This window comes from Mesorhizobium sp. M1312, assembly GCF_040318115.1.
Lineage (GTDB): Bacteria > Pseudomonadota > Alphaproteobacteria > Rhizobiales > Rhizobiaceae > Mesorhizobium.
On sequence record NZ_JAMYLQ010000009.1, the window covers coordinates 109,297 to 165,474 of the forward strand.

The 56,178-nt window shown below is 63.3% G+C and carries 57 protein-coding genes (2 of these 57 cut by a window edge); 29 read left to right on the forward strand and 28 right to left on the reverse strand.

Going from position 1 to position 56,178, the window contains the following annotated elements; all coding sequences use genetic code 11:
• Window positions 1-36, reverse strand: partial view of a FadR/GntR family transcriptional regulator gene (locus NKH36_RS13305; RefSeq protein WP_352962564.1) — the 5' portion only. It extends 705 nt beyond the left edge of the window; 36 of the gene's 741 nt are visible here — the first part of the coding sequence; it begins with the start codon at window positions 34-36; the stop codon falls past the left edge of the window.
• A 225-nt stretch (window positions 37-261) separates the two neighbouring features.
• Window positions 262-957, reverse strand: coding sequence for a TetR/AcrR family transcriptional regulator (locus NKH36_RS13310; RefSeq protein ID WP_352962567.1), 696 nt, complete (start codon window positions 955-957; stop codon window positions 262-264).
• 196 nt (window positions 958-1,153) lie between these two features.
• Here NKH36_RS13310 and NKH36_RS13315 point away from each other — a divergent pair, with 196 nt between their 5' ends.
• Both NKH36_RS13315 and NKH36_RS13320 read left to right on the forward strand, forming a co-directional pair.
• A complete protein-coding gene (locus tag NKH36_RS13315; protein WP_352962569.1) occupies window positions 1,154-1,642 on the forward strand; it encodes a RidA family protein in 489 nt (162 codons plus the stop codon).
• A gap of 159 nt (window positions 1,643-1,801) precedes the next feature.
• Window positions 1,802-2,554 carry a haloacid dehalogenase type II gene (locus NKH36_RS13320; protein ID WP_352962572.1) on the forward strand — a complete coding sequence of 251 codons (753 nt, stop codon included), beginning with the start codon at window positions 1,802-1,804 and terminating at the stop codon, window positions 2,552-2,554.
• A gap of 131 nt (window positions 2,555-2,685) precedes the next feature.
• Here the strand turns inward: NKH36_RS13320 and NKH36_RS13325 are convergent, their stop codons facing one another.
• The 3 genes from NKH36_RS13325 to NKH36_RS13335 all read right to left on the reverse strand — a co-directional run bounded on the left by NKH36_RS13325 (window position 2,686) and on the right by NKH36_RS13335 (window position 4,952).
• Window positions 2,686-3,135, reverse strand: coding sequence for a DNA polymerase III subunit chi (locus NKH36_RS13325; RefSeq protein WP_352962574.1), 450 nt, complete (start codon window positions 3,133-3,135; stop codon window positions 2,686-2,688).
• A 19-nt stretch (window positions 3,136-3,154) separates the two neighbouring features.
• Window positions 3,155-4,666: a leucyl aminopeptidase gene (locus NKH36_RS13330; protein ID WP_352962650.1), complete on the reverse strand. Its 1,512-nt coding sequence runs from the start codon at window positions 4,664-4,666 to the stop codon at window positions 3,155-3,157.
• A 103-nt stretch (window positions 4,667-4,769) separates the two neighbouring features.
• Entirely contained in the window at window positions 4,770-4,952 is a 183-nt protein-coding gene (locus tag NKH36_RS13335; protein ID WP_502912032.1) for a hypothetical protein, read from the reverse strand.
• Here NKH36_RS13335 and NKH36_RS13340 point away from each other — a divergent pair.
• The 7 genes from NKH36_RS13340 (at window position 4,942) to rsmA (ending at window position 13,267) form a co-directional block, all read left to right on the forward strand.
• Window positions 4,942-5,322, forward strand: coding sequence for a hypothetical protein (locus tag NKH36_RS13340; RefSeq protein WP_352962638.1), 381 nt, complete (start codon window positions 4,942-4,944; stop codon window positions 5,320-5,322). The genes NKH36_RS13335 and NKH36_RS13340 overlap by 11 nt on opposite strands.
• A gap of 166 nt (window positions 5,323-5,488) precedes the next feature.
• Window positions 5,489-6,691, forward strand: a complete 1,203-nt coding sequence (lptF, locus tag NKH36_RS13345; protein ID WP_352962577.1) for an LPS export ABC transporter permease LptF — start codon at window positions 5,489-5,491, stop codon at window positions 6,689-6,691.
• Window positions 6,692-6,707: 16 nt separating this feature from the next.
• Window positions 6,708-7,790, forward strand: a complete 1,083-nt coding sequence (lptG, locus tag NKH36_RS13350; protein WP_352962580.1) for an LPS export ABC transporter permease LptG — start codon at window positions 6,708-6,710, stop codon at window positions 7,788-7,790.
• Window positions 7,791-7,918: 128 nt separating this feature from the next.
• Window positions 7,919-10,207 carry an LPS-assembly protein LptD gene (locus NKH36_RS13355; protein WP_502912033.1) on the forward strand — a complete coding sequence of 763 codons (2,289 nt, stop codon included), beginning with the start codon at window positions 7,919-7,921 and terminating at the stop codon, window positions 10,205-10,207.
• A gap of 234 nt (window positions 10,208-10,441) precedes the next feature.
• Entirely contained in the window at window positions 10,442-11,374 is a 933-nt protein-coding gene (locus NKH36_RS13360; RefSeq protein WP_352962586.1) for a peptidylprolyl isomerase, read from the forward strand.
• On the forward strand, window positions 11,371-12,405 hold the full coding sequence (pdxA, locus tag NKH36_RS13365; protein ID WP_352962652.1) for a 4-hydroxythreonine-4-phosphate dehydrogenase PdxA: 1,035 nt from the start codon (window positions 11,371-11,373) through the stop codon (window positions 12,403-12,405). The genes NKH36_RS13360 and pdxA overlap by 4 nt, the downstream gene beginning before the upstream one ends.
• Before the next feature lie 22 nt (window positions 12,406-12,427).
• Window positions 12,428-13,267 (forward strand): 16S rRNA (adenine(1518)-N(6)/adenine(1519)-N(6))-dimethyltransferase RsmA, encoded by an 840-nt coding sequence (gene rsmA / locus NKH36_RS13370; protein ID WP_352962588.1) that lies wholly within the window; start codon window positions 12,428-12,430, stop codon window positions 13,265-13,267.
• A gap of 163 nt (window positions 13,268-13,430) precedes the next feature.
• On the opposite strand, the gene gmk is transcribed toward rsmA, so the two are convergent.
• The 7 genes from gmk to fabD all read right to left on the reverse strand — a co-directional run bounded on the left by gmk (window position 13,431) and on the right by fabD (window position 19,983).
• Window positions 13,431-14,105: a guanylate kinase gene (gene gmk, locus NKH36_RS13375; protein WP_167378860.1), complete on the reverse strand. Its 675-nt coding sequence runs from the start codon at window positions 14,103-14,105 to the stop codon at window positions 13,431-13,433.
• A gap of 6 nt (window positions 14,106-14,111) precedes the next feature.
• Window positions 14,112-15,002 (reverse strand): YicC/YloC family endoribonuclease, encoded by an 891-nt coding sequence (locus NKH36_RS13380; protein WP_352962592.1) that lies wholly within the window; start codon window positions 15,000-15,002, stop codon window positions 14,112-14,114.
• Window positions 15,003-15,179: 177 nt separating this feature from the next.
• Entirely contained in the window at window positions 15,180-16,418 is a 1,239-nt protein-coding gene (gene mltG / locus NKH36_RS13385; protein WP_352962595.1) for an endolytic transglycosylase MltG, read from the reverse strand.
• Between the two features lie 102 nt (window positions 16,419-16,520).
• Window positions 16,521-17,783: a beta-ketoacyl-ACP synthase II gene (fabF, locus tag NKH36_RS13390; RefSeq protein ID WP_352962598.1), complete on the reverse strand. Its 1,263-nt coding sequence runs from the start codon at window positions 17,781-17,783 to the stop codon at window positions 16,521-16,523.
• A 34-nt stretch (window positions 17,784-17,817) separates the two neighbouring features.
• A complete protein-coding gene (locus tag NKH36_RS13395; RefSeq protein ID WP_006203723.1) occupies window positions 17,818-18,054 on the reverse strand; it encodes an acyl carrier protein in 237 nt (78 codons plus the stop codon).
• A 189-nt stretch (window positions 18,055-18,243) separates the two neighbouring features.
• The gene (gene fabG / locus NKH36_RS13400; protein ID WP_352955456.1) at window positions 18,244-18,981 is read right to left on the reverse strand and encodes a 3-oxoacyl-[acyl-carrier-protein] reductase; all 738 of its coding nucleotides are present in this window, start codon (window positions 18,979-18,981) and stop codon (window positions 18,244-18,246) included.
• Window positions 18,982-19,041: 60 nt separating this feature from the next.
• Window positions 19,042-19,983 (reverse strand): ACP S-malonyltransferase, encoded by a 942-nt coding sequence (gene fabD, locus NKH36_RS13405; protein ID WP_352962600.1) that lies wholly within the window; start codon window positions 19,981-19,983, stop codon window positions 19,042-19,044.
• Window positions 19,984-20,250: 267 nt separating this feature from the next.
• Here fabD and NKH36_RS13410 point away from each other — a divergent pair, with 267 nt between their 5' ends.
• The 14 genes from NKH36_RS13410 (at window position 20,251) to NKH36_RS13475 (ending at window position 34,378) form a co-directional block, all read left to right on the forward strand.
• Window positions 20,251-22,176 (forward strand): LTA synthase family protein, encoded by a 1,926-nt coding sequence (locus tag NKH36_RS13410; RefSeq protein ID WP_352962602.1) that lies wholly within the window; start codon window positions 20,251-20,253, stop codon window positions 22,174-22,176.
• Window positions 22,177-22,479: 303 nt separating this feature from the next.
• On the forward strand, window positions 22,480-22,974 hold the full coding sequence (gene rpsF / locus NKH36_RS13415) for a 30S ribosomal protein S6 (protein ID WP_029354402.1): 495 nt from the start codon (window positions 22,480-22,482) through the stop codon (window positions 22,972-22,974).
• A complete protein-coding gene (rpsR, locus tag NKH36_RS13420) occupies window positions 22,974-23,222 on the forward strand; it encodes a 30S ribosomal protein S18 (protein ID WP_006203718.1) in 249 nt (82 codons plus the stop codon). The genes rpsF and rpsR overlap by 1 nt, the downstream gene beginning before the upstream one ends.
• A gap of 211 nt (window positions 23,223-23,433) precedes the next feature.
• A complete protein-coding gene (rplI, locus tag NKH36_RS13425; RefSeq protein WP_352962605.1) occupies window positions 23,434-24,018 on the forward strand; it encodes a 50S ribosomal protein L9 in 585 nt (194 codons plus the stop codon).
• Window positions 24,019-24,194: 176 nt separating this feature from the next.
• Window positions 24,195-25,484, forward strand: coding sequence for a cyclopropane fatty acid synthase (locus NKH36_RS13430; RefSeq protein ID WP_352962607.1), 1,290 nt, complete (start codon window positions 24,195-24,197; stop codon window positions 25,482-25,484).
• Window positions 25,485-25,569: 85 nt separating this feature from the next.
• Window positions 25,570-25,893: a YnfA family protein gene (locus NKH36_RS13435; protein WP_091590534.1), complete on the forward strand. Its 324-nt coding sequence runs from the start codon at window positions 25,570-25,572 to the stop codon at window positions 25,891-25,893.
• A 3-nt stretch (window positions 25,894-25,896) separates the two neighbouring features.
• Window positions 25,897-26,859, forward strand: a complete 963-nt coding sequence (locus NKH36_RS13440) for a small ribosomal subunit Rsm22 family protein (RefSeq protein WP_352962610.1) — start codon at window positions 25,897-25,899, stop codon at window positions 26,857-26,859.
• 248 nt (window positions 26,860-27,107) lie between these two features.
• Entirely contained in the window at window positions 27,108-28,598 is a 1,491-nt protein-coding gene (locus tag NKH36_RS13445) for a replicative DNA helicase (protein ID WP_352955464.1), read from the forward strand.
• Window positions 28,599-28,828: 230 nt separating this feature from the next.
• Window positions 28,829-30,232: a DNA repair protein RadA gene (gene radA / locus NKH36_RS13450; RefSeq protein ID WP_352961782.1), complete on the forward strand. Its 1,404-nt coding sequence runs from the start codon at window positions 28,829-28,831 to the stop codon at window positions 30,230-30,232.
• Window positions 30,233-30,259: 27 nt separating this feature from the next.
• Window positions 30,260-30,928, forward strand: coding sequence for a CvpA family protein (locus NKH36_RS13455; RefSeq protein WP_352961646.1), 669 nt, complete (start codon window positions 30,260-30,262; stop codon window positions 30,926-30,928).
• Window positions 30,929-31,006: 78 nt separating this feature from the next.
• The gene (gene purF / locus NKH36_RS13460; protein WP_352962612.1) at window positions 31,007-32,476 is read left to right on the forward strand and encodes an amidophosphoribosyltransferase; all 1,470 of its coding nucleotides are present in this window, start codon (window positions 31,007-31,009) and stop codon (window positions 32,474-32,476) included.
• Window positions 32,477-32,588: 112 nt separating this feature from the next.
• Window positions 32,589-33,335 carry an SDR family NAD(P)-dependent oxidoreductase gene (locus NKH36_RS13465; protein WP_352961652.1) on the forward strand — a complete coding sequence of 249 codons (747 nt, stop codon included), beginning with the start codon at window positions 32,589-32,591 and terminating at the stop codon, window positions 33,333-33,335.
• 79 nt (window positions 33,336-33,414) lie between these two features.
• Window positions 33,415-34,044: a hypothetical protein gene (locus tag NKH36_RS13470; protein ID WP_352961655.1), complete on the forward strand. Its 630-nt coding sequence runs from the start codon at window positions 33,415-33,417 to the stop codon at window positions 34,042-34,044.
• Window positions 34,045-34,171: 127 nt separating this feature from the next.
• Window positions 34,172-34,378, forward strand: a complete 207-nt coding sequence (locus tag NKH36_RS13475; protein ID WP_065009862.1) for a hypothetical protein — start codon at window positions 34,172-34,174, stop codon at window positions 34,376-34,378.
• Between the two features lie 11 nt (window positions 34,379-34,389).
• Here the strand turns inward: NKH36_RS13475 and NKH36_RS13480 are convergent, their stop codons facing one another.
• A complete protein-coding gene (locus NKH36_RS13480) occupies window positions 34,390-34,896 on the reverse strand; it encodes an OsmC family protein (protein WP_352961658.1) in 507 nt (168 codons plus the stop codon).
• A gap of 575 nt (window positions 34,897-35,471) precedes the next feature.
• Between NKH36_RS13480 and NKH36_RS13485 the strand changes: the two genes are divergently transcribed.
• Window positions 35,472-36,356 (forward strand): DMT family transporter, encoded by an 885-nt coding sequence (locus NKH36_RS13485; protein ID WP_502912034.1) that lies wholly within the window; start codon window positions 35,472-35,474, stop codon window positions 36,354-36,356.
• Between the two features lie 152 nt (window positions 36,357-36,508).
• On the opposite strand, the gene NKH36_RS13490 is transcribed toward NKH36_RS13485, so the two are convergent.
• Window positions 36,509-37,372, reverse strand: coding sequence for a LysR substrate-binding domain-containing protein (locus NKH36_RS13490; protein ID WP_352961664.1), 864 nt, complete (start codon window positions 37,370-37,372; stop codon window positions 36,509-36,511).
• A gap of 121 nt (window positions 37,373-37,493) precedes the next feature.
• Here NKH36_RS13490 and NKH36_RS13495 point away from each other — a divergent pair, with 121 nt between their 5' ends.
• Both NKH36_RS13495 and NKH36_RS13500 read left to right on the forward strand, forming a co-directional pair.
• Entirely contained in the window at window positions 37,494-37,901 is a 408-nt protein-coding gene (locus NKH36_RS13495) for a tautomerase family protein (RefSeq protein WP_352961667.1), read from the forward strand.
• 181 nt (window positions 37,902-38,082) lie between these two features.
• Window positions 38,083-40,305, forward strand: a complete 2,223-nt coding sequence (locus NKH36_RS13500) for an AMP-binding protein (RefSeq protein WP_352962617.1) — start codon at window positions 38,083-38,085, stop codon at window positions 40,303-40,305.
• A gap of 69 nt (window positions 40,306-40,374) precedes the next feature.
• On the opposite strand, the gene NKH36_RS13505 is transcribed toward NKH36_RS13500, so the two are convergent.
• The 3 genes from NKH36_RS13505 to NKH36_RS13515 form a co-directional block, all read right to left on the reverse strand.
• On the reverse strand, window positions 40,375-40,638 hold the full coding sequence (locus NKH36_RS13505; protein WP_352961672.1) for a hypothetical protein: 264 nt from the start codon (window positions 40,636-40,638) through the stop codon (window positions 40,375-40,377).
• Window positions 40,639-40,897: 259 nt separating this feature from the next.
• On the reverse strand, window positions 40,898-41,713 hold the full coding sequence (gene pssA / locus NKH36_RS13510) for a CDP-diacylglycerol--serine O-phosphatidyltransferase (protein WP_352961674.1): 816 nt from the start codon (window positions 41,711-41,713) through the stop codon (window positions 40,898-40,900).
• 3 nt (window positions 41,714-41,716) lie between these two features.
• The gene (locus tag NKH36_RS13515) at window positions 41,717-42,415 is read right to left on the reverse strand and encodes a phosphatidylserine decarboxylase (RefSeq protein ID WP_352961677.1); all 699 of its coding nucleotides are present in this window, start codon (window positions 42,413-42,415) and stop codon (window positions 41,717-41,719) included.
• A gap of 255 nt (window positions 42,416-42,670) precedes the next feature.
• Here NKH36_RS13515 and NKH36_RS13520 point away from each other — a divergent pair, with 255 nt between their 5' ends.
• Window positions 42,671-43,543, forward strand: coding sequence for an SMP-30/gluconolactonase/LRE family protein (locus NKH36_RS13520; RefSeq protein WP_352961680.1), 873 nt, complete (start codon window positions 42,671-42,673; stop codon window positions 43,541-43,543).
• 3 nt (window positions 43,544-43,546) lie between these two features.
• On the opposite strand, the gene NKH36_RS13525 is transcribed toward NKH36_RS13520, so the two are convergent.
• The 3 genes from NKH36_RS13525 to NKH36_RS13535 all read right to left on the reverse strand — a co-directional run bounded on the left by NKH36_RS13525 (window position 43,547) and on the right by NKH36_RS13535 (window position 47,275).
• A complete protein-coding gene (locus NKH36_RS13525) occupies window positions 43,547-45,433 on the reverse strand; it encodes an ABCB family ABC transporter ATP-binding protein/permease (RefSeq protein ID WP_352961682.1) in 1,887 nt (628 codons plus the stop codon).
• A gap of 78 nt (window positions 45,434-45,511) precedes the next feature.
• The gene (locus NKH36_RS13530; RefSeq protein ID WP_352956289.1) at window positions 45,512-45,838 is read right to left on the reverse strand and encodes an ArsR/SmtB family transcription factor; all 327 of its coding nucleotides are present in this window, start codon (window positions 45,836-45,838) and stop codon (window positions 45,512-45,514) included.
• A 63-nt stretch (window positions 45,839-45,901) separates the two neighbouring features.
• The gene (locus tag NKH36_RS13535) at window positions 45,902-47,275 is read right to left on the reverse strand and encodes a LysM peptidoglycan-binding domain-containing protein (RefSeq protein ID WP_352961686.1); all 1,374 of its coding nucleotides are present in this window, start codon (window positions 47,273-47,275) and stop codon (window positions 45,902-45,904) included.
• A gap of 147 nt (window positions 47,276-47,422) precedes the next feature.
• Between NKH36_RS13535 and NKH36_RS13540 the strand changes: the two genes are divergently transcribed.
• Window positions 47,423-48,034: an LOG family protein gene (locus NKH36_RS13540; RefSeq protein ID WP_292517042.1), complete on the forward strand. Its 612-nt coding sequence runs from the start codon at window positions 47,423-47,425 to the stop codon at window positions 48,032-48,034.
• 44 nt (window positions 48,035-48,078) lie between these two features.
• Here NKH36_RS13540 and NKH36_RS13545 read toward each other — a convergent pair whose 3' ends face one another.
• Window positions 48,079-49,431, reverse strand: coding sequence for a PQQ-dependent sugar dehydrogenase (locus NKH36_RS13545; protein ID WP_352961689.1), 1,353 nt, complete (start codon window positions 49,429-49,431; stop codon window positions 48,079-48,081).
• 208 nt (window positions 49,432-49,639) lie between these two features.
• Here NKH36_RS13545 and NKH36_RS13550 point away from each other — a divergent pair, with 208 nt between their 5' ends.
• On the forward strand, window positions 49,640-50,641 hold the full coding sequence (locus NKH36_RS13550) for a transporter (protein ID WP_352961691.1): 1,002 nt from the start codon (window positions 49,640-49,642) through the stop codon (window positions 50,639-50,641).
• 9 nt (window positions 50,642-50,650) lie between these two features.
• Here the strand turns inward: NKH36_RS13550 and NKH36_RS13555 are convergent, their stop codons facing one another.
• The 7 genes from NKH36_RS13555 to NKH36_RS13585 form a co-directional block, all read right to left on the reverse strand.
• Entirely contained in the window at window positions 50,651-51,337 is a 687-nt protein-coding gene (locus NKH36_RS13555; RefSeq protein WP_352961694.1) for a glutathione S-transferase family protein, read from the reverse strand.
• A gap of 16 nt (window positions 51,338-51,353) precedes the next feature.
• Window positions 51,354-52,283: an EamA family transporter RarD gene (gene rarD / locus NKH36_RS13560; protein ID WP_352961697.1), complete on the reverse strand. Its 930-nt coding sequence runs from the start codon at window positions 52,281-52,283 to the stop codon at window positions 51,354-51,356.
• Between the two features lie 144 nt (window positions 52,284-52,427).
• Window positions 52,428-54,044: a citramalate synthase gene (cimA, locus tag NKH36_RS13565; RefSeq protein ID WP_352961700.1), complete on the reverse strand. Its 1,617-nt coding sequence runs from the start codon at window positions 54,042-54,044 to the stop codon at window positions 52,428-52,430.
• Window positions 54,045-54,046: 2 nt separating this feature from the next.
• Entirely contained in the window at window positions 54,047-55,003 is a 957-nt protein-coding gene (gene pip, locus NKH36_RS13570) for a prolyl aminopeptidase (protein ID WP_352961703.1), read from the reverse strand.
• The gene (locus NKH36_RS13575; RefSeq protein WP_023800738.1) at window positions 55,000-55,476 is read right to left on the reverse strand and encodes a GFA family protein; all 477 of its coding nucleotides are present in this window, start codon (window positions 55,474-55,476) and stop codon (window positions 55,000-55,002) included. Before NKH36_RS13575 ends, pip begins: the two co-directional genes overlap by 4 nt.
• Entirely contained in the window at window positions 55,473-55,964 is a 492-nt protein-coding gene (locus NKH36_RS13580) for a GFA family protein (protein ID WP_352961705.1), read from the reverse strand. Before NKH36_RS13580 ends, NKH36_RS13575 begins: the two co-directional genes overlap by 4 nt.
• 4 nt (window positions 55,965-55,968) lie before the next feature.
• Window positions 55,969-56,178: the 3' portion of a VOC family protein gene (locus NKH36_RS13585; protein WP_352961708.1), read on the reverse strand. 177 nt of this gene lie beyond the right edge of the window; only the last 210 of its 387 coding nucleotides appear in the window; its start codon lies off the right edge, out of view; its stop codon occupies window positions 55,969-55,971.

The following is a 56,178-nucleotide window of genomic DNA, read 5'->3' on the forward strand; positions in this document are numbered from 1 at the left end:
GCCAGGTGCCCCGGGCAGTTCGCCGCGCACTCGCATGGGTACCTACATCCAAATTGGTCTGACATCTTAGCAGTTTTGCGCGCGACCGACCTTTCGTCAAGTGGCCTGGGCAGTGCTCAGTTTGCCCATTTCGGCTCACGACCGTTCCGGAACCTTAAACCTTGCCGCAAAGGCTTCTTCTGCGACGTTGCAAATCAGGTGCAAAACTGTCGTTTTAATCGGGGATTTTGCGACAGTCGCTTTGAGCCCCCAAGCTACCTTTCAGCCTCTTCTTGGAGAGAGGCCATCGAGGAGGAAGCCGAGGCCTTTCCGGAAGGTGCCACCCCAATCGTTATCCAACAGCAGACGAGAGCGTTCGATTGTCGGATAGCGTTCGCTGACACGTGTAAGGTGCTGCTGCGCGGCGGACCGGTCGTCGTCCGAGAGGTCGAAGCTCGCCCGGGTGATGGTGGCGCCCATCACATAGTTCCAGAGCGACCAAATCGCGACGTTCAGATCTGCGTCTGCAACACCGGCTCTGGACAAGGTCTTGCTCAGCAGTTCTAGGCGACTGAGCATGTTCGGGCCGAGCGCCCGGCGCGGCAACAGCGATGCCGACCAAGGATGGCGCAGCATGCTGGCGCGCCAGTCTTCGAGCATATGAACGACCTCTCCGCGCCAGTTCCGAGACTCAACCATTTGCGGCGGTCCGCGATATTCGAGCACCGAGTCGAGCGCCAGATCAAAGAGATCCTCTTTGTTGTCGACGTGCCAATATAGGCTCATCACGCCCGAGCCGAGGCGATCGGCCAGCCGGCGCATCGTCAACCCGTCGACTCCCTGGACGTCCAGCAGTTCTACCGCGGTCGTCACGATGCGTTCCCGAGAGAGCGGCGGTTCACTGCGCGGCTCCTGCACGGGCTGGAGCCGCTCATTTATCCCTCGTTTGCTCCGGGCGCCGCTGCGTTTGGCAGCCATCCGTCTCCCTCGCTGTTCAGAACGTCGATTTTGACCGGCAACGCAACGAATGTCGATCTTGAACGATTGACTCGTACGACGTACCATACGATGACTCGTACGTCGCACGAGTCGTCGTATGGGCGATGCGGTTAAAGTTCAATCATGCCGGCCGCGAGGGCACGTTGCTAGCGGTCCGCAAAGCCAAAAGAAAATCATGTCGCGCGCAATCAAGCATCTGCTTATCGGAGGGCTAATTATCATGACCATAGGAGTTCCCACTGCGACGACCGCGAATGAGAATGATCTCAAGCTGACCATCGTCAATCCACAAAACCTCTACGACCCGTCGCCGAACGGCTACAGCACGGCGGTGATCACGCCCCGCGGAGCCCGGGTGGCCTACATCTCCGGACAGGGCGGCCAAGACAGCACGGGAGCCTTGTCGCCCGACTTCGCTGTCCAGGTCGAGCAAGCCTACGCAAATTTGCGCACCGCCCTCGATGCGCTCGGTGCCAAGCGGGAGCAGGTCGCCAAGCTCACGGTCTTCGTGGTCGATCACGATATGTCCAAGCTTGAGGTGTTGACCAAGAACGTCAAGAAAATGTTCGGGGAGGCGCTGCCGGCGCAGACCCTGATTCCCGTTCCCAAGCTTGCAATCGAGCCCATGCTCTTCGAGGTGGAGGCTGTCGTCGTTCTGGAGTAGTGGTGCCGGTCGCCTTTCGCAAATATCCTAAGCTTCGCGAATAGTTTCACCCTGTCCATCCAGGTTTGACTGTCGCAAATGTCTCTCGCAAAAATGGGTGTCTCGCGACCGATTTTTGCGATAGCCGCAAGGGGCGCTCGCCACCCGAATGCGACGGTCATGCATGTGCGGATCGAGGAGCCGAATGTGATGCCATTGGATGGCGTACGTACCTTGCTATTCGACGTTTTCGGCACTGTCGTCGATTGGCGCAGCGGCGTGGCGCGCGAAGCTGAACCGTTCCTGAAGCGGCATGGAGCAGGATCCGCCATCCCTACCGCTTTCGCGGATGCGTGGCGCCGCCGTTACTCCCCAGCGATGGAGGAGGTGCGCAGCGACCGGCGACCCTTTACACGGCTCGACGTGCTGCATCGGGAGAATCTGGAAGCTGTTTTGCCAGAATTCGGGATCGACCCGGCTTCGGTGCCAGCGTCCGAGCTGAACGAACTGAACCTGGCATGGCACCGATTGGAGCCATGGCCGGACGTGGTGGCCGGCCTCACACGGCTCAAGGCCCGTTATGTCATCGCGCCGCTCTCGAACGGTAACATCGTCCTTTTGCTCAACATGGCGAAGCGTAGTCGCATCCCCTGGGATGCGATCCTCGGCGCCGAGGTCGTGCAAGCGTACAAGCCGATGCCGGAAGCCTATCTTCGCACTGTTGACGTGCTGGCAATGAAGCCAGATGAGATCTGTCTTGTGGCCGCCCACAATGGCGACCTTGCAGCGGCTCGGGCATGCGGACTACGAACAGCCTTTGTCCGCCGTCCGACCGAGCACGGGTTAGCGCAGACCACGGACTTGCACCCTGATCAGGCCTGGGATTTGGTGTCCAGCGACTTCATTGACTTGGCTGAACGGCTTCAGTTGTAACGCGTCTCAACCATCAGCAAACCACCCCTTCAGGGTTCTTCCACATTTCGGTCCGATGCTTTCTTCGGCGTCGTGACCCAATTGCGCAGCGATCTGATCCCAGGTTGAGGATAGCCAAGGCGGCAAGCTTACTACGCCTTGCGCTCCCAGCGCCGGTCTGAAGTCTGCTGCCAGTAGGTGACAGCGTGGCCGGCTTCCTTCATCGTCTTCCAGTGCGTGCGCGCCGCCTCGACCTGGGCCGCATCGTGGCCGTCGAACAGGAACACGGCGCGCTCATAACCCCCAAGCTCCGGCGGCGCCGCGCCGTCAACCAGAAAGCGTATCTGCGCCCCGTTCGGATTGTCCTGGCCGGTTGTCAAAAGGATCGGCTGCTCGGCCAGATGGGATTCGCGGTCCGTCGCATGCGCCAGGAACGAATCGTCCCTGAACGTCCATAGATGCTGGTCCAGCACGTCGCGCCGCTCCTCGGTGCCGGTCTGCACCACGGCACGCCAACCGCGATCGACACTGCGTTCGAGCAGGCCGGGCAGCGCATCCTCCAGCGTCGATTCGGTCAGATGATAGAACAGGACGTCGGCCATGATCGCGCCTTGAAACGCCTCACCCCTCGTAGCTGTCGCGCACCAGCCGGTCGAGCAGCCTGACGCCGAAGCCGGAGGCCCATGACTGGTTGATCTCGCTGGACGGCGCGCCTATCGCGGTGCCGGCGATGTCGAGATGCGCCCAAGGCGTATCCTTGACGAAGCGCTGCAGGAACTGCGCCGCGATGATGGCGCCGCCATAGCGGCCGCCGATGTTCTTCATGTCGGCATTTTTCGAATCGATCAGCTTGTCATATTCGGTGCCGAGCGGCATCCGCCACACGCGTTCCTGCGTCGCCTGCCCGGCGCTCGCCAGCCTGTTCGCCAATTCCTCATTGTTGGAGAACAGGCCGGCATAGTGCTGGCCCAGCGCGACCATGATGGCGCCGGTCAGCGTCGCCAGATTGACCATGAATTTCGGCTGGAAGCGATCGTTGCAGTACCACAGCGCATCAGCCAGAACCAGGCGGCCTTCGGCGTCGGTGTTGAGCACCTCGATGGTCTGGCCCGACATCGACGTGACGATGTCGCCGGGGCGCTGTGCATGGCCGTCGACAGCATTTTCCACCAGCCCGATGATGCCGACGACATTGGCCTTGGCCTTGCGGGCGGCCAGCGCGTGCATCAGCCCGGTCACCGCGGCGGCGCCGCCCATGTCGCCCTTCATGTCCTCCATGCCGGAGGCGGTCTTTATCGAATTGCCGCCGGTGTCGAAAGTGACGCCCTTGCCGACGAAGGCAACCGGGCTGTCCTTGGCCTTGCCACCGTTCCATCGCATGACAGCCAGGCGGGCGCCACGCGGCGAGCCTTGCGCAACGCCGAGCAGCGCGCCCATGCCGAGCTTCTTCATGTCCTTCTCGACCAGTATCTCGACCGTGACGCCGAGCGCTTCCAGTTCGTTGACGCGGGCGGCGAACTCCACTGGTCCGAGTATATTGGCCGGTTCGTTGACCAGATCGCGCGCCAGGAGTACCCCGTCGATCACCGCCACCTCGTCGGCGAAGGCCTTTTTCGCCAACGCCGGATCGGTGGTGTGGATGGTCACCTTGACCGGCTTTTTGGGCTCGGCCTTCTTGCCGTCGCGCTGGCCGTCGCCATTGTCTTTTTTCGTCTTGTACTTGTCGAAGGCGTAGCTGCGCAGAAGGATGCCCGCGGCAAGCTGTGCCGCTTGCCTGCCGCCGACGTCAGCACCCGGAAGATGAAGCACGACGGCCACCTCTGTCGCCTTGCGCAAGGACGCAGCGATGGTGCCGCCAAGCTTGAGCCAGGCATAGTCGTCGAGCCCCGAGACCTTGCCGGCGCCGACCGCCACCAGCCGGTCGAGCGATGTGCCCTCCGGCGCCAGCACTTCGACCAGGCCGCCAAACTTGCCGGAAAAGTCGGCCACCGGAAACGCCCGCTCCAGGGTCTTTGCCGGATCGCAAGCCTTTGCCGCGTCGCCGAGACCGCTATCGTTGGCCGCCAGCACGAAGACACTGCCCTTTTTGGGCGCCGCGAATTTGGCGAAGGCGATCGAAGGTCTCGAAGTCATCATGTCCTGCTTTCGGGAACGGCGTTGGGTTTTTGGGAGAGTGCCTTGATGAAACTAGATATTTGGCTGTTTCCGACCGGAAGCACCACCCTATTTTTTTTAATCATCGCCCCTGCCTGACGATCTGCTGGGAGACTGCCTTGGCCTGAATTCGGGCATTGGCGAAGCAACCGCGAATGCTTGGCCGCATGCCGGTAAACCACAGGCCGGGCAATTTCGGGTCGGTCTCGCCGCCGTTGAATAGCGGAACGCCCTTGCCGTCGAGGACGCCGAGCTTGCCGACCATGCGCTCGAGCCCGGTGCGGTTGCCGGTCGCCGCGAGACGATATCGGGAGCGATACCAGGACAAGCGTCGGTACGCCGGTCTTTATCAGCGCATGGGCGGCGGCCAGCCCCGCCGCGCCGGCGCCGATCACAATCGCACCGTGAAAAATCGATTCGTGGCCGGTTTGACTGCGCAATTCTGTTACTTCTGCGTCCATGCCTGTACCTGTCGCAGCCACGGCGGCCATAACCGTGATCGGCGCGACATTTGGTCGTTTTCCGGCATTTGGCAAGACTTTGCCGGAATCCGATCCCATATGGCGGATGGAATCGATGGCGATTCGTCGCGGCACGGCCCCGCCTTCCTGCCGCAACCTGTTGTTAACCATTGATGTTCGCCCTTTCTTATCCATTGCCGCCGACACTCCGGCCCACCGGAAATATCGATGTGGGACGGGAACCAGATCGAACCGCCAACGGACCGGTTGTACAGTCGTCGCCGGGCGACTACCTTGTCTGGAGGCATGATGCCGTTCGGCAAAATCGAGAAAAGCCTTCATGAAGGTCGTTGAACGCTACATCATGCGTCGTGCGTTGGCGGTCTTCCTGGCAGCGCTCATATGGACGCTGGCGATCGTATGGACGACGCAGGTGCTCGCCCGCATCGACCTCGTCACCGACAGCGGGCAGTCGGCGCTGACCTTCTTCGAGGTCGCTGCGCTGATCATTCCGTCGATCGTCCCGATCGTCGTGCCTTTCGCCCTGGTGGTCGCGGTCGCTCAGACACTGAGCGCGATGAATTCCGATTCTGAGCTTGCCGTCTTGAATGCCGCGGGCGCTTCGCGCTGGACCATCGTCAGGCCGATCATGCTTCTGGCGCTGGCGGCCAGCGTCTTTTCGTTCGCCGTCGACAACGGCGTCGATCCCTATGCACGACAGAAAAACCGCGAACTGGTGGCGTCGTCGCGTGCCGATCTGTTGTCGCTGATCATCCAGGAAGGCACCTTCCGCAAGATCGACGACGGCCTGTTCCTGCAGATTGGCGAGCGGCTTCCGGACAACCGCCTTGGCGGCATCTTCGTCGCCGATTCGCGCGAAGAAGGCGCCAACCTCGTCTACTACGCCAAGACCGGCGCCATCATCGAAAACGGCGACGAGAAGGTGCTGATGATGAACGACGGCGTCATCCATCGGGAAACACTGGCCGGCGATCTTTCGGTCATCCGGTTCACCTCCTATGCTTTCGACCTGTCCGCCTTCATGTCGGCTTCATCGGACGTCTTGCTTTTACCGAAGGACCGGACAACCCAGTACCTGCTCAATCCCAGTCCGAACGACAAGGTGTTCCAGAAAAGGCCGAACAAGTACCTGGCCGAACTCCACCAGCGTTTTTCCGAATGGTCCTATTCACTCGTCTTCGCGCTGATCGCGCTTGCGGTCGCGGGAGACGCGCGCTCCCATCGCGAGGCGCGGATTCATCCGCTGATCACGGCGATCGCGATTGCGCTTTTCGTGCGCTGGCTTGGTTTCTTTGCCGCCGGCAAGGCCGACAACGTTCCGCAATACACCTATATGGTTTACGGCGTTCCTATCGTGGCATCCGCGGTCGCGACATGGTTCATCGTCTCCAACCGGACCATGGAGCTGCCGGTCGCCTGGGCCGACTGGATGACGAATTTCGCCGGCCGCTTCGGTGACGGCTGGAGCGCCCTGAAGCTCCGCTTCGCCGGGCGCGGCGCTTCTGGCCAAGGGGCCGGCTGATGGGCTGGACACGCTAATGGGCTGGACTCTGGGTAGATACTTCTTCTTCCGCTACGTGACGATCACCATCTGGTTCTTCATCGGCCTCCTGGCGCTTGTGTTCCTGATCGACTTCACCGAGCTTTCCGGCCGCACGACCGGCTTGCCGGGTTTCACCTACGGTACGGCGTTCGCCATTTCAGGGCTCAGAATGCCGATGATCATGCTGCAGACGGTGCCGTTCGTCGGCCTGTTCTCGGCAATGGCGACACTGGTCTCGCTCAATCGCAGGTATGAACTGGTTATCGCGCGTTCCGCCGGCGTGTCCGCATGGCAATTCCTGCTGCCGTGCTGCATCGGGGCGCTGCTGTTCGGCGTCTTGTCGGTCGGCGTCATCAATCCGATCGCCGCGCATGCGCTTTCCTGGTCCGAAAAAATCGAAACCCAGCTCCGCTCCGGCAAGTCGAACACCGTCTCGGCCGACGCCGAGCCCTGGATCCGGCAGAAGACCAGTTCCGGCGATACCATCATCGGCGCGCGCGCCATTCTCAATCAGGGCCTGGAGATGGCCGATGCCGTCTTCTTCGTCCTCAGCCCGCAAGGCGACATCGTCGAACGCAAGGACGCGGCGCACGCCTTTTTGCGGGATGGCTACTGGGAACTGCAGGACGTCAAGGTTTTCCGGGACGGCAACATCCAATCGGTGGCAAGCGACCGGGTGCCGACCAATCTCAAGCCAGAATTTGTGCAAGAGCGGCTGGCGCGCCCGGAAACCATCCCTTTCTACGATCTGCCCGGTAAGATCGAGGTTGCCCGCTCCTTTGGCCTCAAGGCAAATGCCTTTGCCATGCAGTTCGATTCGCTGGTGGCGTTGCCGTTCCTTCTCGTCGCAATGACGCTGATCGCCGCAACGGTGTCGATGCGATTTGCGAGGATGGGACAATCCGCGACGATGATTCTGGGTGGCGTCCTGGCCGGGTTTCTGCTTTATGTCGTGACAGTGCTGGTCAAGGCATTCGGCGTGGCGGGATTCGTACCCACAGTCGTGGCTGCATGGGTTCCGGTTGTCGTGGCTATGTTCTTCGGGGTGACTTTCTTGCTGTACAAGGAAGACGGCTAGTGAGGGGGGCGGTTTTGCGCATCCATAGGCAGGCCGGTTTGGCGCGCCTCTATGGGGCGAGCGCCTTGGCATGCCTGCTCGCTTGTGTCGTCCCGAATATCCCGGCTTTTGCCCAGGATATCAGCGACATGGCAGCCGACGTCCCCGCCGGCTCGCAAATGCTGCTGGCGGCAGATACGCTGGTCTATGACAACGACAACCAGACAGTGACGGCCGTCGGCGGCGTGCAGATCGATTATGGCGGCAACCGCCTCGTCGCCCAGCGGGTCGAATACAATCGCAACACAAAGCGGCTCGTCGCCAGCGGCAATGTCGAGGTCGTCAACAGCGACGGCACCAAGATCTATTCGCAGCACGTCGACATCACCGACGATTTCGCCGACGGATTCGTCAACGCGCTGCGTGTCGAAACCGTCGACAAGGCCTATTTCGCCGCCGAAAGCGCGGAACGCATGGGCGGCGTGCTGACGACGTTCCACAACGGCGTCTACACGGCCTGTGAGCCGTGCGAGGACAAACCCGACAAAGCGCCGACCTGGCGCATCAAGGCTAGAAAAATCATCTGGAACGGCGAGAAGAAGACGGTTCGCTTCGAGAATTCGAATTTCGAGTTCTTCGGCTTTCCGCTCGCCTATCTCCCAGCTTTCGAGATTGCCGACCCCACTGTCAAGCGCAAGAGCGGCTTCCTGATCCCCGGCATCGCCTACAAGAGCGATCTCGGCGTCGGCGTCAAAGTCCCCTATTATTTCGCACTCTCACCAACCTACGACCTCACCGTCACCGGCAGCGGCTACACCAAGCAGGGCTTTGTCGGCGAAGCCGAGTGGCGCCAGCGCTTCAACAACGGCCAGTACAGCCTGAAGATCGCCGGCATCCGGCAAGTGGATCCCGACGAGTTCATCGACAGCGACGGGCACAATGTCGATTCGGGTGCGGCCGGCGACCCGAACAAGTTCCGCGGCATGATGGGCACCAAGGGCCAGTTCGCCATCAATCCGCGCTGGGACTTCGGCTGGGATGTCCTGCTGCAGACCGACAAGAACTTCTCACGCACCTACGCCATCGAAGACTTCAACGACAGCGTGCATCACTCCTCGATCTACCTGACCGGCCTCAATGGCCGCAACTATTTCGACGTGCGCGCCATGCGCTTCGAGGTCCAGGAAGAGACGCTCTCTGATGATCCGACCGCGCGCGCCGGCAAGCAGCCCTGGGTGCTGCCCTCGCTCGACTACGCCTACATTCCCGACATGGCGGTGGGCGGCGGGCAGTTGTCGTTCAATGTCAACGCGCAGGCCATCAGCCGCGACAGGCTGGACAGGGTCCTTGCCGATCCGAACAACGCTGCGTCCGTCACCAGTGTACGCGGCATTGATGGCCAGTCGGGCCGTCTCACCGCCGAAGCGGAATGGAAGCGCACCTTCACCACCGATGGCGGGCTGCTGCTGACGCCGCTGCTGGCGCTGCGCGGCGACGCCGGCTATGTCAATGCCTCTTCGGGATCGCTCAATGCCATCAATCAGATGGCGTCTAACCTCGGCGTCGACGACGATATGCGATCGTCGCTCGCCCGGTTCATGGCGACCGCCGGGCTCGAAATGCGTTGGCCGGTGCTGTTCTCGTCGACCAGTTCCAGCCACGTCTTCGAGCCGATGGCGCAGGTGTTCGTGCGTCCGAACGAGCAATATGTCGGCGGCCTCGCTGTCCCCAATGAGGACGCGCAGAGCTTCGTCTTTGACGCCACGACATTGTTCGAGCGCGACAAATTCTCCGGTTACGACCGCCTGGAAGGCGGCACGCGCGCCAATGTCGGGCTGCGCTATTCCGGCGCCTATGACAATGGCTGGAGCACCAACGCGCTGTTCGGCCAATCCTACCAGCTTGACGGCCAGAACTCCTTCGCCGCGCCGGACCTGGTCAACGTCGGCGAAGATTCGGGCCTTGAGACCGCGACCTCCGATTATGTCGGCCTTGTCGGCTTCAACAGCCCCAGCGGGCTTTCCGGCTCGGTCAGCGGCCGCTTCGACGAGCAGAGCTTCGAGATTCGCCGCGCCGAGGTAAAGGCAGCCTATCCCGGTCTGCCGATTTCGTTCAGCGCCAAATACGCTTTCATCCAAGCGCAGCCACTCTATGGCTTCACGACCGATCGCCACGAGGTCACGCTCGGCGCCTCGACGCAACTTGCCGAGAACTGGCGTGTCTTCGGCACCGGCACCTACGATCTGGAGCAAAGTGTCCTGGTCAAGGACGGGGTCGGCTTTGCCTATAGCGATTCATGTTTCACCTACTTGATGACATTCTCGGAATCCCGCGACCTGAGCACCAAGGAAGTGTCGCAGAACATCGGTTTCAACCTGTCGTTCCGCACGCTCGGCGATTTCGGCTCGACACAAAGCTCCTTCAACGCTGTCCAGTAGCAGGCGCCTGGCCACATACGGGCGGCACGGGCGGCCGGCCAAACGCATCGGCCCGAAAATCGGAATTGATTTTCGGAAGGCACGATGCGTAGATTCAAAGTGTTAGAGCGTACCTTGTGCGTCCAAGTGGACGCACATCGCTCCTAACGACATCGTTTCGCCGCATAGGGCAGGCACGGATTCCAGCTCCCTCAAAATGGGATAGAATTGGGCCGGAACCGAGATAGAATTGGGATGCTTTCGATGAGGAAATACCTCTTTTCGGCAGGGTTCGCGCTGCTGGTGGCGGCGACCTCGGCCTCGATCACCATGATGACGCCGCCGGCTTTCGCCAGCCAGATCAAATACGTCGTCAACAACGTACCGATCACCACCGGCGACATCCAGCATCGGGCTGCCTTCCTGCGCCTGCAGCGCAAGAAAGGCGACGCCGCCGAGGAAATGATCGAGCAGACGCTGCGCGTCGCCGAAGCCAGGCGTCTCGGCATCCGCATCAGCGACGCCCAGGTCGACGCCGCCTATCAGCACTTTGCCACGACCAACAAGATGCAGCTCAAGCAACTCGACGGCGTCATGGCGCAGTCCGGCGTCGGCAAGGAGCATTTCAAGGAATTCATCCGCTCCCAAATGGCCTGGAACCAGGCGCTGACCGCGCGCCATCGCTCCGACAGCGGCGGCGCCATGAGCGAGCAGGACGTGGTCCGGCGCATGCTCGACAATGGCGGCACCAAGCCGACCGCCATGGAGTACATGCTGCAGCAGGTCATCTTCGTCGTGCCGGCGGCCGAGCGCAGCGCGACGCTGGCCAAGCGCAAACGCGAGGCCGACGCCATGCGCGCCCGCTTCAACAGCTGCAACACCTCGCGCGAATTTGCCAAGGGCCTGATCGACGTCACCGTTCGCGATCTCGGCCGGATATTGGCGCCGCAATTGCCGCCGGACTGGGCCGACCAGATCAAGGCCACCAAGGTCGGCGGCGCCACCCCCACGCGCGAAACAGACCGCGGCGTCGAGTTCATCGGCATCTGCTCGTCGCGCGAAGTGTCCGACGACAAGGCCGCCCAGATGGTATTCCAGAGCGAAGGCACGAGCGGCAAGGACGCCGACGAGCTCTCCAAGAGGTATGTCGAGGAGTTGCGGAAGAAAGCCCGCATCGTCGAGCGCTGAAGTCGCCAGAGGCAGGGCTTCCGCTGGCGCTGAGCGTCGGCGATCCATCCGGCGTCGGGCCGGAAATCGCCATTGCCGCCTGGCAGGCGCGCGACAGCGCCGGTGTGCCGCCCTTCTTTCTTATCGCCGATCCGGCGCTGATTGCCGCACGGGCGCGCCTGCTCGGCGCCGATGTGCCAATCACGGAGACAATGCCAGCCGAAGCGGCGCGCGTCTTTGCGCGCGCCCTGCCCGTCATGCCGCTTGTCGCCCGCTTCGTCGACGGCCCCGGACGGCCGGACCCAGCCAACGCCGCCGGCATCATCGAGGCCATCGACCGCGCTGTTGACGACTGCCTTGGCGGCCGCGCAGCGGCAGTCGTCACGTGTCCGATCGCCAAGAAGCCGCTCTACGATGCCGGCTTCCGTTTCCCCGGCCACACCGAATATCTGGCGCATCTGGCGACGCTCCACACCGGCGCACAAGCGATGCCGGTGATGATGCTTGCCGGTCCCGAGTTGCGCACGGTCCCGGTCACCATCCACATTGCGCTGTGCGAGGTGCCGAAAGCACTGACCACGGACTTGATCGTCGCGACCGCCCGTATAACCGCCGCCGACCTCGAACATCGCTTCGGCATCGCCAAGCCGCGGATTGCCATTGCGGGCCTCAATCCGCATGCCGGCGAAGGCGGCGCGATGGGCACCGAGGACGAGCACGTCATCCGCCCGGCGATCGACAGGCTGAGGGCTGAGGGCATCGACGCTTTCGGGCCGCTGCCGGCCGACACGCTGTTCCATGCCCGTGCCCGAGCCGGCTACGATGTGGCGCTGTGCATGTATCACGACCAGGCGCTGATCCCGGCCAAGGCGCTGGCGTTCGACGAGGCGGTCAACGTCACGCTCGGCCTACCCTTCATCCGCACCTCACCGGATCACGGCACGGCCTTCGATATCGCCGGCAAGGGCATAGCCCGGGCCGACAGCCTGATCGCGGCGCTAAGGCTCGCCCGCAGGCTTGCCGACACCGGGACGAAGGCTGCCGCCGCATGAGCCTTTGCATGAGAGCGGTCGCATGAGCATCGACGGGCTGCCGCCGTTGCGCGCGGTGATCGAACGCCATGGGCTGCAGGCTAAAAAGGCGCTCGGCCAGAATTTTCTGCTCGACCTCAACCTGACCGGCAAGATCGCGCGCGCCGCCGGCGATCTGACGGACGCCACGGTGATCGAGGTCGGTCCGGGTCCCGGCGGCCTGACTCGAACGCTGCTTTCCCACGGCGCTGGTCGGGTCATCGCCATCGAGCGCGACGAGCGCTGTCTGGCAGCGCTCGCGGAGGTGTCAGACCACTATCCGGGCCGGCTCGAGATTATTGCCGGCGATGCGCTGAAGACGGATTTTGCAGCGCTTGCCAAAGGGGCACACGGGGGCAATGGATCTGTGAGGATCGTCGCCAACCTGCCCTACAATATCGGCACCGAACTTTTGATACGATGGCTGACCGTTGCCGAGTGGCCACCCTTCTACGCATCGATGACGCTGATGTTCCAGCGCGAAGTGGCCGAGCGCATCGTCGCCCGCCCCGGCAGCGATGCCTATGGCCGGCTGGGCGTGCTGGCAGGCTGGCGGACGGAGGCAAAAATCGCTTTCGACGTGCCGCCGCAAGCGTTCACGCCGCCGCCCAAGGTGGTGTCGTCGGTGGTGCATCTGGTGCCGCGGGCAAGTCCCCTGCCCACCGAGATCAAGAAGCTCAGCCGCGTCACCGAGGCGGCCTTCGGCCAGCGCCGTAAAATGCTGCGGCAGAGCGTCAAGAGCCTCGGCGGCGAAGCCCTGCTCACCCGCGCTGGCATTGACCCGACGCGGCGCGCCGAAACGCTTGATATCGAAGAATTCGTGCGGCTGACCAACGCAGTGTAACTGCGCCGGCCCCTCCTTCTCTCCGTGTGGAGAAGGTGGCCAGCAAAGCTCGGCCGGATGAGGGGTGCTCCAGCTTGGCAAGGGCGCATTTCGTCCAACAGCCCTCTTCCATCTCGGCGCTATGCGCCGATCCCACAAGGGGAGAAGGTAGGGCGTCGCGCCCCTAATCCGTCTTCTCGTCGAGCAATCCCGAGACGAAATCGAACAGGCCGGGCCGGCGATCGCGTCTGAGCCGCTCGGCGGTGACAATGCCGCGCACTTCGGCGAAGGCGCGGTCGAGATCGTCGTTGATGATGACGAAATCATATTCCTTCCAGTGCTCGATCTCGTTGCGGGCGTTCTTCAGACGCGTCTCGATCACCGATTCCTGATCCTCGGCGCGGCGCTTCAGCCGCGCCTTCAATTCTTTCATCGAGGGCGGCAGGATGAAGATCGAGACGATGTCGGCGCGCATCTTCTCCTTGAGCTGCTGGGCGCCCTGCCAGTCGATGTCGAACAGCATGTCGCGGCCCTGTGCCAGCGCCAGTTCGGCCGGTTCACGCGGCGTCGCATAGCAATTGCCATGCACTTCGGCCCATTCGAGCAGTTCGTCGGAATCGCGCAGCCGCTCGAACTCACGCATGGTGCGGAAATGATAGTGGACGCCTTCGATCTCGCTGCCGCGGCGCGGCCGCGTGGTGACGGAGACCGACAGTTCGAGACTGGAATCGCTCTCCAGAAGATTGCGCGCGATCGTCGACTTGCCGGCGCCGGACGGCGACGACAGCACGAGCATCAAACCTCGGCGGCGAATGCGGGAACCCAAATCCCTGGCAACCATAGGCTCCTTGGCGACCATCAGGGGCTACTCCAGATTCTGGACCTGTTCGCGAAACTGGTCGACGACCGCCTTCAGCTCCAACCCTATGGCGGTGACCGCAGCGGTGTTCGACTTCGAACACAGCGTATTCGATTCGCGGTTGAATTCCTGCGCCAGAAAATCGAGGTTGCGGCCGATGGCGCCGCCGCCTGCCAGCAGCACCCGACCGGACGCCACATGCGTCTTCAGTCGGTCGATCTCCTCGCGGATGTCGGCCTTGGTAGCCAGGAACGCCGCTTCCATATGCAACCGGCTGGCGTCGAGATTGGCGGAGGCATCCATCAGCAGCCGAACCTGCTCGGCAATCCGTTCACGGATCACCGCCGGCTCGCGCGACGGATCGGCCTCGGCGCGCAGCGTCAGCGCCTCGATAGCGTCGATATGGCCGGACAGCAGCGAGCGCAGGGCGGCGCCCTCGCCCTGGCGTGCCTGCTCCAGCCCGCTCAGCGCCACTTCGAGCGCCGAGAGAATCGCGTTGTCGAGCGCCGCCCGCGCCTCTTCGGTTTCGGTGGTTTCGGGGATGTCGAGCACGCCGCGTAGCGAAAGCAGGCCGTCGGCTGTCGCAGGCGCTGCGCCGAACTGCTCCTGCAGCCGCTTGGCAAGCCCGGCCAGATCCCTCAAGAAGTCCTCGTTGACCACGGGCTGCACCTGCTGGCCGGCGGCGCGGCCGACGGTCAGCGTTGCCTGGAAATTGCCGCGCGCAAAGCGCTTTTGCACCGACCGCCTGACGGCCGGCTCCAGCCGCTCGAGGCCCTGCGGCAGCCGCAGCCTGACCTCGGCGCTCTTGCCGTTGACCGACTTGACCTCCCAGGCGATCGACGTGCCGTCATGTTCGGCGACGGCCCGTGCAAAACCGGTCATGCTCTGCAAATTCATGATGCCCTTGCTTCCCCCCTGGCGCATGACCCCGGAAGCGGTTCCGGGCCAGACCATGCGCGGCTTCAAATGACGGAGCGCCCTTCGCCGAATCGGACGCAAGACGCTCCTGATCACAAAATCAGCACGTCCCTGCCGTCAAACGAATCGGAGGGACGATCCCAGAACCGTCCGGCGCTACTGCGCCGCTCCCGCGTCGCCATCATCGCCGCCGTCCACCGGCGCATCGGTCTGACCTTCCACCTTGGCGGCGTCGGCCTTGGCAGCACCGGCTTTGGCGGCTTCATCGGCCAGCTTCTTCTGCAGCGCCCGGTAGCGGGCGACGTTCTCGTTGTGCTCGGGGAGCGTCGCGGCAAAGACGTGACCGCCGGTGCCGTCGGCGACGAAATAGAGGTCGTCGGTCTTCGACGGGTTGGCCACCGCCTCCAGCGCCGCGCGGCCGGGATTGGCGATCGGCGTCGGCGGCAGGCCATTGATCAGATAAGTGTTGTAGGGCGTCGGCTTCTTGATGTCCGACTGGTAGATCGGGCGGTCCGCGGGTTTGCCCTTGCCGCCGAACAGGCCGTAGATAATGGTCGGATCGGACTGCAGCCGCATGCCCTTGGCCAGCCGGTTGAGAAAGACGGCGGCGACCCGTGAGCGTTCGTCGCCCTTGCCCGTCTCCTTCTCGACGATCGAAGCCAGGATGACGAAGTCATCGACATTGGCCAGAGGCAGATCGGGGGCGCGCCGCTGCCAGACGTCCTCGACCAGCTTCTTCTGATCCGCCAACAGCTTGTCGACCATCTGCTGGCGTGTCGCGCCGCGGGTGAAACGCAGTGTGTCGGTAGCGAGGCTGCCCTCGGGTGGAATGGTCGCCGGCATATCGCCGTCGAGCGCTGCCTGATCGGCGATGCGCTGCAGCGCCTGCTCAACCGTCAGTCCCTCGGGGACGGTCAGCGAATACATCACCGACTTGCCGCTCTTCAGCAACTCCATGATGTCGCGCATGGAGGCCTGCGGCTTGATCTCGTATTCGCCGGCCTTCAGTGCCGAATCATTGCCAAAGGCACGCACGCCAAGGCGGAAGATGCGCGCGTCGCTGATCAGTCCGCGCCGCTCGAGCTGCTCTGCAATTTCCTGGACGCCGGTGTCCGGCTTGACCAGGAAGGTGTCGGCATTGGCGGACGGGCCGGGCTCGTTGAATTCCTGCTTGCCGAAATACAATGCAAAACCGGCCGCCAGAACCAACAGCATCACCAAGGAGATCACGAAGTTCATGAACACAACGAACTGGCTGCGCGAGGCGCGCGAGCGCTTGGGCGGCGGCGTGCCGGATTCAGGCCGCAATGCCTCGCTGGCCGTCTTCGGCACGATCGGACTCGACGGTGTGGACCGTTGCCCGAATTCCCCGTTGTCCGCCGCATTCGTGTTCATGGCGCCCTACCGTTTGGTCCTGCAACGAATCCCCTTGGGCAGAGTAGGGGCGAATATGGCAAAATTGACGGCACGCATACACCGTGCCGGCCGGCGGACCGGTCAGCCATTGTAGCGCTGGAAGACCAGCGAGGCGTTGGTGCCGCCGAAGCCGAAGGAATTGGACAGCGCCACGTCGATCTGGCGGGCGCGCGGCTTGTGCGGCACCAGGTCGATCGCCGTTTCGCGTTCCGGGTTGTCGAGATTGATGGTGGCCGGCGCGATGTTGTCGCGAATGGCGAGGATCGAAAAGATCGCCTCGACGGCGCCCGCCGCACCCAGAAGATGGCCTATCGACGACTTGGTCGACGACATCGATATTTTCGACGCGGCGTTGCCGACCAGCCGCTCGACGGCGCCGAGCTCGATCGTGTCGGCCATGGTCGAGGTGCCGTGCGCGTTGATGTAGTCGACGTCTGCGGGCGTCAGCTTGGCCCGGTTCAGCGCCGCAACCATGCAGCGGAAGGCGCCGTCGCCATCTTCGGCCGGCGCGGTGATGTGATAGGCATCGCCGGTCAGGCCGTAACCGGTGACCTCGGCATAGATCTTGGCGCCGCGCGCCTTGGCGTGTTCCAGCTCCTCCAGAACGACGACGCCGGCGCCCTCGCCCATGACAAAGCCGTCGCGGTCACGGTCATAGGGGCGCGAGGCCGTTTCCGGAGCGTCGTTGCGGTCGGTCGACAGCGCCCGGCAAGCGGCGAAACCGGCGATCGACAGCCGCGTCACCGGCGCTTCCGCGCCGCCTGCGACCATCACGTCGGCATCGCCCCACATGATCAGCCGAGCGGCATCGCCGATGGCATGCGCGCCGGTGGAGCAAGCGGTGACGACGGCATGGTTGGGGCCTTTCAGCCCATGCCGGATAGAAACCTGGCCGGAGACGAGATTGATGATCTGGCCGGGGATAAAGAACGGGCTGATGCGGCGCGGACCGCGCTCCTTCAGGATCATCGCGTTCTCGGCGATGCCTTCGATGCCGCCGATGCCGGAGCCGATCAGGACGCCGGTGGCGCACTGCTCCTCATGCGACTTCGGCGCCCATCCCGAATCCTTCAGCGCCTCGTCGGCGGCCGCGATCCCGTAGAGGATGAAGTCGCCGATCTTGCGCAGTTCCTTCGGCTCGAGAACGGCCTCGGGATTGAAGGTGGCGTTCTCACCATTGCCGCGGGGAATGACGTGGGCGACCTTGCAGGCAAGATCCTCCACCTCGAACTCGGTGATGCGCTTGGCTGCGCTGTGGCCGGTCAGAAGCTCCTTCCAGCCATGCTCAAAGCCCACGCCGAACGGCGAAAGCAGCCCAAGGCCCGTGACGACGACACGCCTCATCGCAGGTCCTCCTCGGTGATGACTGCAAATAGCGTCAGGCCGAAGCCTTATCGATGTACTTCACCGCATCGCCAACAGTCAGAATGGTTTCGGCCGCATCGTCTGGGATCTCGACGCCGAATTCCTCTTCGAACGCCATGACGAGTTCGACCGTGTCGAGACTGTCCGCGCCCAGATCATCAATGAAGCTCGCCTGCTCCGTCACCTTGTCGGCATCGACGCCAAGGTGCTCGATAACGATCTTCTTGACGCGCTCTGCGGTGTCACTCATTTGGGCATCCTCGTCTTTTGTTTGTCTGTCTTCGTTAGCGGGCAGAATGCCGCTAATCAAGCTGAAAGATGGTCCTGTCGGAAACGCAACGACACCGGACCGGTTTTTGCCCGAACCGCCGGGTTGCGGGCCGCATTACACGAAAATTGGCCTGGGTCCAAGGCGAAAACGGGTGTTTTCCCGCAACCGTCAAATCATTGCCATGCCGCCATTCACATGAATGGTCTGGCCGGTGACATAGGCAGCTTCGTTGGAAGCGAGGTAGGCGACGGCGGAAGCGACTTCGGCGCTGGTGCCCATGCGCCGTGTCGGGATCGCCGCCATGATCGCCTCTTTCTGCTTGTCGTTGAGCTTGTCGGTCATCGCCGACTCGATGAAGCCCGGGGCGACGCAGTTGACGGTGATGTTACGGGTGGCGATCTCCTGCGCCAGCGACTTGGAAAAGCCGATCATGCCGGCCTTGGAGGCGCAATAATTGGTCTGGCCGGGATTGCCGGTGACGCCAACCACAGAGGTGATGTTGATGATGCGGCCGTGCCGGCGCCGCATCATCGGATGGGTGAGTTCGCGGGTCAGCCGGAACACGGCGGTCAGATTGACCTCGAGCACCGTGTCCCAGTCGGCGTCCGCCATGCGCACGAACAGCCCGTCCTTGGTGATGCCGGCGTTGTTGACTAGAATGTCGACGCCTTCGAGATCGGCCTCGACCTTCTGGCCAAGCGCCTTGACCTCGTCGCGATTGGAAAGGTTCGCCGGGAACAGCTTGACCCGGTCGCCGAGCTCGGCGGCCAGCGTCTCCAGCTTTTCGACGCGGGTGCCGTGGAGGCCGACGATGGCGCCCTGCGCATGCAGCACCCGGGCGATCGCCTCGCCGATGCCTCCCGATGCGCCCGTGACGAGCGCCTTGCGGCCGGTCAATTCGAACATGTCTTATCTCCTGATCTTAAGAGAACACCCTTCACACGGGCGGGGTCAAATCTCGGTTGGTTATGCGAGCGCCACCAATGCCGCCTCGACATCCGCCGGCGTGCCGGCAGCGCCGGTGGCGATATCGCGGTTGATGCGCCGCGCCAGTCCCGACAGCACCTTGCCGGCGCCCACCTCGTAAAGTGTCGCAACGCCATTCGCGCCGAACCACTCCACCGTTTCGCGCCAGCGCACGCGGCCGGTCACCTGTTCGACTAGGCGGCGGGCGATTGCGTCCGGATCGCTGGACGGGGTGACCGACACGTTGGAGACCACCGGCACGACGGGCGCGTTCTTCGTGACTTCGGCCAGTGCCTCGCGCATGATCTCGGCCGCCGGTGCCATCAGCGCCGAATGGAAAGGCGCCGAAACCTGCAGCATCAGCGCCCGCTTGGCGCCCTTTTCCGTGCACAGTCTCGCCCCCAGTTCGACCGCTGCCCTGGCGCCGGAGATCACCAGTTGGCCACCGCCATTGTCGTTGGCGATCTGGCAAACTGAACCTTTGGCCGCTTCAGCGCAGGCGGCTTCGACATCGGCCTGTTCCAGCCCGATGATCGCCGCCATGGCGCCTTCGCCGGCCGGCACAGCCGCCTGCATGGCATTGCCGCGGATACGCAGGAGCCGGGCGGCATCGGCGACCGAAACAAAACCGGTGGCGGCAAGTGCCGAATATTCGCCGAGCGAATGGCCGGCGACATAGGCGACCTTGTCCTTCAGCGAGAAGCCGCGCGATTCCAGCGCCCGGATCGCGGCGAGCGACACAGCCATCAGCGCCGGCTGGGCATTGGCGGTCAGCGTCAGTCTCTCTTCCGGCCCTTCCCAGATCAGCTTCGACAGGTTTTCGCCGAGCGCGTCGTCGACCTCTTCGAATATCTTCCGCGATTCTGGAAAGGCGTCGGCGAGGTCCTTGCCCATGCCGACAGCCTGGCTGCCCTGTCCCGGAAAGGTGAATGCGACGGCCATGTGTGGCTCCCAAGCGGCTGATTTTTCCTGCCTGTGACGCAAGGCGGGCGGGCAAGTCAAGTCCGCCATCAGCCCGACCCGGGCCGCTCCGGCTCGGTATCGCTGGCCCAGTACCTGTTCCAAAAGGCTTTTTATCGATCACTCATGATGAAAACCGCTCACGATTCATTTGCTGGCTCTTCTTATTTCAGCCACAGGCGCTAGCTTTTCGTGACATATCGATGACAGCTCAATGACACTTTTGTGTATGGTCGGGGGAATTGTAAGGTGGCAAGGACTAGGAAAGGCGTTGGCAAAGCCGCGCCACAGTTTCTGGAAGGCGATCCGGCCACCGGCTATCTGCCGGGCCGGAAAGGGCCCGTTATCCGCTATGGCCTCGTCAGCCTTCTCGCCGCCACCATCCTGGTTTTTGCGATCGAACTGATCGTGCGCGGCGACTTTGCCGGAACCGTCGCCTTCTTCCTGCAGCCCTTCAAGCCGGGCTGGACCACCATCATCATCTTCGCGCTGATCCTGGTCGGCCTCGACGCCGTGCTCGGCCGCAGCCACCAGAGCCTGATGATCGTCGCGCCGCTGACCCTGGCGCTGGCCTTTGTCGGCCATCAGAAATCGCTCTATCTCGGCGATCCGCTCTATCCGACCGATTTCCTCTATTCACGCCAGATCGTGGCGCTGATGCCGCTTCTGGTGCGCGAACGCCCGGGAACCGCCCTCGCCTTGGCGGTCGGCATCGTCGGTGGGCTGTCGCTGCTCGTTTATGGCTGGCGGCAGTGGCACCGCCGGGTACCGGTGCTCAGCCGCAAGGGGCGCCTTGCCCGGCTGACGCTGACCGTACCGCTGCTCGCCTTCTTCGTCTCAATCATGGATTATGCAACCTTCTCGTGGACGCGTGACCGGCTGCAGATCATCCCGATCATGTGGGACCAGAAGGAAAACTACGCCTCCAACGGCTTCGCGCTCGCCTTCGCGCTCAACGTGCCGATGGCCCATGTCTCGGCCCCTGCCGGTTATTCCGACAAGTCGATCGCGGCAATCGACAGGCCTGATGTGACGGCCTCGGTGCCGGCCGAGAAGCCCGACATTATCATCGTCATGAGCGAATCCTTCTGGGATCCGACCGAGCTGCCCGGCGTCACCATCACGCCCGATCCGATTCCCAACGTGCGGGCGCTGCGCTCGGGCTACATGTTTTCCCCCGAATTCGGCGGCATGACCGCCAATGTCGAATTCGAGGCGCTGACCGGCTTTTCCAACGCCTTCCTGCCGGCCGGCAGTATCCCCTACCAGCAATATGTCCGCGCGCCGGTGCCGTCGATGGCGACGTTCCTGAAGAGCCAGGGCTATGAGACGCGCGCTATCCATCCCGGCACGAGCTGGTTCTGGAACCGCACGCCGGTCTATGCGGATTTCGGCTTCGACGACTTCAAGTCGGAAGAAAATATGCCATATCTCGAAAAGCGCGGGCCGCTGGCTTCGGACGCGGCGATGACCGACGAGATCATCCGCGAGGCGGATGCCACCGACGATCCGCTCTTCTTCTTCGCCGTCAGCCTGCAGAATCACGGACCCTACGAGCCGAATCGCTACTACAATCCGACCCACAAGGTGCAGGCGCCGACCAGCCAGTGGGCAAAGGATTCGCTACTGAGCTTCACAGAGGGTGCATCCGACGCCGACAAGGGCCTCGAGCGCCTTGTCGAATGGGCGAAGAACCGCCAGCGGCCGACGGTCATCGCCTTTTTCGGCGACCATCTGCCGCCGCTCGGCCCGGTCTATGTCGAGACCGGCTTCCTCAAGGATAATGTCGCGCCGCGCAAAGAGCCGCCTGACCAGATGCTGCTGCATCACCAGACGCCGCTGATCGTATGGTCGAACCGCACCGGGCCGGCCGCGGACATAGGCGCGGTGAGTCCGGCTTTCCTGCCCTACCATATCCTGACCACGGCCGGGATCAGCCATCCCTATTACACCGGCTTCCTCGGCCAGATGCGCGAGCGCTACAGCGTGGTAGATCGTAATTTGCTGATGACGCCGACGGGCGAGGACACGCCCGACTGGGCGCGGCAGAAGAAGATCGATCCGGCCATTCGCGATTTCCGTCTGCTGCAATACGACATGATGTTCGGCAAGCGCCATGCGGCGCCCGATTTCTTCCCGGAAACGGTGAACAAGCGCGTCCCGCATACAAGCTGAAGACGCCGCGACATGTCGTCCTTGGACCGGCGAGTTTTCGGCTCGCCCTTGCCTTGCGGCCAAATTCCTGTATAGACGCCCGCAATCTGCCGGTCCTTGCTGGGGGCTGAACGGAGGGCCGGAGGTTTTTTTCGAAACCTTCGTGTGGAGCCAGAAGCGCTTCCGCCTCCCGTGTCTCCGCTCTCGACCGTCTCGTCATGCTCCTTTCTTCCCCGCCCACTTCTAGGAATCGGCCGGTCAGAGAAGTTGCAGAGGCTTTTGCCGCGGGAACCGGGGGAGAAACGAAGAAAGGCAAAGAACAATATGGCTCTTTACGAACATGTGTTTCTTGCCCGGCAGGACCTCTCGCAGCAGCAGGTCGATGCGCTTGTCGAACAGTACAAGGGCGTCATCTCCGCGAATGGCGGGTCCGTCGGCCGGGTCGAGAACTGGGGACTGAAGTCCCTCACATACCGGGTCAACAAGAACCGGAAGGCATACTATACGCTGATGGACATCACCTGCCCGCCGGCCGCGCTCAACGAGATGGAGCGCCAGATGGGCCTGTCCGAGGATGTGCTGCGTTTCCTCACCATCAAGGTCGATGCGCATGAGGAAGGCCCGTCGGCGATGATGCAGAAGCGCGAAGAGCGCTCGGAACGCGGCGGCTTCGGCGACCGTGACCGTGGCCCGCGCTCGTTCGGCGACCGTGATCGCGGCGACCGTGGCGATCGCCCGCCGCGCAGCTTCGGTGGCGATGCCGGTGCAGACCGTGGTCCGCGCCGTCCGCGCGAAGGTGTTGAAGGGGGTGCAGAATAATGGTCGACATCAACCAGATCCCGACCCGGCGCCCGTTCCATCGCCGCCGCAAGACCTGCCCGTTCTCCGGCGCGAACGCGCCTAAGATCGACTACAAGGACGTACGTCTTCTGCAGCGCTACATTTCCGAGCGCGGCAAGATCGTGCCGTCGCGCATCACCGCCGTCAGCCAGAAGAAGCAGCGCGAACTCGCCAAGGCGATCAAGCGCGCCCGCTTCCTCGGCCTGCTGCCCTACGTGGTTCGCTAACGCTCTTTCAGCGGGCGGTTCGCCGTCCGCTTTTCCCACGGCGACGGGCGCCGCAGGGTTGCCATCAAATCCCGGGTTGAGGTGAAGACCTCTAACTGCCGCGACAGGCAGGACAGCGACATAGGGGGCGACGCCCTCAGCTTCCTGACCTGTTCCAGACAACTCGGCGTCGATGCCAGTGATTTGGCGCCCAAGCGAAGGAACAAAAACCATGGATGTCATTCTTCTCGAACGCGTTTCCCGCCTCGGCCAAATGGGCGATACCGTCAAGGTCAAGGATGGATTCGCCCGCAACTTCCTGCTGCCGCAGGGCAAGGCGCTGCGCGCCAACGAAGCCAACAAGAAGAAATTCGAAGGTCAGCGCGCCCAGCTCGAAGCCCGCAACCTCGAGCGCAAGTCCGAGGCCATGCAGATTTCGGAAAAGCTCGACGGCAAGAGCTTCATCGCCGTGCGTTCGGCCGGCGAAACCGGCCAGCTCTACGGCTCGGTGTCGACCCGCGACATCGCAGAGCTTTTGATGGCGGAAGGCTTTTCGGTCAACCGCAACCAGATCCTGCTCAACCAGCCGATCAAGACCATCGGCCTCACCAATGTCGCGATCGCGCTGCATCCGGAAGTCGAGGTCACTATTACGCTCAACATCGCCCGTACGGCCGACGAAGCCGAGCGCCAGGCCAAGGGCGAGACGCTGACCACCGCCGAAGCCATCTATGGCGAAGACATCAATGACAATGCCCGCCCGGACAACTTCTTCGACCCCAATGCCGAGTTCGAAGGCGGCGAAGACAACGGCTGATTGCACGTCACAAGGCGTTGAGAGCGGCGCTTCAAAACGTTTCGTCGGCTTCCAGTCATTTCTGGACCAATGCCCGGGCCCCTAGCCTGCGCATTTTGTGCCAAAAGGAACTTTCCGAACCCCTATATGTTGAGGCAGAGTAGGACAGCGTGTCTGACCGAGAGGGGACATTGGTCATGAATATTCTGCTGAAACGCATTCTCGACCGCCTAGTGCGCACCGGCAATCTCAAAGTCACCGGGCCGAAAGGCCTCTCGGTGATTTTCGGCGACGGCAGCGGCGAGCCGGTGCACATGCACATAAAGACGGCGCATGCCGAGCGCGCCATCACCTTCGATCCAATGCTTGCGGTGCCGGAAGCCTATATGGACGGTGAACTCGACATACTCGAGGGCGGCGTGCTGGGGGTGATGCGCATCGCCTTCCAGAACATGGGTAGCGGCGGCATCGACGCCACCTGGTCGAAGGCGATCGAGGGTCTGCGCCATGCTTTTCGCCGCCTGCAGCAGATCAACACGGCGGCGCGCGCGCGCCGCAACGTGCAGCGCCACTATGATCTGTCGGGCGACCTCTACCGGCTCTTCCTCGACGATGACATGCAGTATTCCTGCGCCTATTTCGAGCAACCGGACATGACGCTCGATGAGGCCCAGGCCGCAAAGAAGCGCCACATCGCCGCCAAGCTCAGGCTAAAGGCCGGCCAGACGGTGCTCGACATCGGCTCCGGCTGGGGCGGGCTCAGCCTCTATCTCGCCAAGTCCTTCGACCTGGACGTGCAAGGTGTGACGTTGTCGACCGAGCAGCACGGCGTCGCCACCGACCGCGCCAATGCGCAAGGCCTGGAAAACCGCGTGCATTTCGAAGTGAGGGATTATCGCGAGCTCAACGAGCGCTTCGACCGCATCGTCTCGGTCGGCATGTTTGAGCATGTCGGCGTCAACCACTACCGCACCTTCTTCGACAAATCGGCGACGCTTTTGAAGCCGGACGGCGTCATGCTGCTGCACACGATCGGCCGCTCCGGCGCGCCGTGGGCAACCAGCGCCTTCATCCGCAAATACATCTTTCCCGGCGGCTACATACCCTCGCTCTCTGAAGTAATGCCTGCGATCGAAAAGTCGGGTCTTATCGTCACCGACATCGAAATCCTGCGGCTACATTACGCCGAGACACTGAAGCATTGGAGCGCGCGCTTCGCCGCCAACCGCGACAAGGCCAAAACGATTTATGACGAACGGTTCTGCCGTATGTGGGAGTTCTATCTGGCAGCTTCGGAAGCTGCCTTCCGCTGGCAGGATCTGGTGGTCTTCCAAATCCAGATTGCCAAGAAGAACGACACGCTGCCGATGTCTCGCGACTATATGGCCACATGCGAGAAGGCGTTGCAGATGCGCGACATGGGGCATCGCCAAAAAGCCCCTGCCGCCAAGCCTGCGCGGCGCCGCAAGGTAGCGGATAGGGAATAGACTGCCGGCGATCACACTATTGCCGCTTGCCATTGCCGGCTCGCACGCTGAAAAAGGTCTCGTCGTCGCCGCGAGACCTTTTTTCATGACCTATCTCATCTACATCGTTGCTGCCCTTGCCGAGATCGCCGGCTGCTTTTCGATCTGGGCGTGGTGGCGGCTGGAAAAATCGCCGCTGTGGCTGGCGCCGGGCCTGGTTTCGCTCGCTTTGTTCGGCTTCCTGCTGGCGCTGGTAGACATCAGCGCGGCGGGCCGTGCCTATGCTGCCTATGGCGGCATTTACATCGCCGCCTCGCTCGGATGGCTGTGGCTGGTGGAAGGCGTGCGCCCCGACCGCTGGGACCTTGCCGGTTCCGCGCTCTGCATCGTTGGCGCCTCGGTCATCCTGCTCGCACCTCGGGGTGCCTGAGCCATGGAACTGCCTATCCCGCTTCGACAGGGCGTCGAGCGCCTCCTCGAAAAAGTGCCGCTGCCGACGCTGAAGCAAGCGGCAAAAACGCTGTCGGACCGCTACCGCGCCGAACTGCGCGACGGCCGTCTGCACATGGCCGAGGAGATGGCGGTCAAGGCCTATCTGGCGACGCGGCTGCCGGCGACCTATGCCGCCGTCCATGCCAGCCTCGATGCGGTCAGCGAGGCAAGACCCGACTATGCGCCGAAAACCCTGCTTGACGTCGGCGCCGGCCCCGGTACCGTGCTTTGGGCCGCGCTCGATCTCTGGCCCGACCTTGAGCAGGCGGTGCTAATCGAGGCGAGCGCCGCGGTGCGCCGAGTCGGCGAGGCGCTTGCCACTGAGGCGATGACGGCAAGGACCGCCTGGCTGGCCGGCGATGTCACCATCGACCTTGCCGATCTCAAGCCGGCCGAGCTGGTCACCTGCGCCTATGTGCTGGACGAGATCGGACCGGCGTCGCTGCCAAAACTCATCGACCGGCTCTGGCACCTGACCGACAACACGCTGCTGCTCGTCGAGCCGGGCACGCCGGCCGGATGGCAGCGCATTCTTTCCGTGCGCCGGCAGCTGGTCGAGGCGGGCGCGCATGTGCTTGCGCCTTGCCCGCATCAGGCGCCCTGCCCGCTCGTGCCGCCCGACTGGTGCCATTTTTCGCGCCGTGTCGCGCGTTCGCGCCTGCACCGGCTGGCCAAGGACGCCGACGTGCCGTGGGAAGACGAGAAATTCATCTACGTCGCCGCCTCCCGCCACGCTGTTGCCCCGCCGCAGGCGCGTGTGATCGCACCGCCGAAATCGGGCTCCGGAAAAGTCCTACTGAAACTTTGCGAAAAGGACGGCAGCGCCGGCGAAAAACTGTTCACCAAGCGCGATGGCGATGCGTTCAGGCTGGCGCGCCGGCTCGACTGGGGCGACGCAGTCTAATCTCCCATTGATTCCTGTGGAGCTCCCTTCTCTTCGATTTTGTTCTTGCTTTGTTCAAAGCGTCGCGTAGAATCGCGACCTTGCCGAGTCAAATGGAATCAGAGCCCGGGAGTTCTGTCCTGTGGACGGTTTGCCGTTCCTGTGAACAGCGGGCATCAACGCTGATTGAGCACGAGTGATGCATATAAGTCAGCACCGGCTTTTTCTCGCTCTGATATCGAGAGACCGGGATCGAAATCGGGGACATTATGGCAGAGGCAGCACGAAAATTCGGCGTGGCGGAAACACCGCTCTATCGCGAGGCACCGAACAACATCGAGGCCGAGCAGGCGCTGCTCGGCGCGATCCTCGTCAACAACGATGCTTTCTACCGCGTCTCGGATTTCCTGAAATCCGGCCATTTTTACGAGCCGCTGCATAGAAAAATCTTCGAAGTCGCCGCCGAACTCATCCGTATGGGCAAAATAGCGACACCGATCACGCTGAAGACCTTCCTGCCTGCCGACGAGAAGGTCGGCGACATGACGGTTGCGCAATATGTCGTGCGGCTGGCCGTCGAGGCGGTCACCGTCGTTAACGCCGCCGACTACGGCCGCGCCATCTACGATCTCGCCACGCGACGCGCGCTGATCACCGTCGGCGAAGACATGGTGAACATCGCCTACGACGCGCCGGTCGACATGTCGCCATCCGAGCAGATCGAGGATGCCGAGCGGCGCCTGTTCGAACTGGCCGAGACCGGCCGCTATGATGGCGGCTTCGAGAGCTTCACCGACGCGGTCAAAACCGCCGTCGACATGGCCAACGCCGCCTATATGCGCGACGGGCATCTGTCGGGCGTCGCCACGGGCCTGCGCGATCTGGACCGCCGCATGGGCGGCCTGCAGCCGTCCGATCTGATCATCATCGCTGGCCGCCCCGGCATGGGCAAGACGTCGCTCGCCACCAACATGGCCTTCAACATCGCCGAAGCCTATGTACCGGCGCAACAGGCCGACGGCTCGTTCAAGGCGGCAAATGGCGGCGTCGTCGGCTTCTTCTCGCTCGAAATGTCGTCGGAACAGCTCGCCACCCGCATCATTTCCGAACAGACCGAAATCCCGTCGTCAAAAATCCGCCGCGGCGAGATCAGCGAGATGGACTTCGAAAAGCTGGTCGCCTGCTCGCAGACCATGCAGAAGATCCCGCTGTTCATCGACCAGACCGGCGGCATCTCGATCGCGCAGCTCTCGGCGCGCGCGCGGCGGCTGAAGCGCCAGCGCGGTCTCGATGTCATCGTCATCGACTATATCCAGCTGATGCAGGGATCGAGCGCCAAATCCTCACAGAACCGCGTGCAGGAGATCACCGAAATCACCACCGGCCTGAAGGCGCTAGCCAAGGAGCTTGCCGTGCCGATCATCGCGCTGTCACAGCTGTCGCGCCAGGTCGAAAGCCGTGACGACAAGCGCCCACAGCTTTCGGATCTGCGTGAATCGGGCTCGATCGAGCAGGACGCCGATGTGGTGATGTTCGTCTACCGCGAGGAATATTATCTGAAGAACCGCGAGCCGAAGCCCGGCACCGACGAATACATCAAATGGGAAAACGAGATGAACGAGATGCGCGGCAAGGCCGAAGTCATCATCGCCAAGCAACGCCATGGGCCGACCGGCTCGGTCAGCCTCGCCTTCCAGGGTGAGTTCACCCGCTTCTCCGACCTCGCCGAGGAGCATCATATTGCGGAGAGGTTCGAGTAGCTTTTGACTTACCGCCGCGCTCCGTCACACCCCCCTCTGGCCTGCCGGCCATCTCCCCCGCAAGGGGGGAGATCGGCAGCTTTGCCGGCGTTGCTCTTCCTGCAACGTCAGCGATTGGCGAAAGCGATGGCGACATCCAATCTCCCCCCTTGCGGGGGAGATGTCCGGCAGGACAGAGGGGGGTGGGAAGGATCACCAGCCTCCGGCCGCTTTGGAGCGTCATCAGCCTGATGGCCAAATCGCGCATCCAGTTCATCTGCCAGAATTGCGGTTCGGTGCATCAGCGCTGGGCCGGCAAATGCGACGCCTGCGGCGAGTGGAATACGCTGGTCGAGGAAGGCACGTCCGGCGGCATCGGCTCGGGTCCTGCCAACACCCGCAATGCGCGCAAGGGCCGCGCCGTAGTGCTGACGACTTTGTCCGGCGACATCGAGGACGCGCCGCGCATCGTCTCCGGCATCGGCGAGCTCGACCGCGCCACCGGCGGCGGTTTCGTGCGCGGCTCGGCCCTTCTGGTCGGCGGCGATCCCGGCATCGGCAAGTCGACGCTGTTGACCCAGGCTGCCGCAGCGCTGGCGTCCAAGGGCCACCGCATCATCTATGTCTCGGGAGAAGAGGCGGTTGCCCAGATCAGGCTGCGTGCGCAGCGGCTCGGCGTCGCCGATACTCCGGTGGAGCTTGCCGCCGAAACCAATGTCGAGGACATCCTCGCCACCATCGCCGACGGCAAGCGGCCGGATTTGGTGATTCTGGATTCGATCCAGACCCTGTGGACCGACATGGCCGATTCGGCTCCAGGCACCGTCACCCAGGTGCGTGCCGCCGCCCAGGCGATGATCCGCTATGCGAAATCCACAGGCGCGGCGATCGTGCTCGTCGGTCACGTCACCAAGGAAGGCCAGATCGCCGGGCCACGCGTCGTCGAGCATATGGTCGACGCGGTGCTCTATTTCGAGGGCGAAGGCGGTCACCACTACCGCATTCTGCGCACGGTCAAGAACCGCTTCGGACCGACCGACGAGATCGGCGTCTTCGAAATGTCTGACATGGGCCTTCGCGAGGTCGCCAATCCGTCCGAGCTTTTTCTCGGCGAACGCCATGCGAAAGCGCCGGGCACCGCGGTTTTCGCCGGCATGGAAGGCACCAGGCCGGTGCTGGTCGAGATTCAGGCGCTGGTGGCGCCGTCGTCGCTGGGCACGCCGCGCCGCGCCGTCGTCGGCTGGGACGGCGCCCGGCTGTCGATGATCCTCGCCGTTCTCGAAGCCCATTGCGGCGTTCGCTTTGGCACGCATGACGTCTATCTCAACGTCGCCGGCGGGTACCGTATCTCGGAGCCGGCTGCCGATCTGGCGGTGGCGGCCGCACTGGTTTCCTCGCTCACCGGTCTTGCCCTTCCCGCCGATTGCGTCTATTTCGGCGAAATCAGCCTTTCGGGCGCCGTGAGGCCGGTTGCGCATGCGCAGCAGCGCCTGAAGGAAGCCGAAAAGCTGGGTTTTGGGAGCGCGGTTCTGCCCTTGGGCAGCGAGGAACTTGCCGGCGGGATAGGGGCCGGCGCTTTCCAACCCACCGAGCTTGCCGATCTCGTGGCGCGCATAGCCGGCTCACGGCGCAGCCGCGCCGACGAGCAAGAGTGACGCGGCTCATGAAGTGGGGCAAAAGACATGCCGATTACGCTGCTTGACGGAATTCTCGTCGGCTTCACCTTGGTCTCGGCGATGCTCGCCATGGTTCGCGGCTTTTCGCGCGAGATCCTCTCCGTCGTCTCCTGGATAGCGGCGGCGGCGGCGGCGTTCTTCTTCTACCAGCCGCTCCTGCCTTACGTTCAGCCCTATGTCGAGAATGAGAAGATTGCCATGGTGGTAGCCGCCGGCATCGTCTTCATCGTCGCGCTGATCGTCGTCTCCGTTATCACCATGAGACTCGCCGACTGGATCATCGATTCCCGGGTCGGCGCCCTCGACCGCACGCTGGGTTTCCTCTATGGCGCGGCGCGCGGCATCCTAGTCGTTGCGGTGGCCCTGCTGTTCTTCAACTGGCTGGCCGGCCCCAAGGCTCCGGGCTGGGTCGCCAACGCCAAGTCGCGGCCGCTGCTCGAATCGATCGGCGCCAAGCTCGAAAGCCTGCTGCCCGAGGATCCGGAGAACGCGATCCTCAACAGGCTCAATCCAAATCAGCCGGCACCCGAGACCGGCGCCGAGACGCCTCCGGCGGCCGACGCGCCGGCGGCGGACGCACCGGCAGCCGGCGACGATGCTCCGGCGCTCGACGGGAGCGCGACCGACGCGCCACCGGCCGACAATGCACCGGCCAATCCGGCGCCGGCAAACTGACGATCTCGTGAAAGCCGCAAACTCTACGTTGCTCTTGGGCAGTCATCACACTATATAGCGACTTTAGCGGAGCTGAAGATGGCAGACGCAGACGACGTGCTTTGCGCCGAAGCTGACGATCATTTCCATGACGAATGCGGTGTGTTCGGTATTTTTGGCCGGCAAGACGCCGCGGCTATCGTCACGCTCGGCCTGCATGCGTTGCAGCATCGCGGCCAGGAAGCGGCCGGTATCGTTTCCTATGACGGCACCCAGTTCCATGTCGAACATCATGTCGGCCTGATCGGCGACACCTTCACCAAGCAGCGCGTCATCGACAGCCTGCAAGGCAACCGCGCCATCGGCCACACGCGCTACGCCACCACAGGCGGCGCCGGCCAGCGCAACATCCAGCCGTTTTTCGCCGAGCTCGCCGATGGCGGCTTCGCCGTCGCCCACAACGGCAACCTCACCAACGCCATGACCGTGCAGCGCGCGCTGCAGAAACAAGGCGCGATCTTCTCGTCGACCTCCGACACCGAGACGCTGCTGCATCTCGTCGCCACCAGCAGGGAACGCGATCTCAACTCGCGCTTCATCGATGCGGTGCGCCAGGTCGAAGGCGCCTTCTCGCTGGTGGCGATGACTTCTAAGAAGTTGATCGGTTGCCGCGATCCGCTCGGCATCCGGCCGCTGGTGCTCGGCGATCTCGACGGCGCCTGGATCCTGGCTTCCGAAACCTGCGCGCTCGACATCATCGGCGCCCGTTTCGTGCGCGACATGAAGCCCGGCGAGATGGTCGTCGTCACCGCCAAGGGCATCGAGAGCCTGTTTCCGTTCGAGCCGCAGAAGACACGCTTCTGCATCTTCGAATATGTTTATTTCGCACGCCCGGATTCGTCGGTCGAAGGCCGCAACGTCTACGAGGTGCGCAAGCGCATCGGCGCCGAGCTGGCGCTCGAAAGCCCAGTCGACGCCGACATCGTCGTGCCGGTGCCCGACAGCGGCACCCCGGCGGCGATCGGCTTTTCGCAGGCCGCCGGCATCCCGTTCGAGCTCGGCATCATCCGCAATCACTATGTCGGCCGTACCTTCATCCAGCCCGGCGATTCGATCCGCCACATGGGTGTCAAGCTCAAGCACAACGCCAACCGCCGCATGATCGAAGGCAAGCGCGTAGTGCTGGTCGACGATTCGATCGTGCGCGGCACCACCAGCCAGAAGATTGTGCAGATGGTGCGCGATGCCGGCGCCAAGGAAGTGCACATGCGCATCGCCTCGCCGCCGACGCGCGCTTCCTGCTTCTACGGCGTCGACACGCCGGAGAAGTCGAAGCTGCTCGCTTCGCGCATGTCGGTGGAAGAGATGGCCGAGTTCATCCGCGTCGATTCGCTCGGTTTCCTGTCGATCGACGGGCTCTACCGCGCCGTCGGCGAGGCCGGCCGTGACAATGACCAGCCGCAATTCTGCGACGCCTGCTTCACCGGGCAATATCCGACCCGGCTTGCCGACTTCGAAGGTTCGGACAATGTGCGCACGCTGTCGCTACTGGCGGCGGGAGGTTCGTAGGTCTTGCTGCAACCCGCGAATTTCGCCGGCTTGCAAATTTCGTCGCGATTGCTGTGTCGCGCCCCCTCTGTCCTGCCGGACATCATAGAGCGCTAACCTTCGGAGCTGCCCGGTGACCCCTGCCCTCGACCTTTCCGGCCGCGTCGCGGTCGTCACCGGCGCCTCGCGCGGCATCGGCTACTTCCTCGCCTTGGAACTTGCCGCCGCTGGAGCGCATGTCATCGCGGTTGCCCGCACCGTCGGCGGGCTGGAGGAACTCGACGATCAGATCAAGGCAACGGGCGGACAGACGACGCTGGTGCCGCTCGACCTTGCCGACATGGCCGGCATCGACCGGCTGGGCGGCGCCATCCACGAACGCTGGGGCAAGCTCGACGTCCTGGTCGCTAATGCGGCGGTGCTCGGCGTCATCTCGCCGATCGGCCATGTCGAGGCCAAGACCTTCGAAAAGGTGATGACCATCAACGTCACCTCGACGTGGCGGCTGATCCGCTCGGTCGATCCGTTGCTCAGGCTCTCCGACGCCGGCCGTGCCATCGTGCTTTCCTCCAACGCCGCCCATTCGGCGCGAGCCTTCTGGGCGCCCTATGCGGCCTCGAAGGCGGCAGTCGAGACCATGATGCGTTCCTGGGCGCACGAGACGGAAAACTTGGCCCTCAGGGTCAATGCCGCCGACCCCGGCGCCACCCGCACTGCCATGCGGGCGCAGGCGGTGCCCGGCGAGGATCCGGAGACGCTGCCGCATCCCCAGGAGATCGCCAAACGCATCGTGCCGCTGGCCAGCCCTGCGCTTAGGGAAACCGGGCTGATCTTCCAGGCCAAGCACAACCGCTTTGTCGCCTACCGGCAACCGGAGTAGACGCATCGCGCATTTTGACGGAAGAATTGCGCCGCCACGACGTTATTGGAATGCCAAAATTTCCCAACGGAGGACCACCATGCGCAGACTGCTTCTCGTCACCGCCGCTGCATCGCTGGCAGCCATCGGCGTCGCATCCTCACAGGATACGACAATGAGCTTCTTCGTCACCAGCGTCGGCTCGGGCAAGGGCGCCGATCTCGGCGGCCTCGCAGGTGCCGATGCGCATTGCGCCTCGCTGGCTGAAGCGGCCGGCGTCACCGGCAAGACATGGCGCGCCTATCTCTCGACAGGCGATACCGATGCGCGCGATCGTATCGGTAACGGACCTTGGTTCAACGCCAAGGGCGTCAAGATCGCCGACGATGTCGCTGCGCTGCATAGCGATGCCAACGCCATCACCAAGCAGACGGCACTCGACGAAAACGGTGAAATGGTCAATGGCCGCGGCGACAAGCCCAACCGGCACGACGTGCTCACCGGCTCCAAGCCCGACGGCACGAAAATCGCCGACCAGACCTGCGGCGACTGGACGCTCAGCGGAGCAGAAGGTGCGGCAATGACGGGCCATCACGACCGCACCGGCCTCGACGATTCGGCCGCCGCCAAATCGTGGAATTCCTCGCACGCTTCACGCGGCGGCTGTAGTCAGGAGGCGCTGAGGAGCACCGGCGGTGACGGCCTGTTCTACTGCTTTGCCGTGAACTGAGTTGTTCCAACAACACAGGATATCGCACGGCTGTGATGCCGTGGCGAACCACCGCGCCCGGCCGCGCTTTCGTCGATCGCCCGGAGTTGATAGGATCGCCCGACTCCCACAACAAACGAGAAATCCCATGGCGGCTTCGAGCGTAGCGTTGGTCTGGTATCTGGTGATTGCCGGTCCGCAAGGCGGCATGGTGGTGCTGCCCAGCACGTTCGACACCCGCGAACAGTGCACCTCCGCCATCACCGAATATCAGAAGCAGCCGACGCCGGCCGGCTGGTCGGTGCAGTGTGTGCCGAGCGCCTCGCCCTTCGCAGACGAGGGCGAAAGTGAGTAGCCGGCGCGCGTTCAGCGCTGAGCGCTGACCGTCAGTTCCGGCCTGGTATTGATGGTCTGAAACACCACGCAATAGCGTTCGGTCAGCTTGAGCAGAGCGTCGATGCGCTCCTGTGGCTCGTCAGTGTCGAGGCCGAAATTCAGCCGGATGGCGCGGAAGCCGACCGGTGCATCTCTTGCCACACCTAAGGTGCCGCGAAAGTCGAGATCGCCTTCGGCCTCCACCGTGGCGGCGCCGAGCTTGAACTCCAGCGCCGTCGCCACTGCTTTCAGCGTTACGCCGGCGCAAGCAACCAGCGCCTCCAGCAGCATATCGCCCGAGCACAGTTCGAGCCCGGAACCGCCGGTTGCCGGATGCAGCCCGGCAACGGCGAGCGCCCTGCCGGTCTCGACCTTGCAGGCGATCGACTGGTCGTCGATCGAGCCCTTGGCCCGAAGCGTGATCAGCGCGCGCGATGCGTCATCGCGATAAGTCTCCTTGAGCGGCGCCTGCATGGCCTTCAGTCCGGTGGCGTCCATCCATCTCCAATCCTTTCGGCAGTCATTTTCATCGCTCGTCACGATACTCGAATGGAACCGGTACGGCCTAAACCTCGATTTCACGACATTTGGGTCAGAGTGACAAGCTCTCGTCATTAGACTTGGTGCGCTTCATGCGACCTGGGGGCGCCACGCGATGACGCCGTCCGTCCGAGCCCGTACCTTGGGTGAAGCCAGGCAGGTGGCGACGGCCTCGTAGCCGGGAGTGCCGGGGTACGTCGCGACGTACGTTGGTGGATTGTGATTGGCGGGGCAGAGGATGATCGCTTCGTCGGTGCCGACAGCCGCCAGGTCCAGTATCGCGCAGGAGCGTGTGAGCAGAAAAAGCGGTCGACCCCTGGAGCCAGCCCTGCCCCAACGCAAGCTCGCCACTGGCGCAGCGCCGCGCAGGGTTCTGTCCGTGTAGCGTGCGCCGTGGCGCTGATCGTCGCGGCTGCCTGCTGATCATCGGCAACGAACATTTCCGCAAGTGGCTGTAGGATGCGGCAACCCTGCTGACAGTGCGGTGTCAGGACAAGGTATCATAGTCTGGTGACATGACGGAATCGCTAAGCATGCCAGCCACCACCGACACCGCCGCCGAGCGCACCCTTGGCATTATCCTGGTTTCGGCGTCGGCGGCCGTCTTCGGCCTCACCGGCGTGTTGACCAAGTCGATCCATGCCGACCCGCTGACCATCACCTGCTGGCGCGGCTTTGTCGGCTCTATCCTGATCACCCTCTATGTGCTGTGGCGGCGCCGCCGCTCCGGCAGGCGTGAAAGCCTGCGTCTCGGCTGGCGCGGCTGGCTGCTGGCGATCGAGGGCGCGCTCGCCAGCATCGCCTTCATCTCGGCGTTCAAATTCACCTTCGTCGCCAATGTCGCGATCATCTACGCCACCGCACCTTTCGTCACCGCGCTGCTGGCCTTCGTGCTAGTTCGTGAGCGCTTCCGCCTGCAGACGCTTGTCGCCGCCACCGTATCGCTCAGCGGTGTGGCCATTATGGTGTGGTCCGGCTTCGGCACCGGTAATCTGTTCGGCGACGGGCTGGCGCTGCTGATGACGGTCGGCGCCGCGCTCTACATGATCATGGTACGCGCCTTCCGCGACACGCCTGTGGTGTGGGCCGGTGCGGTATCGGCATTCCTCCTGTTCGGGCTCGGCTGGTTCGTTACCGACCCATTGGCGGTCTCAGCCAGGGACGCAGTGCTGCTCGTCGCCTTCGGCATGTCGTTCGCGCTGGCCTCTATTTTGTGGACGGAGGGCGCGAGGCTCATCCCGGCGGCCGAATCCGGCCTGCTGGGCTCCGCTGAAGTTCCGTTCGCGATCCTGTTCGCCTTCCTGTTCCTGGCCGAGGTCCCGCCGGCTGCCAGCATGATCGGCGGCGCCATCGTGCTCTGCGCGGTGTTCGCCCATGCCGGACGCGACTGGCAAGCGGCGAGGCAGCGCTCTGCCTGAGAAAATCTGCCCCTGAATTAAATTTGCAAAGTCATGGAACCATTATCAGGTTCAGGCATTGTTGGGTTCGACGGGTCATCCCAAGTCCCCCCAAACCCCTCGGCCCGTCTAACCTATAGCCGACCGCAAGGTCGGCTTTTTCTTTCGCGAAATCAGCTTGGTGCGCCTGCCAAGGCAAGGTTGCCGCTGAACAGCGCAGCTAAATCCTGTGCCGGGGGCTCGGCATCCTGGCGCAGCCGGATGGCGAACTCGGTGATGGGAACCGGCGGCAGCCCAAGGTCGCGCGGTGCCTCGACGAGGCCGGAATGGGCAAAGCGCGCCGTCCGCAACGTCAGAGCAATGCCGGCATTCACCGCCGTGCGCAGCCCGGCCAGGCTGGCACTGCCGGCGGCGATGCGGTAGCGGCGGCCGGCCGTGTCGAGTGCCGCGATCGCCGCTTCGCGAAAGCCGCAATGCGGATCGAGCAGTGCCAGCGGTACCTCGTCCTGGCGCGAGACCAGTCCCTTTTGCGAACAGAGCCAGACCATGGGCTCGCGGAGCACGCCCACTTCGTCCGGTGCCGGTGCCTGGCGCATGGCGATCGCCAAATCGAGGGTGCCGGATTGCAGCGCCTGCGCTAATTCGGCGGAGCGGCCGACGCGCAATTCGATCCGGACGCGTGGATGACTCACGGCGAAGGCCCTGAGCAAATCCGGCAGGCCGCTGTCGGCGAAATCCTGCGTCGTGCCGATGGCGACGCGCCCGTCGGCCCGCACGCCCTTGAGTGCCAGCCACGCCTCGCGATGTACTGCCAGAATACGTCGTGCGTGGCCGACCAGATCCTCCCCGGCCGGCGTCAGGCCGCGGCCCCGCCCCTGCCGCGCCAAAAGCGGTTCACCGACGATATCCTCCAGCCGTTGCATCTGCGCCGTCACCGCCGAAGGCGAGCGACCGACGATCGATGCTGCCTGCGCCAGCGAGCCGCCGTCGACGAAGGCGAGAAAGGTTTTGAGGAGATCGGGGTCGAGCGCCTGCATAATTCAGTTATATCGAAGTGTTAGTCTAAAACAATTCGATTTTTTTGGCGCTAGAACCGTGGCATGGTTTTTCCCGGCGGCGCAAGACGCAAGCCCTTAGAAGAAAGACCAGGAGAACGAAATGCCAATCATCAATGTCAGCGTTACCGGCAGACCCGATGCTGCTCTGTCCGCTACCATCGCCAGGGAGGTGACCGAACTGACCGCAATGCACCTACGCAAGGATCCGACCATCACCGCGGTCGCCATTTCCTATCTCGACCCGCAGCACTGGTTCGCCGGCGGCAGGTCGCTGGCCGAGCATGGCGTCAAGACCTTCTGGCTCGACATCAAGGTGGTCGACGGCACCAACACCAAGCTCGAGCTGGAGGCCTATCTCAGGGCGATCTTCGCCGCCTTTGGCCGCTTGCTGGGTGAGATGCATGAAGAAAGCTACGCCTTCGTGCATGAAGTGCCGGCTGCCGCCTATGGCTATGGCGGCAAGACGCAGGAATTCCGCTTCATCAGTGGGAGGTTGAAAGCGGCGTAAAGGGCGCCGTTCAGTTCCACGCTCATCCCGCAAGTCATGTTGGCGAGGGTGAAGCATGACAGACCGGCAGCTTGCAGCCCGCCTGGTCGAGCAGCATTGACGTCGAGCCCACTTCGTCTAGGTTCTTATCGAAGCGGCCAGGAAGAACCGCGAAGTGAAAATCTGTTGGGAGAGACGCGGCATGATCCTGACACTGGCGCTGCTTGCGGGCCTTGTCGCGGCTTGGCTGCTGATCGGCGTGGTGGAAAAATTCCGCCTCGGCCTGCGTTTCATGCAGGCGCTGCTCTATGTGCCGTTCAAGCTCGCCTACCGGATTGCCGACGGCCGCATCAAAATCGCCCGCGCAGCACCCGTGCCGGTCATCTATGTGATTTCGCACCAGTCACGGTTCGAACCGGCGCTGATGCTGTCGCTGCTGCCCGAAGATACGCTGCACATTCTCGACCAGGCCTCTGCTAGGTCGCCTTGGCTCGAACCATGGCGCGAGCTTGGCCGCACCATCGCCTTCAACGCCGAGCATATCTTCGTCAGCCGTCGGCTGGTGCGGGTGCTGAAGGGCAAGGGCCGCCTTGCCGTCTATCTGCCGGATGCGGTCGAGCCTGATATCAAGACATTTCGCCTGTTTCGCGCCGTCACCCGCATCGCCATGCAGGCCGATGCCCGGATCGTGCCGATCTTCGTCGCCGGCGCGCGCACTCTGCCGGTATCGCTAACGCCGGCAGACAAGGCACCGCGGCGCTGGTTTCCCCTTCTGTCGATCAGCGTGCTGGAGCCAATGACGATCGCCGAGTTGGTGGCACGAAATCCTGATCAGTCCTCAAACACCAATGCGCTGTTCGACCGTTTTGCCGAAGCCCGGCTTTTCGGCAGCGATCTTAATCGCGGCCTGTTCCTCGCCATGCGCGACGCCGCCGACCGAGTCGGCGGCTCGCATCCTATCGTCGAAGACGTGGTCAGCGGCACGTTGAACTACAGAAAGCTGTTCATCGGCGCGCGGGTGCTGGGCCGCCGCTTCGAGGCGGCGACGGCGCCGGGCGAAGCGGTTGGACTGCTGTTGCCCAACGCCAATGGCGTCGTGCTGTCGCTCATTGGCCTGTTGTCGGCGAGCCGGGTGGCGGCGATGATCAACTACACCGCAGGCCCGGCCAGCGTCACCGCCGCCGTGCGCACGGCGGAGATCCGCACCGTGGTCTCGTCGCGCGCCTTTATCGATAAGGCCAGCCTCGCTGACATCGTCTCGGCGGTGGAAGAAGGCGGCGCCAAGCTGTTGTGGCTGGAGGATGTGCGGACCAGCGTAACCGTGCTGGACAAGCTCGCCGCCGCCTCGCTGTGGCGCTGGCCACTGCAGCCGCAGAATGCCGCCAAGCCAGCGGTGATCCTGTTCACCTCAGGCTCGGAAGGCACGCCCAAGGCGGTGGTGCTGTCGCATAGGAACCTTCTCGTCAACGCCATGCAGGCCGAAGCCCGCATTACTATCTCGCCGGCCGATATCCTGCTCAACGTGCTGCCGGTGTTCCACTCGTTCGGGCTCACCGGCGGCACCATCCTGCCGCTGGTCACCGGAGTGAAACTATTCCTCTATCCCTCGCCGCTCCACTACAAGCTGATCCCCGAGGTCGCACGCAAGGCAAGGCCGACCGTCATGTTCGGCACCGACACGTTCCTCGCCAACTATGCGCGCACCGCCAAGGACGGCGATTTTTCCAGCCTGCGTTTCATTGTCGCCGGCGCCGAGGCGGTGAAACCGGAGACACGCCGCGTCTATCGGGAGCGCTTCCAGGCCGAGATCATCGAAGGTTTCGGGCTGACCGAGGCGTCACCAGTCGTTGCCGTCAATACCGCCATCCACGGCCGCGACGGCACGGTCGGGCGGCTGTTGCCGGCCATGCGCATGAAGCTCGAGCCGGTCGAGGGCATTAGCGGCGCCGGACGGTTGTGGCTCGACGGGCCGAATTTGATGATGGGCTACATGACATCAGATCGGCCCGGCGAATTGCAACCACTCGACGGCTGGCACGATACCGGCGACATCGTTTCGGTCGACCGCGAAGGCTTTATCACCATTCGCGGCCGGGCCAAGCGCTTCGCCAAGATCGCCGGTGAGATGGTGTCGCTGGGCGCAGTCGAGATGCTGGTGCAGTCGCTATGGCCGGAAGAGCATCATGCCGTGGTGGCGGTGCCGGACAGGCGCCGCGGCGAGCGCATCGTGCTGGTCACCACCGCTGATGAGGCCGACCCCGATGAATTGCGCAAATTCGGCAGACAGGCCGGTGCCGCCGACCTGATGGTGCCGAACGACATCGTCAAGGTGGAGGAAATCCCGGTGCTGGGTTCAGGCAAGACCGACTATGTCTCGACCCGCAAACTGGCAATTGAACGGCTGGGGCTCAGCGCGGCAGCTTAGCGCTCAGAGCGCGTTGCGTTTTGGTGGAAACAAAACCGCGCTCTAACTCTTTGTTTTAAGGCATTTCATCTAGAGGACCACAATCGACAACAGCAGGATGAACCCGACCGCTATCATCAGCAGGCCCGGCCAGTTCTGCGACAGGCCGAGGAAACCGAGCCCGCGTCGCCGCGGCTCAAGTGTCGGACCTGGCGTTGCGAGATTTGGCGTCGAGCGATCCGGCGCCGCGCGAACAGGCGCTGGATCGCTGAGCCGCCCACGCCTTAAGGCTGCGCCAGCCATGTACACAACGCCAGCGACAATGAGCAACGCACCAATGAGGACGACAGCCATTACTCCTCGCTCTTCTTCAGGTGCTGCGCCTGCCACGACAGCCTAAAAGACCGATGGTTCGCGAGCTCGCTCGCTCGCCCGTTGAAACAGAACGGTCGAGATGCCCGGCAGGTTCCCCCTAGCTACAGCGGAGTGCATTCAAATTGAACTGGGCATCCAGCTTCATCTATTTGTTTTAGCCGCATTTCTGGACGCCAAGTGATTCCACTTGGCTGCAAAATGCTCAGGCGACCGTCGGAAGGAATTGGCGGCAGGTCTGTCAGCCGATGTCTGAAGGCGGCACCTTCTCGCCTTCGCGCTTGGCGCGCTTTGAATAGGCGCGGATGCTGAGCGGCAGGAAGAAAAGATAACCGGCAACCGACGCCGTCAGCGTGTACCAGGGATAGGTCATCAGCAGCAGGATGTAGAGGACGACGCCGAGGATGATCGGCAACACCTTGTCGCCCGGGACTTTCAGGCTTTTTCCGGAATAGACCGGCAGTCGGCTGACCAGCAGGAAGGCGACCAGAACAGTGAAGCCGGCGGCGACGAAGGCGGCAGGGCGGGACGGCTCCACGCCAAGCCGCAGGAAGTACAGATAAAGCGGCAGCATCACCAGCACTGCACCTGCCGGCGCCGGCACACCGACGAAATACTCGGCCTGCCACTGCGGGCGATCTGTTTCTTCATCGAGCACGTTGAAGCGAGCGAGTCTCAGTCCGCAGGCGATGGTGAACAGGAGCGCGGCAATCCAGCCAGGCGAGCCGGCCTGGTCGAGCAGGAAGGCATAGAGCACCAGCGCGGGAGCTACGCCGAAATTGACGATGTCGGCCAGCGAATCCATCTGCGCGCCGAATTTGGACGTCGCCTTCAGCATCCGCGCCAGGCGGCCATCGATGCCGTCGAGGAAGGCGGCGAGCAGCACCATCACCACTGCCGGCTCAAAACGGCCTTCGAAGCCGAAGCGGATGCCGGACAGGCCGGCGCAGATGGCGAGCACGGTGACGAGATTGGGCAGCACCATGCGCATCGGGATTTCATGGATGCGCGGACCGCCGCTGCCATGCGCCTCGAACTTCTTGAACGGCGCGCCCACGGCTCAGGACACCCGCACGAGCGGCGTTGCGGCAATGCCGCCGAATTCGGCCAGTATGGTTTCACCACCGACCGCAGTCTGGCCGACGGCGACACGCGGCGTTGCGATCGAGGGCAGGAATACGTCGACACGCGAGCCGAAGCGGATCAGCCCGAAGCGCTCGCCGATGCCGATCGTGCCGCCGGTTTCGGCCCAGCAGACGATGCGCCGCGCCACAAGGCCGGCGATCTGCACCGCGGCCACCGTGCCGTTGGGGCTTTCGATGACCAGGCCGTTGCGCTCGTTGTCGGCGCTCGCCTTGTCGAGTGCGGCGTTGAGAAACTGGCCCGGCCGATGCTCGATCCTTGTGATGCGGCCGCGCACCGGCGCCCGGTTCACGTGGCAGGAAAAGACGTCCATGAACACCGAGATGCGGGTCATCTCGCCGCCGCCGAGGCCAAGTTCGCGCGGCGGCACGGCCGGACCGACCGCCGTGATGATGCCGTCGGCCGGGCTTACCACCAGCCGGTCGTCGACAGGCGTGACGCGCTCGGGATCGCGGAAGAAATAGACGCACCAGGCCGTCAGGATAAGGCAGACCCAGAACAGGATAGAAGAGAAATAGCCGAGGAAAAGCGTCACTGCGGCGAAGACGGCGATAAACGGATAGCCTTCGCGATGGATCGGAACGAACGTTTTCTTGATCGTGTCGACGAGGTCCATGGGATGGGAACAGCCCTAGTTTCAGGTCCGGCCTCAATAGCGGAAACACCCTGTGGCCGCAACGCAACAATGGGAAAGCCGGTTCGGCGGCGGTTGCCTCGCGCGCGTGTCCGGTTCACGGATATTGGAACCGACCCGGCCTTTGCGATAAAACCGTCGCAGTTGTCGGCGCGCGGCAGCCTCGCCCGTCCTTGGTGAGAGGCGCTTTAAATCGGCCGAGTGGGGCGCCTACGGAACGAAACCTGGGAGCCCGCAATGCTGTCGCAGAGATTAGCAACCAAAGAAGCAAATGTCGTGACGAACGGTTTGGCGTTCGGCGAGTCGCCGCGCTGGCATGACGGCAGGCTTTGGTTCTGCAACTGGGGAACCGGCCAGATCATCGCCGTCGATGCAGACGGCAACAGTGAGGTCATGCTCACCGTGCCGGCCACCCTGCCCTATTCGATAGACTGGCTGCCGGACGGTCGCCTGCTTGTCGTCTGCGGGCGTGAGGGGCTGGTGCTGCGGCAAGAAGCAGACGGGACGCTGGTCACCCATGCCGATCTGCGACACCTCTCAGAGAACCCTTGGAACGAGATCGTCGTCGACGGGCGCGGCAACGTCTACATCAATGGCGGTGGGCCGGCGCCAACTCTCGGCCAGCATTTCGGCCCGGGCATCATCGTGCTGATTGCGCCGGACGGGTCGGTGCGGCAGTTGGCTGACAAGATCGCCTTCGCCAACGGGATGGCGGTGACGCCCGACAACAAAACGTTGATCGTCGCTGAATCGCACGCCAACAGGCTAACCGCCTTCGACATCGCCGCCGATGGCAGCCTTGCCAACCGGCGGCGATGGGCCGACCTCGGCAATGGCTTTCCCGACGGCATCTGCCTCGATGCAGAGGGCGCGGTCTGGTATGCCGACGTGCCCAACCGGCACTGCGTGCGCGTGCGCGAAGGCGGCGCAATGCTCGAGAGTGTCGATGCCGATCGCGGCTGCTTTGCCTGCATGCTTGGCGGCGCGGACGGCAAGACACTGTTCATCGTCGCCGCCGAATGGCGCGGCTTCGAACATATGATCAGCGATGCCCGCACCGGCCAGGTGCTCAGCATCGAGGCTCCCGCACCGGGCGCCGGCTGGCCGTAAGGGCTACGACACTTCCGAGGGGCGGCGGCGGACGACGACGCCGAACTCGTCGCGCTCGCGAGCAATGCGCAGCCGCTCCTCGGCCTCGGTTGCCTCACGCTGGCGGTCCCACATCGACGCGTACAGGCCGGCCTTGCGCATCAAGGCGGCATGCGTGCCACGCTCGGCGATCTGGCCGTCCTGCAGCACGATGATCTCGTCGGCCGAAATCACCGTCGACAGCCGGTGGGCGATGACAATGGTGGTACGGCCTTGGCTGACGAGATCGAGCGCTGCCTGGATCTCCTGTTCGGTATGGCTGTCCAGCGCGGAGGTCGCCTCGTCGAGCATCAGGATCGGCGGCGCCTTCAAGATGGTGCGGGCGATCGCCACGCGCTGCTTCTCGCCGCCGGACAGTTTCAGCCCACGCTCGCCGACCATCGACCGGTAGCCGTCGGGCAGACGTTCGATGAACGGCCCGATCTGGGCGAGTTCGGCCGCCTTGCGGACGTCCTCCTCGCTGGCATCGACGCGGCCGTAGCGGATGTTGTAGGCGATGGTATCGTTGAACAGCACGGTGTCCTGCGGCACCATGCCGATCGCCGCGCGCAGGCTCTCCTGCGTCACGTCGCGAATGTCCTGGCCGTCGATCAGTATCTTGCCGCCCTGAATGTCGTAGAAGCGGAACAGAAGCCGCGAAATCGTCGATTTGCCGGCGCCCGACGGCCCGACAATGGCAACAGTCTTGCCGGCCGGCACTTCGAAGCTGATGCCTTTCAGGATCTTGCGGTTGGGATCGTAGGAAAACTGAACGTCGCGGAACTCGACCTTGCCGGCGCCGACGACCAGGGGCTCGGCGCCCGGCTTGTCGACGATCTCCTGCGGCACATCGAGCAGATCGAACATCTGCTCGATGTCGGTCAGGCCCTGGCGGATCTCGCGATAGATGAAGCCGATGAAGTTGAGCGGCACCGAAAGCTGGATCAGCATGGCGTTGATGAAGACGAAGTCGCCAACCGTCTGCGTACCAGCCTGCACCTCCAGCGCCGAAAGGCACATGACGATAACCGTGCCGAGACCGAAGATGACGCCCTGGCCGAAGTTCAGCCAGCCGAGCGAGGTCCATATCCTGGTGGCGGCGGTCTCGTAGCGCGCCATCGAACGGTCGAAGCGCTCGGCTTCCATGCTCTCGTTGTTGAAATATTTGACCGTCTCGAAATTGAGCAGCGAGTCGATCGCCTTGGTGCTGGCGTCGGTGTCGCTGTCGTTCATGTCGCGTCGAATGACGATACGCCAGTCGCTCGCCCTGATGGTGAACCAGATGTAGAGCCAGACCGTCACCGCCACGACAGCCACGTATTTCCAGCCATAGGTGACGGCGAAGATGCCGGCTGTCAGCGCGAATTCGAGAATAGTCGGCAAGGTGTTGAGCACGGTGAAGCGGACGATCGTCTCGATGCCCTTGGTGCCGCGCTCGATGATGCGCGACAGGCCGCCGGTTCGGCGCTCGAGATGGAAGCGCAGTGACAGTTGATGCATGTGGATGAAAGTGCGGAAGGCGAGCTGGCGCACCGCATATTGTCCGACGCGGGCAAACAGCGCGTCGCGCAGCTGGTTGAAACCGAGCTGCACCAGCCGCACGACATTGTAGGCGATGACCAGCATGACTGGCGCCAGAAGGAAGGCCGGCAACGGCGGCACCGACTTGGCGTCGCCAGCCAGCGCATCGGTCGCCCATTTGAAGAAATAGGGACCGGCAACCAGTGTCAGCTTGGCGACGACCAGAAGCACCGTCGCCCATACAACCCGCGCCCGGAGGTCGGCGCGATCGGCCGGCCACATATAGGGCCAAAGGTTGCGCAATGTCTTGAAAGTCGAACCGGAGTCAGCGGAAACGGTTTTTTCGGCCATTTTTATTTGCCTTCTTCTTATGTTTATTGCTTGACCATGATCTTTTCCGAAACCGGCTTCCAGTTTCGGGGTTATGGTCTAGCGGCCAGAGCAGCAGGAATTGACGAGCGCGGCCAGCGATGCAGAAACATCGGCGAGTGCATCGCCGTCGACTTCATAGCGCGAGCGCTGCCGGTCCGGCTCGTAGCGGACGAGCCCGGCGTCGACCAATATCCTTAGATGCTGCGAAACCGTGGACTGCGCCAGGTCGAGATGGTCGACGACCTCCCGGCAGCAGCAGGAGCGGCTGGCCGAAAGGTGTCTGAGGATCTCGATCCGCGCCGGATGCGAAAGCGCGGCGAGCTTCGCGGCGACGGACTGGCTGTCGGCGAAGCCGCAGGTCTTCTCGGTCAAGGGAGCGTTCATCGTTTATCGGCGATAGACGATGAACGAACTTTCCGCAAGAGGCCGGAAAGAAGAACAGGATTTCTAATCAGCCTTTGTCGGGGCCGTCGTCATCTGGTCGCCCATCGCCTTGAGGTTAGCGGCTTCGCCTTCCTGCGATTTTTCCGGGACCTTGAACACCTGCCCCGGCCAGATGCGGTCGGGATTCCTGATCTGATCCTGATTGGCGAGATAGATGGTCGAGTAGCGCACGCCTTGGCCATAGACGCGCCGCGAGATCTGCCACAGCGTATCGTGGCGGCGGATGATAACGGCGCTGTCGGCGTGTTCGAGCTTCGGCGCCGCGGTCTCGGGAATTTCAGCCGATGTGGCAGGTGGAGCAGGCGCGGTCGCGTCCGCGGCGGCAGGCGGCGTGGCAGGCGTCTGCTCGGCGGGCGCCACGGCGGCGATCGACTCGCCCGGTTCGCGCTCGAACGGCACGGCGGCGCGAGCCACCACCTTTGCCCCGTCGGCATCGAGTGCGTCGACATGGATGGTGTAGGTGCCGACCGGAATGTTGCGCGTCGCCTCGACCAGGAAATGGCCGTCGGGCGAAGTCTTCGCGTCGCCGAGCAAGATATCGTTGGCATAGGCGCGCACCTTGCGGCCGGGATCGGCGAGCCCGGCGACGAAGATCTTGTTGCCGTCGATCTCGATCGCTTCGACGACGACCTTTGGCCCTGCAGCTGGTGTTGCCGGTGCGGCCGGCACGTCCGGAGCGGGCGCGGGGACGGCTTCGACAGTGGCCGGCGCCGTGGCAGCCCGTGCGGCTGGTGCTGCGGCAGCGGGGTCCTCGGCAGCCGGAGCGGCCACCTTGTCGCCAGCAGGCGGCGATTCAGGCTTTGTCTCGGGTGCAGGAACGGTGAGCAATTCAGAGGCCTTGCCCGGCTCCTCGATCATCGCCAGCACCTGGCCAGCAGGACTCTTGGGAATCGAGACGACTGCTGTCTGCGCCGAGGGGGTCACGACATTGCCGGTCATTGAACGCAGTGCGATCGTGTAATCGCCGGGTTTCAGCGGATTGTCGAGAACGATGGCAAAAGCGCCATCGGCACCGGCGACCGTCGAGCCGAGAACCGTCGAACCGTTGAGAATCTCGACCTTGGCGTTGGGTGCGGCATTGCCGGCGACGACGATAAAGCCCTTGATTTCGACCCGAACGATATCGAAGGTCGGCGCGATCGCATCCGCCGTGGCCGGCGCTGTCGGTGCCATCGCACCTGTGGCCGGCGCGGGCGAAACCGATCCATCGGTCCCCGGCTCGGCCGGCTTCTCCACCGGCGGCGTCAGCGATGCCACTTCCGTCGGCGGCGCGCGATTGAGATAAGGGTCGAGCGCGCCCGACACATAGGCGGTTCCCGCCGCGGCGACGGAGCCGCCGACGGCGAACAAAAGCCCCTTTACTGGATTAATTGCCATATTTCCCTGCCCTTAGCCACCTGATGCCGGTCTAGCCTGTTTTGCCCAAACCGACAAGAAAAAGGGGGCCGACAAGAATAAGGGGGTCGACAAGAAAAAGCCCACCTGGGCTTGACCGCGAATAAAGACCCAATCACCAATCATCTCATGAACACGATTCGATCCATCTGCGTCTATTGCGGCTCGTCTCCAGGCCGCGATGAAACCTATGCCAAGGCCGGACACCTGCTTGGGCGTTCGATCGCCAAATCCGGCCTGCGTCTGATCTATGGCGGCGGCACCAAGGGCATCATGGGAGCTGTTGCCGAAGGGGCAATGCGAGCCGGCGGCAAAGTGACGGGCATCATTCCGCGCTTCCTGATCAACAAGGAGGCCACCGAAACCGCGCTTGACCGGCTTGACGAGCTCGTCATCACCGAAAACATGCACGAGCGCAAACATACGATGTTCGAGAAATCCGACGCCTTTGTGGCGCTGCCGGGCGGCATCGGCACGGTCGAGGAAATCATCGAGATCATGACCTGGGGCCAGCTCGGCCATCATCGCAAGCCGATCGTCTTCGGCAACGTCGGGGGATTCTGGGACCCGATGCTGGCGCTGCTCGACCACATGATGGCCGAGGGCTTCATCCACACAGCGCAGCGGGTCAAGCCGCTGGTGGTCGACGATCCGGAGGCGATTGTCGCCGCCATCATGGTCGCTGGATCGTCGGTCGATGCGCCGACCGAGGGTGTGCAGTCGGTAATCGACAAGCTTTAGGCAGTAAGGAAGTAGGCCCGCGCTCATGAAGCGCTATCTCTGCCCTATTCCGCTACTCCGCCCGCAAGTCGGCGACTTGCCCGACTGACCCGCCAGATGACATTGCCGACGTCGTCGGCGACGAGCAGAGCGCCGGTCCGATCGATGGCAACGCCGACCGGACGGCCCATCGCCTTGCCATCACGCGCGATGAAGCCAGTGAGCACATCTTTCGGGGGACCGCTCGGTTTACCGCCGCGGAACGGCACGAAGATCACCTTGTAACCGCTGAGCACGCTTCTGTTCCACGAGCCGTGCTGGCCGACGAAGGCGCCGCTGCCGTAGGCTGGGCCGAGCGACGCGCCTTTGGAGAAGGTCAGTCCCAGCGAGGCGGTATGGGAACCCAGCGCATAATCGGGCTTGACCGCCCTAGTCACGAGATCGGGGCGCTGCGGCTTGACGCGTTCGTCGACGTTCTGTCCGAAGTAGCTGTAGGGCCAGCCATAAAAAGCGCCGTCACGAACCGAGGTCATATAGTCCGGCACGAGATCGTCGCCGATCTCGTCACGCTCGTTCACGGCGACCCAAAGCTCGCCAGTTTCAGGGTTCCAGGACAGGCCGTTTGGGTTGCGCAGCCCTGACGCGAAGACCCGGGTGCGGCGGGTCGACCGATCGACTTCAAGGACGGCGGCGCGGTTCTTCTCCGCGGCGATGCCGTTTTCGCCAACGTTACTGTTGGAGCCGACGGTGACATAGAGCTTGCGTCCATCCGGACTTGCGATCACGTCCTTGGTCCAATGATGGTTGAGATCCCCGGCCGGCAAGTCGGTGATCTTTTCCGGCGGCGTGGTGACTCGGGTCTGGCCATTGGAGTAGGCGAAAGCGACGAGCGCGTCGGTATTCGCGACATAGAGCTTGCCTTTGGACAGCGTCATACCGAAGGGTGAATTGAGGCCTTCAGCGAACGTCCTGCGCACATCCGCAATGCCGTCGCCATTGGTGTCGCGCAGGAGCGTGATGCGGTTGGCGCTTTTGGTCGCGGCGCCGGCGCGCTTCATAGCCAGGTCCATGAAGACCTTTCTAAGGCTGAGGCCTTCGTCATGCTTGGCTGGGGCATTGGTTTCGGCAACCAGCACGTCGCCGTTCGGAAGCACATGCAGCCAGCGCGGATGATCGAGCCCGGTGGCGAAGGCGTTCACTGTCAGCCCCCTCGCCGGGGTCGGCATCCCACCTTTCTGCCAGCCTGTCGCCTCAGCGATGTTGACGGTCGGGATCAGCGTCGGTCTTGGTTTCGGCAAAGTCGGGTTGGGGCCATAGCCGATTATTGCCCCCGTTTTCTGCGCTGGAACGCCAGCACAGCTCGCCATGACGATTCCCAATACCGCTATGATTGTGTTTCGAGGGAAGCTGGCATGCATCGGACGTCCTCCGCATGGATTTGCGTCGTGCTCTTTACGCAAACGCGAGTCAACGACGTATTATTCCAAATTGCTCCAAACAACGGCGTTGGTAGGCCGCCTCGGATGACCGTCAAAACCCGTCACACGAAACCGGTTCGCCCGTGCTAGTAATCACAGCGTGGTCGCCGCCGCACGGCGGCGTTTTCGAGAGACTGGCGACGCGACCATGAACATCACCCTCAACCCGGAAGGCAGCGATCTGTCGCCTTATCTGCCAGACGAGCACGGGCTGTTCTTCGTCTATCACTTCACCGCCGAAGGCGCGAGAACCAAAGACCCGGCCGCCACACGCTGGACATGGCGCAGCTACCAGCTTTCCGACATGCGCGCCCGCCACGAGATCGCCACCGAGCCGGCTTTGCCGCCGCCGGTGCGCGATGCCTTCCTGTCGGCCGGCCATGGCTGCCATATCGACCTCGAGGGCGACTGGCTCTACGGCGATCTGCCGGACCTGCGCCACGACTATTCGGCGGAGGCGCGCGGGCTTGGCCATTTCCGCTTCGCCTTCAACGACACCATGCTGATCGGCGGCCGCAAGCAACCGCAACGGTCGGTCGACAATGTCCGCAAGGCGATCGAGAACGGCTCGCGCAAGTTCCGCTCTCCGGCCGAACTGATCGAGGCTGTCATGGGCCAGTCCCTCGACGGCATGGCGACGGAACTCGGGAGCCTCGGCGACACGCTCGATGGTATCGAGGACCGCATCGTCTGCGACGCATGGCACAGTGAACGGCAGGCGTTGGTCGATGCGCGCCGGCAACTGGTGGTGATCCACCGGCAGATGGCGACGCTGACCAGCCTGTTCCGCCATCTCGACCATTCGCATCGCAACGATTTGCCTGATACCATCAACGACATGGCGGCACGACTTTCGCACCGCGCCCACACGTTGCATCATGACGGCGAGCAATTGCAGGCACGTGCCCGGCTCTTGCAGGATGAACTGATGGCCAAGCTGACGACGCAGTCGAACCAGTTGCTCTACATGCTGTCGGTAATGACCGCGGTGCTGTTGCCGATGACGATCATCTCAGGCCTGTTCGGCATGAATGTCGGCGGGCTGCCGCTGATCGACACGCCAATCGGCTTCTGGGTGGCGTCGGCGATATCGCTGGTTGTCGCCGCGGTCGTCTATCTGTTCGTCAGGAGGCTAGGTCGGGGAATGTAGGAGCATCGCTCACACTGTTGCGCGAAGATCCTCGACGACAGTGCCGGCGGCGCGCACCTCCGCTTCGTGGTTCGGCTCGCGCCAAGTCTCTGCAAGGGCTGCCGCGTACCATTCGCGCATCGCCGGCAGAGCCAGCAATCGCGCCGGATAGGCGGCAGCTGCGCCCTCGAAAGACAGTCCGTAGGACTGAACCCTAAACGCCACCGGGGCAAAGAAGGCGTCAACGGCGGTGAAGCGGTCGCCGGCCAGGAATGGCCCACCGAAGCTGGCAAGGCCGTCGTTCCAGAGGTCACCGAGGCGGAAGAGGTCGTGCTTCAGCGCATCGGACATTGGAAATGGCTCGATGCGCACACCGCAACTCATAGGGCACGAGCCGCGCAAGGCGGTGAAGCTCGAATGCATTTCGGCGGCAGCCGACCGCGCCCAAGCTCGCGCCTTCGAGTCGGCAGGCCAGACGCCGTGATGGCGCTCAGCCAGATATTCGGCGATGGCCAGTGAATCCCACACCGCCCAGCCATCGTCGATCAGGCACGGTACCCGACCGCTGGGCGAGAACGGCCGGTAGAGGCTCCAACTCGATCCGGTCGGGAACGGAGTCAGCCGCTCTTCGAATGGAATGCCCAGCTCTCGCATCAGCACCCATGGCCGCAGCGACCATGAGGAATAGTTCTTGTTGGCCATATGCAGGACATACATCGGAAACCCCTTGCCTTTACCGCGCTGCCGTTGCGGCAGGCCGGATCTCGCGGCCACGGAACATCGACCACGAATACATCGCCAGCGCAGTCCAGATCAGGCCGAAGGCGATGGCCTGGGTGCTGCCGAAGGGTTCGCCGAAAATCAGCACGGCGATCAGGAACACAATGGTCGGTGCGATATACTGCATGATGCCGATGGTGGAGAGACGCAACAGCTTGGCCCCGAAGGCAAACAGCAGCAGCGGTATGGCGGTGACCGGGCCGCAGCCGATCAGCAATGCGGTATCGTTCAGGGAACTGGAGACGAAATGGTCCTGCCCGGTTACGATGAGGAAGATGACGTAGCCGAGGGCCGGCACCGACAGCAGCAGCACTTCGAGCAGAAAGCCCTGGCTCGGGCCGATCGGCAGCGTCTTGCGGAAGAAGGCATAGGCGGCAAAGGAAAACGCCAGCACCAGCGACACCCAGGGCAGCTTGCCGGCGTCGATCGTCAGCACCGCGACCGCGATGGCCGCCAGCACCACCGCCGCGATCTGCAGCCGGTCGAGCCGTTCGCCGAGCAGCAGCGCGCCGACTACGACGCTGACAAGCGGGTTGATGTAGTAGCCAAGCGCGGTCTCGATGGTACGGTCGACCGCGATCGCCCAGACATAGATGCCCCAATTGACTGAAATCAGCGCCGCCGTCAGCGCCGCCATCGAAATGATGCGCGGCGAACGCACCGCCGCTTTGAAATCCGCCGTGCGGCCGGCCCAGATCAAAACAGCGGCTGCGATCGGCACCGACCAGACGATGCGATGCGCGATGACTTCGGCCAGCGGCAGACGTGCGACGGCCTTCATGTAGAAGGGCAGCAGCCCCCACAGGAGATAGGCGTCCAGCGCCAGCAGGAAGCCACGCCGGGCCTTGGCGTCTGCCTCGATCTGAATTGCGTCCGTGGCCATGGCCCAACGCTATGCGCCAGCCGCGGTGCCAAGACCATCGCAAAGTTCTGATGGATCAATGGACTTTCGCTGATGGTTCAACGGCGATTGCCTTCGCAGAACCAGGGTTCCTCACCCCACGCAGTGTGGCGGGAAGGGCAGCGCCTACTCCGCCGCGACCAGCCCGGCCATCTCGCGGTTCTTCATCAGCTTGTAGACGATCGAATCCATCAGCGCCTGGAAGGAGGCGTCGATGATGTTTTCTGAGACGCCGACCGTCCACCAGCGGGCGCCGGTTGCGTCATGCGACTCGATCAGCACGCGGGTAATCGCCTCGGTGCCGCCATTGAGGATACGCACCTTGAAGTCGGCAAGCTCGAGGTCGGCAATCTCGTTCTGGAATTTTCCGAGATCCTTGCGCAGCGCGATGTCGAGCGCGTTGACCGGACCGTGCCCTTCGGCCACCGACATCTTCTCCTCGCCGTCGACCAGCACCTTGACGATCGCCTCGGAGACCGTCTTCAGCTGGCCGTTGGCGTCGAAGCGGCGCTCGACCATGCAGCGGAACGAGGTGACGCTGAAGAATTCCGGCAGGCCGTGCAGCATCTTGCGCGCCAGCAACTCGAAGCTGGCGTCGGCGCCTTCATAGGCATAGCCCTCGGCCTCGCGCTCCTTGACCACTGATATCAGCGCGTCGAGCCGGTGGTCGTCCTTCGGCATTTCGATGCCGCGCCGTTTCAACTCGGCGAGGAAATTGGCCTTGCCGCCCTGGTCCGAGACCATGACGCGGCGGCGGTTGCCGACCGCTTCCGGCGGCACATGCTCGTAGGTGGCGGGCTCCTTGGCCAGCGCCGAGGCATGGATGCCGGCCTTGGTGGCGAAGGCGGAAGCGCCGACATAGGGCGCCTGCGCCTCCGGCGCGCGGTTCAGCAATTCATCGAACGCGCGGGACAGGCGCGATATCCCGGCCAATGCTTCGGCTGAGATGCCTGTTACAAAGCGGTTGGAGAAGGCCGGCTTCAGCGCTAGCGTCGGCACGATCGAGATCAGATTGGCGTTGCCGCAGCGCTCGCCGATGCCGTTCAGCGTGCCCTGGATCTGGCGCACGCCGGCCTCGACGGCGGCGAGCGAATTCGCCACCGCCTGGCCGGTGTCGTCATGGGCATGGATACCGAGATGGTCTCCGGGAATGCCCGAGGCGATGACCTTCTCGACGATGGCGCGCACTTCCGACGGCTGTGTGCCGCCATTGGTGTCGCACAGCACCACCCAGCGCGCGCCGGCGTCGTAAGCGGTCCTGGCGCAGGCCAGTGCATAATCGGGATTGGCCTTGAAGCCGTCGAAGAAATGCTCGCAGTCGACCAGTGCTTCCTTCCCGGCAGCAACCGCCGCCTCGACCGAGGCTTTGATCGCCTCGAGGTTTTCCTCGTTGGTGCAGCCCAGCGCGACGCGGACATGGTAGTCCCAGCTCTTGGCAACAAAGCAGATGGCGTCCGACTTCGACTGGACCAATGCTGCGAGGCCTGGATCGTTCGAGGTCGACACCCCTGCCCGCTTGGTCATGCCGAAGGCGACGAATTTGGCACTGGCCGTGCGGTGCTCGGCAAAGAAGGCGGTGTCGGTCGGATTGGCGCCGGGATAGCCGCCCTCGACATAGTCGACGCCGAACTCGTCGAGCAGCCCGGCGATGGCGATCTTGTCCTCGATCGAAAAGTCGATGCCCGGTGTCTGCTGGCCATCGCGCAGTGTGGTGTCGAAGAGATAGAGGCGCTCGCGGCCCATGATCATTTCCCCGCAAACCGATCCGTCGACCGGATCAGTCGGTCGAGGATGCCCGGCTCCGAATAGGCATGCCCTGCGGCCTCGACCAGATGGAAGTCTGCCTTCGGCCACGCCTTGTGCAGCGCCCAGGCATAGCGCGCCGGGCACGGCATGTCGTAGCGGCCGTGGACGATGGTGCCGGGGATGTCCTTCAATTTGAAGGCATCACGCAGCAGTTGCCCTTCCTCCAGCCAGCCGGCATGGACGAAATAATGGTTCTCGATGCGGGCGAAGGCGACGGCGTAGTCGTCTTCGCCAAACGGCCTGCTGGTTTCCGGATCGGGCAACAGCGTGATCGTCTCGCCTTCCCACAGGCTCCAGGCGCCGGCGGCCTCGACCTGTGCCTTGCGGTCGCTGCCGACCAGCCGCTTGCGATAGGCCGCCATCATGTCGCCGCGCTCGGCCTCAGGAATCGGCGCCAGGAAGCGCTCCCATTTGTCGGGGAACATTTCCGAGACGCCGAACTGGTAATACCATTCGAGTTCCGCGCGCGTCAGCGTATAAATGCCGCGCACGACCAGCTCGCTGACGCGTTCGGGGTGCGTCTCGGCATAGGCCAGCGCCAGTGTCGAGCCCCACGAGCCGCCGAACACCAGCCATTTGTCGAAGCCGCACATGTCGCGCAGGCGCTCGATGTCGGCGACCAGATGCCAGGTGGTGTTGGCCTCGAGCGAGGCGTTGGGCGTCGACTTTCCGCAGCCGCGCTGGTCGAACAGGATGACATCGTAAAGCTTCGGATCGAACAGCCGCCGGTGCTTCGGGGAAATCGTGCCGCCCGGTCCGCCATGCAGGAATACGGCTGGCTTGGCACCCCTGGTGCCGGAACGCTCCCAGTAGACCTGATGGCCGTCGCCGACATCCAGCATGCCGGACTCGTAGGCCTCTATCTCCGGATAGAGGGTGCGCAGTTCACCGCTCATAATTTCAGGCCCTGCTGCGGCCAATTGGCCGTCTCGTGATCCGGATGCTGGAAGGAGATGATCGATTCCTGCCGGGTGTAGTAGTCGGGATCGTCATGGACCGGCGCGTCGAAGATCTTCTCCACCCAGGGCAGCCGGGCGGCGTAGTTGATCTGGATCTGCGGTGCGAGGTCGGAGCGATCGTCAAAAGCGCCGATGGCGATCTCAAGCCCGCCGGGCTGCCGATAGGTCAGTGGCGTGCCGCAGCGGCTGCAAAAGCCGCGATCGATGTTGACCGACGACTGGAAATAGCTCGGCTCCTCGCGCACCCATTCGACGCCGTCCTTCGGCACCGTCACCAGCGCGCCGAAGAAGGAACCGAACTGTTTCTGGCACATGCGGCAATGGCAGATGGACGGGCGTCCAAGCGCCCCGCGAATGCGAAAACGTACGGCGCCGCACTGGCAGCCGCCGGTTCGAACGGTTTCAGTCATGATCTTTCCTCCGGCGGCCATTGTTCGGTGTCGTGGTCGGGGTGCTGGTAAGAGACGAGATCGGCGAGATAGGAGGACGATGAAATATCGGCCATCGTGTCCTCGCCGGGCAATTCGTGGATGTGATCGACAAAGGGAAGTTTTGCTTCGATGCCCCACTGGATCGTCGGCGCGATGTCCTCCGGATCGTCGAAGGCGGCGATGGCGAGGGCGATGCCATCGGGCGCCTCGAAGGTCAGCGGCGTGCCGCAATCGGCGCAAAAACCACGCCAAGCGGCGTTGGAGGAGCGGAAGCGTTTGGGCTCGCCGCGCGTCCAGTCGAGTTTTGCGCCATGCACGGACACCAGCGGCAGGTAGAAATTGCCGCTTGCCTTCTGGCACATGCGGCAGTGGCAGACGGAGGCGTCACCCAGCGCGCCTTCGACACGGAAACGCACGGCGCCGCACTGGCAACCGCCTGTATAGACCGGTCTGTTGTCTAGGCTCATTGCGTCACTCCGCGGCATGGCAGACGGCTTCGACATTGTTGCCGTCGGGATCCAAGACAAAGGCGCCATAGTAGTTCGCATGATAGTGCGGACGCAGGCCCGGCCCGCCATTGTCCTTGCCGCCGGCAGCGATGGCGGCGGCGTGGAAGGCATCGACTTCGGCGCGGCTGCGCGCGGTGAAAGCGACATGCTGGCGGTCCCTTGGCTTGTCCTT

Coding starts and splice junctions, on each gene's coding strand:
- pip (WP_352961703.1), bottom strand. CDS start 55,003: ATGAGCGGTGAACTGCGCACCCTCTATCCGGAGATAGAGGCCTACGAG.
- gmk (WP_167378860.1), bottom strand. CDS start 14,105: ATGGTCGCCAAGGAGCCTATGGTTGCCAGGGATTTGGGTTCCCGCATT.
- NKH36_RS13435 (WP_091590534.1), top strand. CDS start 25,570: ATGACCTATCTCATCTACATCGTTGCTGCCCTTGCCGAGATCGCCGGC.
- NKH36_RS13575 (WP_023800738.1), bottom strand. CDS start 55,476: ATGACTGAAACCGTTCGAACCGGCGGCTGCCAGTGCGGCGCCGTACGT.
- fabF (WP_352962598.1), bottom strand. CDS start 17,783: ATGAGGCGTGTCGTCGTCACGGGCCTTGGGCTGCTTTCGCCGTTCGGC.
- rpsR (WP_006203718.1), top strand. CDS start 22,974: ATGGTCGACATCAACCAGATCCCGACCCGGCGCCCGTTCCATCGCCGC.
- NKH36_RS13545 (WP_352961689.1), bottom strand. CDS start 49,431: ATGCATGCCAGCTTCCCTCGAAACACAATCATAGCGGTATTGGGAATC.
- lptG (WP_352962580.1), top strand. CDS start 6,708: ATGGGCTGGACTCTGGGTAGATACTTCTTCTTCCGCTACGTGACGATC.
- NKH36_RS13550 (WP_352961691.1), top strand. CDS start 49,640: ATGAACATCACCCTCAACCCGGAAGGCAGCGATCTGTCGCCTTATCTG.
- rplI (WP_352962605.1), top strand. CDS start 23,434: ATGGATGTCATTCTTCTCGAACGCGTTTCCCGCCTCGGCCAAATGGGC.
- NKH36_RS13500 (WP_352962617.1), top strand. CDS start 38,083: ATGATCCTGACACTGGCGCTGCTTGCGGGCCTTGTCGCGGCTTGGCTG.
- lptF (WP_352962577.1), top strand. CDS start 5,489: ATGAAGGTCGTTGAACGCTACATCATGCGTCGTGCGTTGGCGGTCTTC.
- NKH36_RS13325 (WP_352962574.1), bottom strand. CDS start 3,135: ATGGCCGACGTCCTGTTCTATCATCTGACCGAATCGACGCTGGAGGAT.
- NKH36_RS13540 (WP_292517042.1), top strand. CDS start 47,423: ATGAACACGATTCGATCCATCTGCGTCTATTGCGGCTCGTCTCCAGGC.
- NKH36_RS13555 (WP_352961694.1), bottom strand. CDS start 51,337: ATGTATGTCCTGCATATGGCCAACAAGAACTATTCCTCATGGTCGCTG.
- mltG (WP_352962595.1), bottom strand. CDS start 16,418: ATGAACACGAATGCGGCGGACAACGGGGAATTCGGGCAACGGTCCACA.
- NKH36_RS13515 (WP_352961677.1), bottom strand. CDS start 42,415: ATGGACCTCGTCGACACGATCAAGAAAACGTTCGTTCCGATCCATCGC.
- NKH36_RS13455 (WP_352961646.1), top strand. CDS start 30,260: ATGCCGATTACGCTGCTTGACGGAATTCTCGTCGGCTTCACCTTGGTC.
- NKH36_RS13395 (WP_006203723.1), bottom strand. CDS start 18,054: ATGAGTGACACCGCAGAGCGCGTCAAGAAGATCGTTATCGAGCACCTT.
- NKH36_RS13330 (WP_352962650.1), bottom strand. CDS start 4,666: ATGACTTCGAGACCTTCGATCGCCTTCGCCAAATTCGCGGCGCCCAAA.
- NKH36_RS13335 (WP_502912032.1), bottom strand. CDS start 4,952: ATGGTCGGCAAGCTCGGCGTCCTCGACGGCAAGGGCGTTCCGCTATTC.
- NKH36_RS13315 (WP_352962569.1), top strand. CDS start 1,154: ATGTCGCGCGCAATCAAGCATCTGCTTATCGGAGGGCTAATTATCATG.
- NKH36_RS13355 (WP_502912033.1), top strand. CDS start 7,919: ATGGCAGCCGACGTCCCCGCCGGCTCGCAAATGCTGCTGGCGGCAGAT.
- NKH36_RS13380 (WP_352962592.1), bottom strand. CDS start 15,002: ATGAATTTGCAGAGCATGACCGGTTTTGCACGGGCCGTCGCCGAACAT.
- rsmA (WP_352962588.1), top strand. CDS start 12,428: ATGAGCATCGACGGGCTGCCGCCGTTGCGCGCGGTGATCGAACGCCAT.
- NKH36_RS13530 (WP_352956289.1), bottom strand. CDS start 45,838: ATGAACGCTCCCTTGACCGAGAAGACCTGCGGCTTCGCCGACAGCCAG.
- NKH36_RS13320 (WP_352962572.1), top strand. CDS start 1,802: ATGCATGTGCGGATCGAGGAGCCGAATGTGATGCCATTGGATGGCGTA.
- NKH36_RS13580 (WP_352961705.1), bottom strand. CDS start 55,964: ATGAGCCTAGACAACAGACCGGTCTATACAGGCGGTTGCCAGTGCGGC.
- NKH36_RS13505 (WP_352961672.1), bottom strand. CDS start 40,638: ATGGCTGTCGTCCTCATTGGTGCGTTGCTCATTGTCGCTGGCGTTGTG.
- rarD (WP_352961697.1), bottom strand. CDS start 52,283: ATGGCCACGGACGCAATTCAGATCGAGGCAGACGCCAAGGCCCGGCGT.
- NKH36_RS13525 (WP_352961682.1), bottom strand. CDS start 45,433: ATGGCCGAAAAAACCGTTTCCGCTGACTCCGGTTCGACTTTCAAGACA.
- NKH36_RS13485 (WP_502912034.1), top strand. CDS start 35,472: ATGCCAGCCACCACCGACACCGCCGCCGAGCGCACCCTTGGCATTATC.
- cimA (WP_352961700.1), bottom strand. CDS start 54,044: ATGGGCCGCGAGCGCCTCTATCTCTTCGACACCACACTGCGCGATGGC.
- NKH36_RS13490 (WP_352961664.1), bottom strand. CDS start 37,372: ATGCAGGCGCTCGACCCCGATCTCCTCAAAACCTTTCTCGCCTTCGTC.
- purF (WP_352962612.1), top strand. CDS start 31,007: ATGGCAGACGCAGACGACGTGCTTTGCGCCGAAGCTGACGATCATTTC.
- NKH36_RS13475 (WP_065009862.1), top strand. CDS start 34,172: ATGGCGGCTTCGAGCGTAGCGTTGGTCTGGTATCTGGTGATTGCCGGT.
- fabG (WP_352955456.1), bottom strand. CDS start 18,981: ATGTTCGAATTGACCGGCCGCAAGGCGCTCGTCACGGGCGCATCGGGA.
- fabD (WP_352962600.1), bottom strand. CDS start 19,983: ATGGCCGTCGCATTCACCTTTCCGGGACAGGGCAGCCAGGCTGTCGGC.
- NKH36_RS13310 (WP_352962567.1), bottom strand. CDS start 957: ATGGCTGCCAAACGCAGCGGCGCCCGGAGCAAACGAGGGATAAATGAG.
- NKH36_RS13430 (WP_352962607.1), top strand. CDS start 24,195: ATGAATATTCTGCTGAAACGCATTCTCGACCGCCTAGTGCGCACCGGC.
- NKH36_RS13480 (WP_352961658.1), bottom strand. CDS start 34,896: ATGGACGCCACCGGACTGAAGGCCATGCAGGCGCCGCTCAAGGAGACT.
- NKH36_RS13495 (WP_352961667.1), top strand. CDS start 37,494: ATGCCAATCATCAATGTCAGCGTTACCGGCAGACCCGATGCTGCTCTG.
- rpsF (WP_029354402.1), top strand. CDS start 22,480: ATGGCTCTTTACGAACATGTGTTTCTTGCCCGGCAGGACCTCTCGCAG.
- NKH36_RS13360 (WP_352962586.1), top strand. CDS start 10,442: ATGCTTTCGATGAGGAAATACCTCTTTTCGGCAGGGTTCGCGCTGCTG.
- NKH36_RS13445 (WP_352955464.1), top strand. CDS start 27,108: ATGGCAGAGGCAGCACGAAAATTCGGCGTGGCGGAAACACCGCTCTAT.
- NKH36_RS13535 (WP_352961686.1), bottom strand. CDS start 47,275: ATGGCAATTAATCCAGTAAAGGGGCTTTTGTTCGCCGTCGGCGGCTCC.
- radA (WP_352961782.1), top strand. CDS start 28,829: ATGGCCAAATCGCGCATCCAGTTCATCTGCCAGAATTGCGGTTCGGTG.
- NKH36_RS13470 (WP_352961655.1), top strand. CDS start 33,415: ATGCGCAGACTGCTTCTCGTCACCGCCGCTGCATCGCTGGCAGCCATC.
- NKH36_RS13440 (WP_352962610.1), top strand. CDS start 25,897: ATGGAACTGCCTATCCCGCTTCGACAGGGCGTCGAGCGCCTCCTCGAA.
- NKH36_RS13520 (WP_352961680.1), top strand. CDS start 42,671: ATGCTGTCGCAGAGATTAGCAACCAAAGAAGCAAATGTCGTGACGAAC.